We start from the raw sequence: 45,800 nt of genomic DNA, 5'->3' as shown, positions 1-45,800 counted from the left end.
GCGCAGCAGCGCGTCCTCGGCCTTGCGCTGCTTCTCCAGGCGCAGGGCCTCGGCCTCGGCGCGCTGCCGGGCCTCCTCCTCGGCCTGCTTGCGGCGCCGCTCCTCCTCGGCCTTGCGGCGGCTCTCCTCCTCGGCGCGGGCCTTCTCATCCGCGAGCAGCCGCTGACGCTCCTCCTCGGCACGGCGGTGCGCCTCCTCGGCGCGACGGCGGGCCTCCTCCTCCTGCCGCTCGGTCTCGCGGCGCTGCGCCTCCTCCAGCTCGCGGCGCTTGCGCTCCTCCTCCTCGGCGCGCAGGCGGGCCAGCTGCTCCTGGCGCTCGCGTGCCACGCGTTCTTCCTCGGCCTTGCGGGCGGCCTCGGCCTCGGCCTTGCGGCGGGCCTCCTCCTCGGCCTTGATCCGCGCCTCCTCCCGGGCCTTGATCTCGGCCTCGGAGAGCGGCAGCACGGTGTCGAGCCGGTGCCGGATCACGGAGGTGACGCCCTCGGGCTCCTGGCCCGCGTCCACGACCAGGTAGCGGCCGGGGTCGGCGGCGGCGAGGGTGAGGAAACCGGACCGCACGCGCGCGTGGAACTCGGCAGGCTCCGACTCCAGCCGGTCCGGCGCCTCGGTGAAGCGCTCCCGCGCGACCTCCGGCGGCACGTCCAGCAGGACGGTCAGATGCGGGACGAGACCGCCGGTGGCCCAGCGGTTGATGCGGGCGATCTCGGTCGGCGAGAGGTCCCGGCCGGCGCCCTGGTAGGCGACGGAGGAGTCGATGTACCGGTCCGAGATGACGACGGCGCCGCGCTCCAGGGCGGGCCGTACGACGGTGTCGACGTGCTCGGCGCGGTCGGCGGCGTACAGCAGGGCCTCCGCGCGGTGCGACAGGCCGGCCTCGGACACGTCCAGCAGGATCGAGCGCAGCCGCTTGCCCACGGGCGTGGCTCCCGGCTCGCGGGTGACGACCACCTCGTGGCCCTTGGCCCTGATCCACTCGGCGAGGGCCTCGGCCTGGGTGGACTTGCCGGCGCCGTCACCGCCCTCCAGGGAGATGAAGAAACCGTTCCCCGCGGGGGCGGTGACCGGGTCGTCGCCGCCGAGCAGGGCGTCCTTGATGTCCTGGCGCAGCGGGATGCCCGAGCGGTCGTCGACCTTGGCGAGGACCAGCACGGCCACCGGGAGCAGCAGCGCGCCGACCAGCATCAGGGTGAAGGAGGCACCGCCGTGCGCGAAGACGAAGCGGCCGTTCTCCAGCCGGTGGCGGCCGATGAGCCCGGCGACGACCGGGGCGATCAGGGCGCCGAGCGCCATGAAGACCCGGACGACGGCGTGCAGGTGCTCGGTGATCCGGCCCCGGCGGGAGTCCTCGGTCTCCTGGTCGAGCAGGGCGTGCCCGGTGTTGGCGGAGATGCCCGCGCCGACACCGGCCAGGGTGAGGATCAGCAGGACGGTGGTGACGTCCGGGACGAGTCCGGCGGCCAGCAGGGCGATGCCGGTGAGCGCGATGGCCAGGGCGAGCAGCCGGCGCCGGGACAGCGAGGGCAGCAGCGCGGGCGCGGTACGGATGCCGACGCCGACACCACCGGTCAGGCCCAGCACCAGCAGACCGTAGAGGACCGGGCCGCCGCCCAGGTCGGAGGCGTGCAGCACGCACACCGCGACGGCGGCGGCGATGGCTCCGGCCACGGCGGCGCAGGCGACGACCAGCAGCAGCACGGCGCCCGTGCGGCCCTTGTCGACGCCGGTGCCGGTACGCGGGCGGCGCAGGCCCTCCAGCGGCGAGCGCGGGCGCGGGGTGCGCGTGCCGGGCAGCTTCAGGGCGGTCAGCACCGACACGGACGCGGCGAACAGGCCGGCCGCGACATAGGCCGCGAGGGCCGCGTGGTGCTGGTCGAACCAGGCGATGCCGGTGCCCAGCAGGTTGTTGAACAGGGAGGCGGTGACCAGGGCGGCGGCGGCCAGCGGCAGTGCCACGAAGCCGGTGCGCAGCGACAGGCGGCGCAGCGCGTCCAGGTGGTCGGGCAGCGGCCGCACCGACGCGCCCTCGGGGGGCGGGGTGGGCAGCAGCGCGGGGGCCGCGCTCTCCCGGCACACCGTCCACAGCCGCTCGGCCACGCCGGTGACGAAGGCGGTGGCCAGCAGCACGGTCAGGGCGCTGTCCGGTGTCCAGTCGATCCACAGGGGCGCCACGATCAGCAGCGCGGCCCGCAGGCCGTCGGCGCCGACCATGGTCCAGCGCCGGTCGAGCGGACCGTCCTGGGCGGTGAGCGTGGTCAGCGGGCCGAGCAGGACGGCGCCGAAGAGCACGGCGGCCAGCACCCGGGCGCCGAAGACCGTCGCCACCGCGAACGCCGCGCCCCGGTACCCCCCGCCGAAGGAGCCCTCGGCTACGGCCGCCTGAAGGACGAGCACCACCAGCACGAGCAGCGCGAGGGCGTCACCGACACCGCTCACGAGCTGCGCGCTCCACAGGCGGCGCAGGTCGGGGCGGCGCAGCAGTGAACGGACGGCGCGCTCGCGGGAATCCGCGACCAGTGCGTCGTCCGGTGCTGGTTGGGGGGCCGTTGGCTGCTCGGCTCGCGTCATGCGTTCAGCCTATCCGCAGCCACCCACCCCCATGCCTCCCTCGTCCCCACCCCTTCCCTGACCCTCACCCCTTGATCCCTTAAGGGGCGCACGCCGGAGCGCGGAACACCCCGGTACCGCGACCGGTACCGGGGTGTTCCACCATCACGCGTGCGAGAGGGGGGCGTCAGTCCTGCGAGCCGGAGCCCGTCGCCTTGGCCGCCGTGGTCTTCTTGGCGGTCGTCTTCTTCGCCGTGGTCTTCTTGGCGGCCGTCGTCGTCTTCTTGGCCGCCGTCTTCTTGGCGGCGGTCTTCTTCGCCGGGGCCGTCTTCTTCGCGGTGGCCTTCTTCGCCGTCTTCTTGGCGGGCGCCTTCGCCCGCTTCTCGGCGAGCAGCTCGAAGCCGCGCTCGGGGGTGATCTCCTCCACGCTGTCGCCGGAGCGCAGAGTGGCGTTGGTCTCCCCGTCGGTGACGTACGGACCGAAGCGGCCGTCCTTGACCACGACCGGCTTGGCGGAGACCGGGTCCTCGCCCAGCTCCTTCAGCGGCGGCTTGGCCGCGGCCCGGCCACGCTGCTTGGGCTGGGCGTAGATCGCCAGCGCCTCTTCCAGCGTGATGGTGAAGAGCTGCTCCTCGGCCGTGAGCGACCGCGAGTCCGTGCCCTTCTTCAGGTACGGGCCGTAGCGGCCGTTCTGCGCGGTGATCTCCACGCCCTCGGCGTCGGCTCCGACCACGCGGGGCAGCGACATCAGCTTCAGGGCGTCCTCGAGCGTGACCGTGTCGAGCGCCATGGACTTGAAGAGCGAGGCGGTACGCGGCTTGACCGCGTTCTTGCCCGTCTTCGGGGTGCCCTCGGGGAGCACCTCGGTGACATACGGGCCGTAGCGGCCGTCCCTGGCGATGATCTGGTGGCCGCTGACCGGGTCGGTGCCCAGCTCGAAGTCGCCGCTGGGCTTGGCCAGCAGTTCCTCGGCCAGCCCCACGGTCAGCTCGTCCGGCGCCAGCTCCTCGGGGACGTCCGCGCGCTGGTGCTGCTCGGTGTCCTTCTCGCCCCGCTCGATGTACGGGCCGTAGCGGCCGACGCGCAGCACGATGCCGTCGCCGACCGGGAACGAGGACACCTCGCGGGCGTCGATCGCGCCCAGGTCGGTGACCAGTTCCTTCAGGCCGCCGAGGTGGTCGCCGTCGCCGTTGCCCGCGTCCGCCGCGGCGCCGGACTGGGTGCCCTCGCCGAAGTAGAAGCGCTTGAGCCACGGCACCGCCTGGGCCTCGCCGCGCGCGATGCGGTCGAGATCGTCCTCCATGCGGGCGGTGAAGTCGTAGTCGACGAGCCGTCCGAAGTGCTTCTCCAGCAGGTTGACGACGGCGAAGGACAGGAAGGACGGCACCAGGGCCGTGCCCTTCTTGAAGACGTAGCCGCGGTCCAGGATGGTGCCGATGATCGACGCGTAGGTCGACGGGCGGCCGATCTCGCGCTCCTCCAGCTCCTTGACCAGGGACGCCTCGGTGTAGCGGGCCGGGGCCTTGGTGGCGTGGCCGTCGACCGTGATCTCGTCGGCGGCCAGCGGGTCGCCCTCGGAGACCTGGGGCAGCCGGCGCTCGCGGTCGTCCAGCTCGGCGTTCGGGTCGTCGGCGCCCTCGACGTACGCCTTCAGGAAGCCGTGGAAGGTGATCGTCTTGCCGGAGGCGCTGAACTCGACGTCCCGGCCGTCGGCGGAGCTGCCGCCGATCTTGACGGTGACGCTGTTGCCGGTCGCGTCCTTCATCTGGGAGGCGACGGTCCGCTTCCAGATCAGCTCGTACAGCCGGAACTGGTCGCCGGTCAGGCCGGTCTCGGCGGGGGTGCGGAAGCGGTCGCCGGAGGGGCGGATCGCCTCGTGCGCCTCCTGCGCGTTCTTGACCTTGCCCGTGTAGGAGCGCGGCTGCGGCGGGAGGTAGTCGGCGCCGTACAGCTGCGTGACCTGGGCGCGGGCGGCACCGATGGCCGTCTCGCTCAGCGTCGTGGAGTCCGTACGCATGTACGTGATGTAGCCGTTCTCGTACAGCTTCTGGGCGACCTGCATGGTCGCCTTCGCGCCGAAGCCGAGCTTGCGGCTGGCCTCCTGCTGGAGGGTCGTCGTACGGAACGGGGCGTACGGCGAGCGGCGGTACGGCTTGGACTCCACCGAGCGCACGGAGAACCGGGTGGTCTCCAGCGCGGCGGCGAGCGCGCGGGCGGCTCCCTCGTCGAGGTGGAGGGTGTTCGCGCTCTTGAGCCGACCGAGCGAGTCGAAGTCGCGGCCCTGGGCGACACGCCGGCCGTCGACGCTCTGCAGACGGGCGACCAGCGAGGACGGGTCCGAGGAGTCGCCCGCGCGGCCGGTGGCGAAGGTGCCGGTCAGGTCCCAGTACTCGGCGGAACGGAAGGCGATGCGCTCGCGCTCGCGCTCGACGATGAGCCGGGTGGCGACGGACTGGACGCGGCCCGCCGACAGCCGCGGCATGACCTTCTTCCACAGGACCGGCGAGACCTCGTAGCCATAGAGGCGGTCAAGGATGCGGCGGGTCTCCTGGGCGTCGACCAGCTTCTTGTTCAGCTCGCGCGGATTGGCGACGGCCTCGCGGATCGCGTCCTTGGTGATCTCGTGGAAGACCATCCGCTTGACGGGGATCTTCGGCTTGAGGACCTCCTGGAGGTGCCAGGCGATGGCCTCGCCCTCACGGTCCTCATCGGTGGCGAGGAAGAGTTCGTCGGAGTCCTTCATCAGGTCCCGGAGCTTCTTGACCTGGGCCTTCTTGTCCGCGTTGATGACATAGATCGGCGCGAAGTCGTGTTCCACGTCCACACCGAGGCGGCGGACCTCACCGGTGTACTTCTCCGGCACCTCCGCGGCGCCGCTGGGAAGGTCACGGATGTGCCCGACGCTCGCCTCGACTACGTATCCGGGGCCGAGGTAGCCCTTGATCGTCTTCGCCTTGGCAGGCGACTCGACGATGACGAGTCGGCGGCCGCCCTGTGCGGTCTCGCTGGTCGGGGACAACTTCGCTCTTCTCTCCGGTCGGCGCTGGGAATCCTCCCCAGGCGCTCGTCCCTGGGGTCGCGGCGTGCGGTGGCTGGTGTGACGCTGCGGAGTGTGACGGTACATCCCGCCCCCGTGTCAAACGGGAAAAGCCCACAACGGCCACTCGAACGGTAACCCGACTACCGCCATTCCTGCCGCCCGGAGTACCCGCCGAGTCCGCACCCCATACCCGGACCCGGTCGCTCCGACCGCCGCCGCGCCGGCCCGGCCGGCCCCGTCAGGGACGCGTCAGGCAGTACCCGGCCAGTCCCAGCGAGACGATGGCGGTGGCCCCGGCGAACACCGCCGATGCGACCCGGTTCACACCCACGGCGACCGGTTCGGCGCGGTACACCCGCACCGTGGTCCATACCGCCAGAGCCCCTCCGAACAGGGCGAACACCGCTCCCGCGAACACCGCCGGCACGCTCTCCATGATCTGGTCCATCCTTCCCGCGCCCTCCCGCGCCCTCGGCGCGGTCCGCTCCGATCCAGCGCGGGGAGGCTGCCACGCCGGAAGAACGGCAGGGCGACGCCAGGGTGAACGGACGGGGCCGGCTCGCTCACCGCCGGGGTGGCACACGTCACTTTCCGGCCTTTTCGCCGTTCCGCCCCGTGCCCCCGGCATACGACGATGATCCGGCCGCCCGTCCACCGGCCCGGGTACGCCGGGTACGCCGAGTACGACAACCGGATCAGCCGACGCACCCCGCGCCCGGCGGCTCAGCCCACCGGTTCCAGGAAGCCCTGCTCCACCAGCAGCCGGATCTGCGCGGGCGTACGGTCCCGCAGCACCACGGGGTCCTCGCCGACCAGCTGGGCGATGGCGTCCAGGATGACGCCGGCGCTCAGCGAGCCGTCGCACACGCCCGCGAAACCGGCGCCGATGGTGTCCACCTTCGTCGCCCGGCGCATGCCCCGGTGCTGACGGAGCACCACATGCTCGGGGTCCTCCGCGCCGGGCAGCCCGACCTGCTCCTGCACGACCTCGTCGGCGAGCCTGAAGTGGCCCTCCAGCAGGGCCGCGTCGTCGTGCGCGCGAAGGTGGTCCACGCGCGCGAAGTGGTCCCGGATGGTGTCGCCGAGGGGCTGCTCGACCGGGTGCGGCCACTCCTCGACGGTGACGGAGGGCCCGGCCGCGCCGGTGCGGCGCAGGGTGATCCAGCCGAAGCCGACCGCCTTCACCTTGCGCGCCTCGAACTCGTCCAGCCACGCGTCGTACCGCGACTGGTACTCCGCCCGGTCCTCCCGGTGGTCCCCGGCGTCCCTGAGCCACAGCTCGGCGTACTGAGTGATGTCCTGGACCTCGCGCTGCACGATCCACGCGTCGCACCCGCGCGGCACCCAGGAGCGCACCCGGTCCTGCCAGTCCTCCCCCTCCACGTGCTGCCAGTTGGCGAGGAACTGCGCGAACCCGCCCTCGTTCAGCCTCTCCCCCGCCTGCTGGACGAGGGAGCGGCACAGATCGTCGCCGCTCATCCCGCCGTCGCGGTAGGTGAGCCGGGCGCCGGGCGAGATGACGAAGGGCGGGTTGGACACGACCAGGTCGAACGTCTCGTCGCCCCGGACCGGTTCGAACAGCGAGCCCTCGCGCAGCGCGGCGGCGGGCGCCCCGGAGAGGGCGAGGGTGAGCGCGGTGATGTGCAGGGCGCGCGGGTTGAGGTCGGTGGCGGTCACCCGGGTCGCGTGCTGGGCGGCGTGCAGCGCCTGGATGCCGGAACCGGTGCCCAGGTCGAGCGCGGCGGCGACGGGGGTGCGCACGGTGATTCCGGCCAGGGTGGTGGAGGCGCCGCCGACGCCGAGGACCACGCCCTCGTCCCGGCTGCCGATGCCGCCCGCCCCGCCGACCGCGCAGCCGAGGTCGGACACGATGAACCAGTCCTCGCCGTCGGGCCCGCCGTAGGGGCGCACGTCGACGGTGGCGGCCAGTTCGTCGCCGCCCACGGGCGCGAGCCAGCCGGCGTCCACCGCGTCCCGGACCGGCAGGACGTCCGTCAGCCGGGCGCGCGACACCGGCTGCTGGAGCAGGAAGAGCCGCACCAGGTTCTCCAGCGGCGTGTCGCCGCGGGTGGCGCGCAGGGCGGGCACGGTCTCGCTGCGGGCGAGCGCGGCGTACGCGGGCGCACCGAGCAGCTCTAGCAGGCCGTCCGCGGTGAAGGAGGCCGACAGCAGGGCGTCGCGCAGGCTGGCGGCCGCCTCGGGCCGGTCGGTGGCGGGCAGGGGGGCGGAGCCGGAGTCAGTCACGACCCCATTGTGGCCCGGCGCGCGGCCCTGGGTCCGCCGCCGTCAGCCGTTCGCGGGGGGTGCCGTCGGTTGCCGGCGGGGGGTGCCGTCAGTGGTCGGCGGCGGATGCTCAGTGGTCGGCGGCGGGTGCCGTCAGCTCTTGGCGGCCGGTGTCGAGGCGGAGACCTTGCAGCTCTGCTGCTCGGCGATCGCCTCCTTGACGTCGCCCTGTTCCAGCCGCTTCAGCGCCTCGGTGCCGCTGCTGCTCTGGCGGCCGATCTGCTTGGTCTGGTCGGCGACCTCGTGCAGACCCTTGGCGAACTTGCCCTGGTCCTTGGTGTCCAGCCCGTCGACCTTCTTCTTCAGGTCGGCGTAGGAGGCGGCCAGGGTGTCGAGGTTCTGGACCGCGTCCTGCTGCCGCTTGGCCCCGCCCTCGACCCCGGGGGGAGCGCCCGCGCCGTTGATGGCGGTGGCGATGGCCTTGTAGCCGTCGGACATGTCCTGGAACGCCTGCGCGTACGTCTCCTTGGCCGTCTTCGGCTCCAGGTCGCTGTCGCTGGCGATCCTGGCGATCCCGGCGTTGGCCGCCTTGATCTTGGTGTACTGCGCGGGCACCGCGTCGCACACCTTCTTCGCCCACACACCCAGTTTGGGGTCGGGGCCACCGCCGTCGTCGCTGCCGCAACCCGTCAGCGCCGTTATCAGTACCGCGCCGCCGGACAGGGCGGCCGCGAGCTTCTTGTTCACCGGATCGGTCCCTTCCATGCTGTCGGCCACCGGAATCTACACGGCGGAGCGAGACCCTCCGCACGACGGACGCCCTATAAGCAGACTTTTGTGGTGCTTCGCACCGTGCGAGAGAAGGCTCACGGCCGACGGACCGCCCCATACGCGCGAGCGGGCGGCGACGCGTCAACGCGCCGTCCGCCCGCCCGTCGCCAGGGCCGCGGGCCGGGTCTACGGAACCACCGCCGGAGGCGTGGAGTTGGACACCTCACCTGCGTCCTCGTCCTCCACGGCGATCCCGCGCCGCTTGGACACGTACACCGCGACGACGATCACCAGCAGCGCAGCCACCGCGACCAGTACGCGGACGAGCACGCTGCTGCTGCCGCCGTAGGAGAACTTGATCACGGCGGGCGCGATGAGCAGCGCGACCAGGTTCATCACCTTCAGCAGAGGGTTGATCGCCGGGCCCGCGGTGTCCTTGAAGGGGTCGCCGACCGTGTCGCCGATCACCGTGGCCGCGTGCGCCTCGCTGCCCTTGCCGCCGTGGTTGCCGTCCTCCACCAGTTTCTTGGCGTTGTCCCAGGCGCCGCCGGAGTTGGCCAGGAACACGGCCATCAGCGTGCCCGCGCCGATGGCGCCCGCCAGGAAGGCACCGAGGGCGCCGACCCCGAGGGTGAACCCGATGAAGATCGGCGCCAGCACGGCGAGCAGTCCGGGGGTGGCCAGCTCGCGCAGGGCGTCCCTGGTGCAGATGTCGACGACCCGGCCGTACTCGGGCTTCTCCGTGTAGTCCATGATCCCCGGCCGCTCGCGGAACTGCCGCCGCACCTCGAACACCACCGAACCGGCCGAGCGCGACACGGCGCTGATGGCGAGTCCGGAGAAGAGGAAGACGACGGCCGCGCCCGCGATGAGACCGACCAGGTTGTTGGGCTGGGAGATGTCCATCGACAGGGTCAGCGGCGAGCCCGGCCCGGCGAGCCGCTCCCCCACGTCCGCCACGCCCGTGGTGATCGCGTCCCGGTACGAGCCGAAGAGTGCCGCGGCCGCGAGCACGGCGGTGGCGATGGCGATGCCCTTGGTGATGGCCTTGGTGGTGTTGCCGACCGCGTCCAGGTCGGTGAGCACCTGGGCGCCCGCGCCCCGCACGTCCGAGGACATCTCGGCGATGCCCTGGGCGTTGTCGGAGACCGGGCCGAAGGTGTCCATGGCGACGATCACACCGACCGTGGTCAGCAGCCCGGTCCCGGCGAGCGCCACCGCGAACAGCGCCAGCATGATCGAGGTACCGCCGAGCAGGAACGCGCCGTACACGCCGAGGCCGATCAGCAGCGCGGTGTAGACGGCGGACTCCAGGCCCAGCGAGATGCCGGAGAGGACGACCGTGGCGGGGCCGGTGAGCGACGTGCGCCCGACGTCGCGGACCGGGCGGCGGCTGGTCTCGGTGAAGTAGCCGGTCAGCTGCTGGATCACGGCGGCGAGCAGGATGCCGATGGCGACGGCGACCAGCGCCAGCACCCTCGGGTCGCCGTCCTTGCCGCTGACCGCCGCGTCGGTCACACCGGCCAGCTCGGAGTAGCGGCCGGGGAGATAGAGGTAGACCGCGATCGCGACCAGCGCGAGGGAGATCACGGCGGAGACGAAGAAGCCCCGGTTGATGGCACTCATCCCGCTGCGGTCGGCGCGGCGCGGGGCGACCGCGAAGATGCCGATCATCGCGGTGACCACGCCGATGGCCGGCACCAGCAGCGGGAAGGCGAGCCCGGCGTCACCGAAGGCGGTCTTGCCGAGGATCAGCGCGGCCACCAGGGTGACGGCGTAGGACTCGAAGAGGTCGGCCGCCATGCCCGCGCAGTCGCCGACGTTGTCGCCCACGTTGTCCGCGATGGTCGCGGCGTTGCGCGGGTCGTCCTCCGGGATGCCCTGCTCGACCTTGCCGACCAGGTCGGCGCCGACATCGGCGGCCTTGGTGAAGATGCCGCCGCCCACCCTCATGAACATGGCGATCAGCGCGGCGCCCAGGCCGAATCCCTCCAGCACCTTGGGCGCGTCGGCCGCGTAGACCAGCACCACGCAGGAGGCGCCGAGCAGGCCGAGGCCCACGGTGATCATGCCGACGACACCGCCCGTGCGAAATGCGATCTTCATCGCCTTGTGCGAGACGACGGTGAGATCTCTTTCCGCTTCTCCCTCTCGCGGAGTCGCCTCTCGCGCGGCGGCGGCGACGCGCACATTGCTGCGTACGGCGAGCCACATGCCGATATAGCCGGTGGCCGCTGAGAAAACCGCGCCGATCAGGAAGAACACCGAGCGGCCGGCCCGTTGGTTCCAGTCGTCCGCGGGAAGCAGCAGAAGCAGGAAGAACACGACGACGGCGAATACGCCGAGGGTGCGCAACTGCCGGGCCAGATACGCCTTGGCGCCTTCCTGGACCGCCTCAGCGATCCGCCGCATGCGTTCGGTGCCCTCGCCCGCCGACAGCACCTGGCGCACCAGGATGCCCGCGACGGCCAGCGCCGCAAGGGCCACTGCCGCGATCACGGCGACCAGGGCGCGGTTGCCGTCGGTCAGGACCACGGCAGCGAGGGATGCGGATCGACCCGCCTGACCAGGGATGGATAGCCCCGCCATTCGTCCTCCTCGACGCTTGGGCTGAGCTCAGGATGTGGACGGACTTGCAGCAACTCGGTCGTGTTCCCGACCGGGCACGGTAAACAGAATTGCCCGCCACTTACCCTTTAGCAAACGATCGGGTGGAGGACCAGAGCACCGAACCCGGACGGCGTAATGCCCCCGAGGCATTCACGGTCGGGGGTGCACCGATGCGATCTTCGAGGGTTTCCGGTAGTGAATTCCCGCCCCGCGATTCCCCGGCCGGGGGGCGACTCGGCCCGGAAGTGACCGGAAACGGCACGAGGGACCCCGCGTGTACAGGGCCCCTCGTATGCCATGGGTCGCGCGGTGCGCGGGCGGATCAGCCGCGGGTCAGATCAGTACGGCCGGCGGCGAGACGGTCGGCCAGGACATGCGGATCAGGCCGCCGCTCGCGCCGGTGGTGACCTCGACGTCGTCCACGAGGCCGCTGATGACCGCGAGGCCCATCTCGTCCTCCTCGGCCTCCACGTCCGCGTCGGCTGCGGCGCCGCCGGCCACCCGCTCGGCGGGCACGGCGTGCGGGGCCTCGTCGCCGACCTCAATGGAGAACAGCTTCTCCTCCTCGATCAGCGCCACCTTCACCGGCGCGGTGATGCCGACGCTCTGGTGGAGCCCGACCGCGCGGGAGCACGCCTCACCGACCGCGAGGCGGACCTCGTCGAGCACGGCCTCGTCCACTCCGGCCCTGCGCGCCACCGCGGCCGCCACCAGACGGGCGGTCCGGACGTGCTCGGGCAGCGCGCTGAAGCGGAGTTCGACAGTGGCCATGCATCCCCCTCGCGTCCTACGGGTGTGCGGTGCGGGGCCGGGGCCGCCGAAAGACCGCACGCCCACGATGAGACTTCTGCGCCCCGGGCTCCTACGGAACGGAACCGAGGCGGGGCCCACCGGCGACCGGACCGCACAGACGGCCCGGACCCGGCGAACGACCCTGATCAGTCGGTGGCCGCCACCGCTTCCTCGACCGAGGTGTGGATCGGGAACACCTTGGTGAGGCCGGTGATACGGAAAATCTTCAGAATGCGCTCCTGGTTGCAGACCAGGCGGAGCGAGCCCTCATGGGCGCGCACCCGCTTCAGGCCGCCAACCAGCACGCCGAGCCCGGTGGAGTCGAGGAAGTCCACGCCCTCCATGTCGACGACGAGGTGGAAATTGCCGTCGTTCACCAGCTCGACCAACTGCTCGCGCAGCTTGGGCGCGGTGTACACATCGATTTCGCCACCGACCTCGACGACCGTACGATCGCCGACGGTACGGGTCGACAGGGACAGGTCCACGAATCCTCCAGCACCTTGCTATCGAGCGGTCGTCCCTCGGGACATCCCGGCTTACGGCCCTTGGAACACATCGCCAGCCGCGATGGCATTCAATCACTTACCGGCAGGTGTGCACGACGCCTTGGCTCCATTGTCCGTCAAGCCGGTGACACACTCGGTGCCGATGGCCAAGAATCACCGACCCGATCACCCCCAGCCGGACCCGGCGTCCCGCCCGTCTCCGGAGACGGTTCTGCACCGGCTCAGCTCCGGTCCGGGCAGGTCCGCGCGCATCACTCATACGGAGCACTTGCCCCCGCGTGCGGGCCGCCATGCCGTCTGGCCGGACCGGATTCGTGCCGAGGTGATCGCGGCGGTCCGGGAGCGGGGGATCGAGCACCCCTGGGCCCACCAGGCGCTGGCCGCCGAGCACGCCCTGGACGGCGACTCGGTGGTCGTCGCCACCGGCACCGCCTCCGGCAAGTCCCTGGCCTATCTGATGCCGGTGCTCTCCAGCCTGCTGGACGGCTCCGAGGCGCCGAACGGCCGGGGTGCCACCGCCCTGTACCTCTCCCCGACCAAGGCCCTGGCCGCCGACCAGTGCCGTGCGGTGCGGGAACTCGCCGGGCCCCTGGGCAACGCGGTGCGGCCCGCCGTCTACGACGGCGACACCCCGTTCGAGGAACGCGAGTGGGTCCGGCAGTACGCCGACTACGTCCTGACCAACCCGGACATGCTGCACCGGGGCATCCTGCCCTCCCACCCGCGCTGGGCCTCGTTCCTGAAGTCGCTCAAGTACGTCGTCATTGATGAGTGCCACACCTACCGGGGCGTCTTCGGCTCGCACGTCGCCCAGGTGCTGCGCCGGCTGCGCAGACTGTGCGCCCGCTACGGCGCGTCGCCCGTCTTCCTGCTGGCCTCCGCCACGGCCGCCGAGCCTGCCGTGGCCGCCCGCCGGCTGACCGGGCTGCCGGTGGTCGAGGTCGCCGACGACGCCTCCCCGCGCGGGGAACTCGTCTTCGCCCTCTGGGAGCCCCCACTCACCGAACTGCACGGCGAGAAGGGCGCCCCGGTGCGCCGCACCGCCACCGCCGAGACGGCCGACCTGCTCACCGACCTCACCGTGCAGGGCGTGCGCTCGGTCGCCTTCGTCCGCTCCCGGCGCGGCGCCGAACTGATCTCGGTCATCGCGCAGCAGCGCCTCGCCGAGGTCGACCGCTCCCTGGTCCGGCGTGTCGCCGCCTACCGCGGCGGCTACCTCCCGGAGGAGCGCCGCGCCCTGGAACGCGCCCTGCACTCCGGCGAACTCCTCGGGCTCGCCGCCACGACCGCCCTGGAGCTGGGCGTGGACGTCTCCGGCCTGGACGCGGTGGTGATCGCCGGCTACCCGGGCACCCGCGCCTCCCTGTGGCAGCAGGCGGGCCGCGCCGGACGCTCGGGGCAGGGCGCCCTGGCGGTCCTGGTGGCCCGCGACGACCCGCTGGACACCTACCTCGTCCACCATCCGGAGGCCCTGTTCGACCGCCCGGTGGAGTCCACGGTCCTCGACCCGGACAACCCCTACGTCCTCGCCCCGCATCTGTGCGCGGCGGCCGCCGAGATCCCGCTGACCGAGGCCGACCTCGAACTCTTCGGCCCGGTCAGCGCCGAGGTGCTCACCCAGCTTGAGGCCGCCAGGCTGCTACGCCGCCGCACCCGGGCCTGGCACTGGACGCGCCGGGAACGCGCCGCCGACCTGACCGACATCCGGGGCACCGGCGGGCCTCCGGTGCAGATCGTGGAGGAGGGCACCGGGCGCCTGCTCGGCACGGTCGACGCCGAGGCCGCGCACTCCGCCGTCCACGAGGGTGCGGTCCACCTCCACCAGGGCCGCACCTACCTGGTGCGCTCGCTCGACCTGAAGGACTCCGTCGCCCTGGTCGAACGAGCCGACCCGCCGTATTCGACCGCCGCCCGCGACACCACGTCCATCGCCGTCCTGGAGACGGAGACCGAGATCCCGTGGGGCTCCGGCCGCTTGTGCCTCGGTTCGGTCGAGGTCACCAACCAGGTGGTCTCCTTCCTGCGCAGACGCCTGATCACCGGTGAGGTGTTGGGCGAGACGAAACTCGATCTTCCTCCGCGTACGCTCCGCACCCGCGCGGTGTGGTGGACGGTCACCGAGGACCAGCTCGACGAGGCCCGGATCAACCCCGAGATCCTCGGCGGCGCCCTGCACGCAGCCGAGCACGCCTCGATCGGCATGCTGCCCCTCTTCGCCACCTGCGACCGCTGGGACATCGGCGGGGTCTCGGTACCGCTGCACCCCGACACGCTGCTCCCCACGGTCTTCGTCTACGACGGCCACCCCGGCGGGGCGGGCTTCGCCGAGCGCGCCTTCCACACCGCACGCGCCTGGCTGACGGCCACCCGTGAGGCCATCGCCGCCTGCGAGTGCGAGGCCGGCTGCCCCTCCTGCGTCCAGTCCCCCAAGTGCGGCAACGGCAACGAGCCGCTGCACAAGCGGGGGGCGGTGCGGCTCCTCACGACGCTGTTGCGGGGAGCGCCCGAGGAACCGGGGACGGACGGGGCGGGTGCGGAGGCGTCCGAGGGGACGGGCTAGGGGCCGGGGCCCGACGAGGCCGGCGCCGGGGGCGCTGCGGCCGACGGGTCCGGTGGGGCTTGGGCGCCGGGGCCCGGCGACGCGTGGGCCGGACCGACCTCGGCCGACGGGTCCGGCGGTCCCGCTCTCGCCCGTACCTCCGCCGCGAACGGCCCCTGTCCCGAGCCCGCGCTCACGTCCGAGGTCTCGCCGACGAGCGCGCACCGCACCAGCCGCGCGCCCTGGGCCGACGCCACCCGGCGCCCCGCGGCGCAGGCGGCCTCCGCGCCCTCGGCCCAGTGGTCCGCCGCCGCGAGCGCCGCCAGATCGGCCGCGCCCGCCGCCCGGTGCCGTACCACGACGGCGTGCCCGAGCCCGAGTACCGCGCCGAACACCCCGCAGAGCAGCGCGATGACCCCGAGACTCCAGACGGTGGCCGAACCCCGGTCGCCGCTCCGGCACCTCATGGCCCCGCCTCCCCGGCTCGTACCGCCTCCTCGGCGGCGGCCACGGCCTCCTCCCGCACCTCGAACGGCAGCCCCGTCAGCACCGGCGGTCTCGCCACCACTGTCACGCGGACCTGTTCGCCCTCGCGGGAGACACCGACCGTCGCCCCGCCCGGTGCCGCCTCACGGGCCAGCCGCACCACCTCGTCCGGCGGGTCCTGGCGGGCGGCGGCCCGCGCTCCGGCGCGGGCGGCGTCCACGCACCGGATCTGGGCGGCCACGGCGAGCAGCCCCCAGACCAGCGCCATGGTGAACGCCACCAGCACCGACAGCACCACGGCCGCCTCCGCCGTCACGAACCCACGGTCCGCGCCCCGTTCACATCCGCGCACTGAGCGCTCGTTTCACGATGCCCTGGAGTTCCGCCTTGACCTGGCCGCTGGTGACTACCTCGTAGAGCAGCAACGCGAACCCGACCGCCGCGATGATCCCCATCGCGTACTCGGAGGTCACCATTCCGGCGTCCCTGCGGCACCGTCCGCGGAGCAGCGCCCATGTCCTGCCGGCCTTTTCTCGCATTTCACGTTCCTTTCTTCGCAGCTTCGTCGTCGTTGTCGTGCACGTCCGTCAGGGCCCACCACCTCCCAGCGCACCGCCCGCGAGGCCGATCACCACGGGCAGGACGCCGACCGCGATGAAGGCGGGGAGGAAACACAGCCCGACCGGCGCCGAGATCAGTACGGCCGCCCGGCGGGCCCGGACCGTGGCCGCACGTATCGACTCCGCCCGCGTGTCCGAGGCGAGCCGGGCCACCGGGCCGGCCGCCGGGAGCCCGGACCGGTCGGCCCGCTCCAGCAGCCGAGCCAGCGCCCCGGCACCGGGCAGCGCCGTCAACCGGGCCCAGGCGTCCGCCGGTTCGCCGCCGAGCCGGGCTTCCGCCGCGCCCCGCGCCAGCGCCTCACCGACCGGACCGCCGAGCGCCTCCCCCGCCGCCTGTGCGGCGACGACCGGACTCGCGCCGGACTCGATGCAGGCCGCCAGCAACTCGGCGGCGAGCGGGAGTTGGCGAGACGCGGCGGCCGTATCATGAACCTCCGCCGCAGGCCGTGCCGCCGCCCGGCGCTCCTGCCATCGCCACAGCACCGCACCGGCCCCGAGCCCGACCAGCGCTCCGAAGACCCCGCCGACCACCGCCCACGTCCCGCACCCCAGCCCGGCCACCGGAAGCCACTTCCTGGCCGCGTCGGCGACCGCGAGGGAGCGACCGGCACCGGGAGGTCCCACGGCCAGCAGCTCCGCCGCCCTCCGCCGCGCCAGGCGCCGTTGCCGCACCAGCTCGAGCCGACGGCCTGCCCGGCCGAGCGCGACGGCCATCACCATGGCCAACCCCAGGCTGTGGACGACATCGCCGCTCACGCCGCCTCAGCTCCCCGCACGATCCGCGCCGCCCACCACACCCCGGCGCCCTCGAACAGCGCCCCCGCCACCAGGCAGCCCAGCCCGGCCCCCGTGTGCAGGAGCACCCGCAACGGGTCCGCGCCCATGGCCGCGCCGAGGAGCAGCCCGAGCAGGGGCAGCACCGCCAGCAGCAGGGCCGTGGCTCGGGCACCGGACAACTGAGCCCGCAGATCGGCACGTTGGTCCCGTTCCGCGCGCAGGGCCTCGTCCAGCCGGCCGAGACCGGCGGCGAGCCCCGCCCCCTGATCCACCGCGACCCGCCAGCAGGCGGCCAGTCCCGACAGTCCCTCGGCACCCGGCTGCCGGGCGGCCAGGGCAAGCGCCCCCGGCACATCACCGCCGAACCGGGCCGCCGCGATCACCGCCGCCTGCGCCTCTCCCAGGCCCCCGGAGTCCCGCTCGGCCCGCAGCAACGCCTCGCCCGGTTGCTGCCCGGCGCGGACCTCGCCGGCGAGCACCCCGCACAGGGCGATCACCGCGTCCGCACGGCGCTCCCTCGCCAGCCGGGCCCGCCGCGCCTTCGCCACCCGGCGCAGCAACGGCACCCCGGCGGCACCCGCGATCACCGGGATGACCGAGACCCCGGCCAGCGCCAGCACCAGTCCCGCCACCAGTGACCACCACTCGGCGCCCACCCGGTCGTGCAGCCGCCGCAGTTCACGAAGGCACCGCTGCCAGGGCGCCGCCCCGCCGTCCACCGCTTTGGCGCTCGCGAACAGCAGCCTCGCCCGCCGCGCCCCCTGGTGCCGTGCGTTCAGCAGCCAGGCCATGCCTCCGGCGCAGGCCAGCCCCGCGCCCAGCGCCGTGTCTCCCACGCCGACATCAGCCATCGCCGGCCACCTCGCTCCCCGTACCGTCGGACAGCAGCTTCCGCAGCCGCTCCCAGCCGCGCTCCGGCGCGAAGGCCCGTTCGCCCCAGCGCAGGGCCGGTACCGTCCGAACCAGCCCCGAGGTGTCCCGCTCCAGCACGTGCACCTCCGCGATCCGGCGCCGCCCGGCGCGGTCCCGCACCAGGTGGATCACCACCGACAGCGCCGCCGCCAACTGGCTGTGCAGTGCGGCCCGGTCGAGCCCGGCCGCCGTCCCCAGCGCCTCCAGCCGGGCCGGTACATCGGCGGCCGCGTTGGCGTGCACGGTGCCGCATCCGCCTTCGTGCCCGGTGTTGAGCGCGGCCAGCAGATGCACCACCTCGGGGCCGCGCACCTCCCCGACGACCAGCCGGTCGGGCCGCATCCGCAGCGCCTGCCGGACCAGGTCCTCCAGCGTGACCAGTCCGGCGCCCTCCTGGTTCGCGGGCCGCGTCTCCAGCCGGACCACATGCGGGTGGTCCGGCCGCAGTTCGGCCGAGTCCTCGGCCAGCACGATCCGGTCACCGGGACCGACCAGGCCGAGCAACGCGCTCAGCAGCGTCGTCTTGCCGGTTCCGGTGCCGCCGCTGACGAGGAAGGACAGCCGGGCACCCACCAGCGCCCGCAGCAGCCCCTCACCGCCGGGCGGGAGCGTGCCCGCGCGGGTCAGCTCGCCGAGGGTGAACGCGCGGGGGCGCGCCACGCGCAAGGACAGGCAGGTGCAGCCGACCGCCACCGGGGGCAGTACCGCGTGCAGCCGGGTCCCGTCGGGGAGGCGGGCGTCCGCCCAGGGGCGCGCGTCGTCCAGACGGCGTCCGGCGACGGCGGCCAGCCGCTGCGCGAGCCGTCGCACCGCCGGGGCGTCAGGGAAGGTGACCCCGGTCAGCTCCAGGCCGCCGCCCCGGTCCACCCACACCCGGTCCGGCGCGGTGACCAGCACATCGGTGACGCTCGGGTCGGCCAGCAGCGGCTCCAGCGGTCCGGAGCCGACGAGTTCGGAGCGCAGTTGCTCCGCCGCGCCGAGCACCTCTGCGTCGCCCAGTACCCGGCCCTGTTCGCGCAGGGCCTGCGCCACGTGTGCGGGGGTGGGTTCGGCACCGCTCTCGGCGAGCCTGCGCCGGACGCCGTCGAGGAGGGCCGCACCGTCGGCCCGGTCGAGTCCGGGAAGCGTCATCGGGGGCCTCCCGCCTCGGCCAGCGCCTGCTCCCAGAAGGCGGTACAGAAGCGCGAAAGCGGGCCGCGTCCGGCCGCACCAGGTGGTCTGGCGGTGCTCCGGGGCCGCAGCAGGGCGGGCTCGACGGGCACGGTGCCGATCAGCGGCAGCCCGAGCAGCCGGGCGACCTCGTCCTCGTCGAGCCCCGGTGCGTACGGCCCTCTGACCGCGATCCTCAGGTCCCGCACCACCATGCCCATGGCGGACGCGACCCGGCCGGCCGCCGCCAGGGCGCGCAGCTCCGCAGGTACGACGAGCACCGCGAGGTCGAGCTGGGCGAGGGCTTCGGCGACGCCGTCGTCCAGCCGGCGCGGGAGGTCGACGACCACCGTGCCGCCGCGCCGCCGGGCGGCGGCGAGCACCGCGCGGACGGCCTGGGACGGCACGGCCAAGCAGTCGCCCCGGTCCCAGCTGAGCACGCGCAGCGCGTGCAGTTCGGGCAGTGACTCCTCCAGGGCGCCGCCGCTGACCCGGCCGCGCGAGGCGGCGAAGGCGGGCCAGCGCAGCCCTTCCGCGGTCTCGCCGCCGAGGAGCACATCGAGGCCGCCGCCCAGTGGGTCGGCGTCCACCAGCAGGGTGCGCAGACCTCGGCGGGCGGAGGTGACGGCGAGGGCGCAGGCGAGGGTCGAGGCCCCGGCACCGCCCCGGCCGCCGATGACGCCGACCGTGAGGGCGGGGCGGCCGACGCCCTCGGCCACGTCGGCGAGGCGGTCGATCAGCCACTGCTCGCCGTCGGGCAGCACCAGCACATGGTCGGCGCCGATCCCGACCGCGCGTTTCCATACGTCCGGGTCGTCCTGGTCACGGCCGATCAGGACGACTCCGCGGCGCCGCGCGGCGCCGCGCACCCGGCGGGCGGCGTCGTCGCCGACCAGGACGAGGGGCGCGCCGTCCCATCCCCCGCCGTGGTCCGGGACACCGTGGTGGACCTCCGGGGTGGCGCCGGCAGCCGCGCACAGGCGCAGCAGATCGTCGAGCAGTGCCGCGTCCTCGGTGACGATGAGCGGCCGTCCCGGTCGGCCGGCCGTGGCCGGTGGTGGATCGTGCGCGACGGTTCCCGTCATGGTGTTCCCCCTTCACTGCGTCTTCCGCGCCGCCCTCTCGGCCACGCGATTCCCGAAGATGTGGAGAACCGGTAACGGCCTCCATATGAACGGCCGACAGAAACCGGCCATACACGCCCGGCAATGCGATCCGGCCATGAACGGGCCCGGATCAGGAGCGCTGGAATCACGATGCGGCGATCCGCGAAATCATGTGGATCTTGGTCGAAAACTGTGGACGGCGGAGCGTCTGTGAATAACTTCGTCACTCATACCGGTGATGCCCGTACTGACTGTGTACGAGTTCCCGAGCGCACTCTGATGATTACCCTAAGTAATCGATCGTGGGCATGACGAAAGGGCGGCCGCAGCCGCCCGCCGCCGGTCTCGCACCGGCCGAAGAAGGGGGAAAACGCGTCCGGACATGCGACGACCCCCGCCGGGGGGGAGAGCGGGGGTCGTCCCCACGGCCGACTCGGGGGGGGAGGAGCCGGACCGGGGTTAGCACGGTCGCGAACGATCCGTGACTTCCATGGTGTACCCGAGAGCCCTCTCAGGCAAACCCACACGCGCCAGCTTACGCCGAATGGTGGGCGCCTATGCTCGGGGATGTGGAAAACCACTCCTTGCCCCGCGCAGCGGCCTTCTTCGACCTGGACAAGACGGTCATTGCGAAGTCCAGCACACTCACCTTCAGCAAGTCCTTCTACCAAGGCGGACTGATCAACCGCAGGGCGGCCCTGCGTACCGCGTATGCCCAGTTCGTGTTCCTGGTCGGCGGTATGGACCATGACCAGATGGAGCGCATGCGGGAGTACCTCTCCGCACTGTGCCGGGGCTGGAACGTGCGGCAGGTCAGAGAGATCGTGGCCGAGACCCTGCACGACCTGATCGACCCGATCATCTACGACGAGGCCGCCTCCCTGATCGAGGAGCACCACACCGCCGGACGTGACGTCGTGATCGTGTCCACGTCGGGGGCCGAGGTGGTGGAGCCGATCGGCGAGCTGCTCGGCGCCGACCGGGTGGTCGCCACCCGGCTGGTGATCGGCGAGGACGGCTGCTTCACCGGGGAGGTGGAGTACTACGCGTACGGTCCCACCAAGGCCGAGGCGATCCGGGAACTGGCCGCCTCCGAGGGGTACGACCTCGACCGGAGCTACGCCTACAGCGACTCGGTCACCGACCTGCCGATGCTCCAGGCCGTCGGCCACCCGCACGCGGTGAACCCCGACCGCGCGCTGCGCCGGGAGGCCGTCTCGCGCGGCTGGCAGATCCTCGAGTTCCGCAAGCCGGTCCGGCTCAAGCAGCGCCTGCCCGCCCTGTCCGCACCCCGCCCGGCGGTCGTCGCGGTGGCGGCCCTGGGTGCGGCGGCCGCGACCGCCGGCCTCGTCTGGTACGCCAGCAAGCGCCGGGGCGCGAGCGCCTGACCGATTCACCCGTTTTTGGGGGTAAAAGTAAAGAAGTGCGAGCAGGGGTTCCGGTTGCTCCGCGGTTGCAGTACAAAGGGAGCAGCGGCCTGCGGGACCAAGGACATCCGAGAGGATTCCCTCCCACTACGCATGTGGCCCCACGGACCTCGCATGAACACAGGGCACCCACGCGACGTCGGACCGTCGATTACGGGCCTGCTGCACCAGGGACGGGCAAAGCCCCCGACCTGATGGGCGCTACAAGAGGACGCTTGGTCACCCGGTGAACATGCCAGCGGCGGTACGAGAACTCGTACCGCCGCAACCCTGTGCGGGCCCCCTTGCGCGGGGGCCCTTCGTATGACCGGTCAGGCCGCTCCGCGCTGGAGCGCCTCGCACACGGCCGTCGACTCACGCGCCCCCAGCTCGACGGCCCGGCCGCAGTGGGCGATCCAGGAGGCCATGCCCTCGGGGGTGCCGGAGACATAGCCGTCGAGCGCGGCGAGGTAGGTGGCGCGGCCCAGTTCCGCCAGACCCACCTCGGCCGGACACACCGATTTCGGGTCCAGGCCGCTGCCGATCAGGACGATCCGCTCGGCCGCGCGTGCCACCAGCCCGTTGTGGGAGGTGAAGGGGCGCAGCGCGAGGATCTCGCCGTGCACCACGGCGGCCGTCACCAGCGCGGGCGCGGCGGACCCGGTGATGATCAGCCGTGCGAGGCCGTCCAGGCGCCCGGAGACCTCCGGAGCGTCCGGCAGAGGCAGCTCGATCAGCGGCTCGTCGGCGAGTTCGCCCGCGCGGCGCGGGCGGCCGACCTCGTCGTCGTCGCCGGCTGCGGCCACCATGTGCAGCCGGGCCAGCACCCGCAGCGGGGACTGCCGCCAGATGGACAGCAGTTGCCCGGCCTCGGCGGTGAGCCGGAGAGCGGCGCCCATGACCTGCGCCTCGCCGCCCGTACTGAAGTCGCTGCGCCGCCGCACCTCCTCCAGGGCCCAGTCGGCGCCGGACAGCGCCGCCGAGCCGCGGGCGCCGCGCAGGGCCGCCTCGGAAGTGACGGCGTGGCTGCGACGGCGCATGATCCGGTGGCCGTAGACCCGGTCCACGGCCTTGCGCACGGATTCCACGGAGTCGGCCACGCCGGGCAGCGAGCCCAGGGCCGCAAGGGGGTCCCCCCTGTTCGAGCTCGTTCCAGAGCTCGGGGGAGGATCTGCGGTCGCTCCTGTCGTACTCATGAGGTCGACCCTACGCGCCCGCCCCTCCGGCCGACCGGCACCCCGTCTTCGGCCGCACACCCCTCGAAGGAGTGACCTTCTCCCACTTCCTGGCACGCAGAGCTACTCATTCACTACGCTTCGTGAACATGAAAATTGCTTTCGTCGGGAAGGGCGGCAGCGGCAAGACCACGCTCTCTTCCCTCTTCGTCCGCCATCTCGCGGCCGCCGGAGCCCCGGTGGTGGCCATCGACGCCGACATCAACCAGCACCTCGGGCCCGCCCTGGGCCTCGACGAGGCCGAGGCGGCGGCGCTGCCCGCCATGGGCGACCGGCTGCCGCTGATCAAGGACCATCTGCGCGGCTCCAATCCGCGGATCGCCTCGGCCGAGACGATGATCAAGACCACCCCGCCGGGCACGGGCTCACGGCTGGTCCGGATCGCCGAGCCCGACGCGATCTACGACGCCTGCGCGCGTCCGGTGGAACTCGACGGCGGTGCCATCCGTCTCATGGTCACCGGCCCCTTCACCGACGCCGATCTGGGAGTCGCCTGCTACCACTCCAAGACCGGAGCGGTGGAGCTGTTCCTGAACCACCTCGTCGACGGCCCCGGCGAGTACGTGGTGATCGACATGACCGCAGGCTCGGACTCCTTCGCCTCCGGCATGTTCACCCGCTTCGACATGACGTTCCTCGTCGCCGAGCCGACCCGCAAGGGGGTCTCCGTCTACCGCCAGTACAAGGAGTACGCCCGCGACTTCGGCGTCACGCTGAAGGTCGTCGGCAACAAGGTCCAGGGTCCGGACGACGTCGACTTCCTGCGTGAGGAGGTCGGGGACGATCTGCTGGTGACGGTCGGGCACTCGGACTGGGTACGCGCCATGGAGAAGGGGCGCCCGCCGCGCTTCGGCCTCCTGGAGGACGGCAACGTCCGCGCGCTGGAGGCGCTCCGCGCCGCCGCCGACGCGACGTACGGGCTGCGCGACTGGGAGCGGTACACCCGGCAGATGGTCCACTTCCACCTGCGCAACGCCCGGTCGTGGGGCGACGAGCGCACCGGGACCGACCTGGCGGCGCAGATCGACCCCGGTTTCGTGCTCGGCGAGAGCATGGCGGCCCCCGCCTGACTCCCCGCCCTACTCCTCCTGCTCGGCGGCCGGTGCGCCCGTGAACCCTGCTGATCGGCCGCTCGGCCGCTCGGCTGCCGATGCTCTCCTGCCCCCTATCGCTTGGCGGCCGGCGCCCCAGGGACGCCCTTCGGCGCCGGGGCCGGGCGGCCGGAGAGCAGGGTCGCCCAGCCCTGCTTGGGTGCCTCGCCCACCTCCAGGGTGCGCAGCTTGGCCAAGGTCCCCGGGTCCTGGGCGTCCAGCCAGTCGGTCAGCTCGTGGAACGAGACGCAGCGGACGTCGGGCTTGTTGCACACGCTCTTGACCACGTCCTCGACGGCACGCATGTAGGTGCCGCCGTTCCAGGACTCGAAGTGGTTGCCGATGATCAGGGGTGCGCGGTTGCCGTCGTAGGCGCGGTCGAAGCCCTTGAGGAGGCCGTCGCGCATCTCGTCGCCCCACCGGGCGAACTTGTCGGGGTCGCCCTGGGTCCGGGTGCCGGACTGGTTGACCATGAAGTTGTAGTCCATGGTCAGCTGCTCGAAGGTGTGACCGGGGAAGGGGACGAGCTGCATGGAAAGGTCCCACAGACGTTCCCGCTTCTTCGGCCACACCTGGTTGTCGACGCCGCTGGAGTCGTAGCGGAAGCCCAGCTGGCTCGCCGCCTTGACGAAGTTCTTCTGCCCTTCCAGGCAGGGGGTGCGGGCGCCGATGAGTTCCTTGTCGTAGTCGAAGGGCAGCGGCGACGACTTCTTCAGGCCCGCATTGGTCTTCCAGGTCTTCACGAACTCCTTGGCCTGGCTGATCTCACTCTTCCACTCCGCCACCGACCACTGGCCCACCCCGCCCTCGGGACCGCAGAAGTGGCCGTTGAAGTGGGTGCCGATCTCGTTGCCCTCGAGCCAGGCCAGCCGCGCCTGCCTGGCGGTGTCGGCGATGCCCTGCTCGTCGTTGAAGCCGATGTCGGAGCGGCCCGGCGAGTGCTGCGGCGGCCTGTACAGGTCGCGCTTCTCCTCCGGCAGCATGTACACGCCGCTGAGGAAGAACGTCATGTTCGCGCGGTTGTCCTTGGCGACCTTGCGGAAGTGCGAGAACAGCTTCTGGCTGTCCTCACCCGCGCCGTCCCAGGAGAACACCACGAACTGCGGCGGCTTCTGACCGGCTCTCAGCTTCTCCGGGCGGGGCAGGTGCGGCTGCGCGCCGGTGTAGGAGGTGGACCCGTCGCCGATCAGCCGGACGGCGCTCCGGGGAGCCGGAGCCCCTCTCTGCGGGCCGGGCGCGCCCTCCCTCGGCCCGTCGGAGCCGGCGGCACAGCCGGCGAGGGACGCGGCACCGGCAGCGGCGACCATGGCACAGACGGCGATCCTCTGGGTGGCGGCCATGTTCCGCCCACCTTCTTCCTTCTCTCGGGCGAACTCCCGGGCGAACGCCGGTCAGGGCGTTTTATGGCGACGAGCCGGATTCCTCCCGGCGGCGCCGTCAACGTCGCATGGGGTCGAGGAGGAGCCAGTAGGACAAGCCGACTAAATGCCCGTTTCACTCTGCCGAGTGCACATCTGTGCCATTTGCTTCGAAAAGATATGCCCTCCCTTTACTCTGGATTACGGTTCATTTACCGAGCGTTGAATCATCCCCGCCGCTGCACGCCGTGACCCACGGCCGCGACCGAACCCCCCGCGCCGAGCGGGACCCCACTAGACCGCGACCGCGCTGCCCCGGAGGAGACGGGAACATGTCAGTCTGCGCACCACCCCGCACCGAGCACTCCCCGCCCGATGCCACCCCACCGCCCCGGCGCGGTCGCTTCCGCGTCGAGAGCGCCGACGTCTCCGCGTCCGTCGCGGTCTTCCTCATCGCCCTGCCGCTCTCGCTGGGCATCGCCCTGGCCACCGGCGCCCCGCTCCAGGCGGGCCTGGTCGCCGCGGCGGTCGGCGGGATCGTCGCCGGACGGATCGGCGGCTGCCCCCTGCAGGTCAGCGGGCCCGCCGCCGGTCTGACCGTGGTCACCGCCGACCTCATCCACCAGTTCGGCTGGCGGGCGACCTGCGGCATCACCGTGCTCGCCGGGATCTCCCAGCTCGGCCTCGGCTGCCTGCGGGTGGCGCGCGGCGCGCTGGCCGTCAGCCCCGCGGTCGTGCACGGCATGCTCGCGGGCATCGGCATCACGATCGCCGTGGCCCAGTTGCACATCGTGCTCGGCGGCCGACCGGACAGTTCCGTACTCACCAACCTCCGGGAGCTTCCCGCCCAGTTGGCCCACCTCGATCCGGCCGCCGTGGCGATGAGCGCGCTGACGCTCACCCTGCTGCTGGCCTGGCCGCGCGTCCCCGGCCGGGTGGGCAGCCTGCTGCGCAAGGTGCCGGCCGCGCTGGTCGCCGTCATCGGGGCCACCGTGACGGCGGCGCTCGCCGGGCTCACCCTGCCCCGCGTCGAGCTGCCGTCCTGGCGCAGTCATGCCCTGGCCGGACTGCCGGAAGGACCGACGCTCGGCATCGTGGCCGCCGTGCTCACCACCACGCTGGTGTGCAGCGTTCAGTCACTGCTGGGCGCGGTCGCCGTGGACAAGCTGGTGGCCCGCCGGACCGGGCCGACTCAGGTCGGGCGCTCCGACCTCGACCGCGAGCTGCTCGGTCAGGGCGCGGCCAACATCGTCTCCGGCGCGCTGGGCGGACTGCCGGTCGCCGGAGTGGCGGTGCGGAGCACGGCGAACGTGAACTCGGGCGCGCTGAGCCGGAACTCCACGATGCTGCACGGCGTCCTGGTGGTGCTCGCCACCCTGCTGATGGTCCCGCTCCTGGAGCAGATCCCGCTCGCCTCGCTCGCCGCCCTGGTGATGGCCGTCGGCATCCAGATGGTGTCCCTGAACCACATCCGCACGGTGACCCGCCACCGTGAAGTGCCGGTGTACGCCGCCACCACCCTCGGCGTGGTGTGCCTGGGTGTCCTTCAGGGCGTCCTCCTCGGCATCGCCGTGGCCGTCGCTCTCGCCCTGCACCGCCTCACCCACACCCACATCACGCACGAGGAGAGGGAGGGAGTCCAGCACATCCAGGTGCGCGGCCAGCTGACGTTCCTCGCCGTTCCCCGGCTCAGCAGAGCCCTGCACCGCGTGCCCCACGGCGCCCGAGTGGTGGTGGAGCTGGACGGCTCGTTCATGGACCACGCGGCGCACGAGTCGCTCCAGGACTGGCAGAGCTCCCACACCGCGCGGGGCGGCTCCGCGGAACTGAAGGACCGCCGTACCGGAGTGCGGAGCGCGGGCACCCCGTCCTCCGCCGTCTGCCGGTGCCGGCCCTGGACACCGTGGCGGAACCACCGGTGCGCCATGCCGGCGGCGGCAGGGCGGGGGAGCACCGGAGCCGACGGCCGCGCGGGCGGCTCACGCCCCGACACCCATGAACTCGCCCGTGGCATCAGCTCGTTCCAGCGGAACACCGCCCCGCTGGTGCGGGAGGAGCTGGCCCGGCTGGCCAGAGAGGGGCAGCGGCCCTCGCAGCTCTTCCTCACCTGTGCCGACTCCCGGCTCGTCACCTCGATGATCACCGCCAGTGGTCCCGGTGACCTGTTCGTGGTCCGCAACGTAGGGAACCTGGTGCCGCCGCCCGGCCAGGAACACGCCGACGACTCGGTGGCCGCCGCCATCGAGTACGCGGTGGACGTGCTCGGGGTCAGGTCGATCACCGTGTGCGGGCACTCCGGATGCGGCGCGATGCAGGCCCTGCTGGCCGCCGAGCCCGGTGCCGCCCCGACCCCGCTGCGCCGGTGGCTGCGGTACGGGGAACCGAGCCTGGAGCGCATGACGGGCGGGGACCCGGAGCGGCCCCGGCTCACCACCCGCCCGGTGGCCGACGCGGTGGAGGAGCTGTCGCTGACCAATGTGGTGCAGCAGTTGGCGCATCTGCGGGCGCACGAGTCGGTGGCGCGCGCCCTCACGGCCGGTGCGCTGGAGCTGCACGGCATGTACTTCCACGTCGGAGAGGCGCGGGCGTACCTGCTCGGCGGCGAGGGAGAGGGAGTCCTGTTCCACGATGTGCGCGAGGACGGGAAAGAGGAAGGAAAGGAGGACGTGCGGGACGGGTCGGAGGTGGGCAGCTTGGTCTGAGCGGCCGCCCGCGCGGTGACCGCAGAAAGGTCTAAACCAATTCTGCGGTCCACCCTTGTCATCAGCCCCGACGTCTGATGAGGTGTGGTCTGGGACACAACGGACACCCTGGGAAAGGGAGATGTCGTGAGCAACGAGAGCCTGGCCAACCTCTTGAAGGAGGAGCGACGCTTCGCGCCGCCGGCCGAGCTGGCCGCGAACGCCAACGTCACGGCCGAGGCGTACGAGCAGGCCGCGGCCGACCGGCTGGGCTTCTGGGCCGAGCAGGCCCGCAGGCTGAGCTGGGCCAAGGAGCCGACGAAGACGCTCGACTGGTCGAACCCCCCGTTCGCCAAGTGGTTCGAGGACGGCGAGCTGAACGTCGCCTACAACTGCGTCGACCGGCATGTGGAGGCCGGCAACGGCGACCGGGTAGCCATCCACTTCGAGGGCGAGCCGGGCGACAGCCGCTCCCTCACCTACGCCGAGCTGAAGGACGAGGTCTCCAGGGCGGCCAACGCACTGCTGGAACTGGGTGTCCGCAAGGGCGACCGGATCGCCATCTACATGCCGATGATCCCCGAGACCGCGATCGCCATGCTGGCCTCGGCCCGCATCGGCGCCGCGCACTCGGTGGTCTTCGGCGGCTTCTCGGCGGACGCGCTGGCCACCCGTATCAAGGACGCGGACGCCAAGGTCGTCATCACCGCCGACGGCGGCTACCGCCGGGGACAGCCGTCCGCGCTGAAGCCCGCCGTGGACGACGCGGTGGCCAAGGCCGGCACCGTCGAGCACGTGCTGGTGGTCCGCCGTACCGGGCAGGACGTGGCGTTCGACACCGGGCGGGACGTGTGGTGGGACGAGCTGGTCGGACGCCAGTCGGCCGAGCACACCCCGGAGGCGTTCGACGCGGAGCACCCGCTGTTCATCCTCTACACCTCGGGCACCACGGGTAAGCCGAAGGGCATCCTGCACACCTCGGGCGGCTATCTCACCCAGACGGCCTACACCCACTCGGCCGTGTTCGACCTCAAGCCGGAGACGGACGTCTACTGGTGCACGGCCGACGTCGGCTGGGTCACCGGGCACTCCTACATCGTCTACGGCCCGCTGGCCAACGGCGCGACCCAGGTGATGTACGAGGGCACCCCGGACACCCCCCACCAGGGCCGCTTCTGGGAGATCGTCGAGAAGTACCGGGTCTCGATCCTGTACACCGCGCCGACGGCGATCCGGACGTTCATGAAGTGGGGCGACGACATCCCCGCGCGGTTCGACCTGACCTCGCTCCGGGTGCTCGGTTCGGTGGGCGAGCCCATCAACCCCGAGGCGTGGATCTGGTACCGCAAGAACATCGGTGCCGACCGCACCCCGGTCGTGGACACCTGGTGGCAGACCGAGACCGGCGCCATGATGATCTCGCCGCTGCCGGGCGTCACCGAGACCAAGCCCGGCTCCGCGCAGCGCCCGCTGCCCGGCATCAGCGCCACCGTCGTCGACGACGAGGGCAACGAGGTGCCCCACGGGGGCGGCGGCTACCTGGTCCTCACCGAGCCGTGGCCGTCGATGCTGCGCACCATCTGGGGCGACGACCAGCGGTTCCTGGACACGTACTGGTCGCGCTTCGAGGGCAAGTACTTCGCCGGCGACGGCGCCAAGAAGGACGACGACGGGGACATCTGGCTCCTCGGCCGGGTGGACGACGTGATGCTGGTGTCGGGCCACAACATCTCCACCACGGAGGTGGAGTCGGCACTGGTGTCGCACCCGGCGGTCGCCGAGGCGGCCGTGGTGGGCGCCGCCGACGAGACGACCGGGCAGGCCATCGTCGCGTTCGTCATCCTGCGCGGCTCGGCCGCCGAGGACGAGAAGCTGGTCGCCGAGCTGCGCGACCACGTGGGCGCCACCCTCGGCCCGATCGCCAAGCCCAAGCGCGTCCTGCCGGTCGCGGAGCTGCCCAAGACCCGCTCCGGCAAGATCATGCGCCGGCTGCTGCGGGACGTCGCGGAGAACCGTCAGCTCGGGGACGTCACCACACTGATGGACTCCACGGTCATGACGCTCATCCAGTCCAAACTGCCGTCCGCCTCCAGCGAGGACTGAGCGGCGCCCGGATCGGGTGTCCCGGTGACCGTGCCGGGGCACCCGATCCCAGGTAAAGTAAGCAAAGTGCGGCATTTGTCCGCACGTCGAGGTGCGCCGGGAAGCCTGGTCGGCAAGCGTTCTGTCATGCCCACCAGCCGGAGGTCTCCACCGTGGCCGCGCCCCGCACCCCCGAAGTCGCCCGCAAGGCACTCGACCGGCTGTCGCTGCCCGAGCGGACCGCCGTCGCGGACGCGCTGCGCACCGAGACCGCGGGCGGTGTCCTCCTGCTGGCCGCCGCCGTCGCGGCGCTGATCTGGGCCAACATCCCGGCACTGAGCCACGCCTACGAAACGGTCGGCCACTTCCACCTGGGCCCCGCCGCCCTCGGCCTGGACCTCTCCGTCGCGCACTGGGCGGCCGACGGGCTGCTCGCGGTGTTCTTCTTCGTCGCCGGGGTGGAGCTGAAGCGGGAACTGGTCGCGGGCGACCTGCGCGACCCCAGGGCGGCCGTGCTGCCCGTGGTGGCCGCGCTGTGCGGGATGGCCGTCCCCGCCCTGGTGTACACGCTCACCAGCCGCGCCGGCGGCGGCTCCCCGGCCGGCTGGGCGGTGCCGACCGCCACCGACATCGCCTTCGCGCTCGCCGTCCTCGCGGTCATCGGCACCTCGCTGCCCAGCGCGCTGCGCGCCTTCCTGCTGACCCTCGCCGTGGTCGACGACCTCTTCGCCATCCTGATCATCGCGGTGTTCTTCACCAGCCGGATCGACTTCGCCGCGCTCGGCGGCGCCGTCGCCGCGCTGGCCCTGTTCTGGCTACTGCTGCGCAGGGGGGTGCGCGGCTGGTACGTGTACGTGCCGCTGGCACTGGTGAGCTGGGCGCTGATGTACAACAGCGGCGTGCACGCGACCATCGCCGGTGTGGCGATGGGCCTGATGCTCCGCTGTGTCACCCGTGAGGGTGAGGAGCGGTCACCGGGTGAACGGCTGGAGCATCTGGTGCGGCCACTGTCGGCCGGGGTCGCGGTGCCGCTGTTCGCGCTGTTCAGCGCGGGCGTGCCGCTATCGGGTGAGGCGCTGGCGCAGGTGTTCGCGCGGCCGGAGACGCTCGGGGTCGTCCTCGGCCTGGTCGTCGGCAAGACGGCCGGTGTTTTCGGCGGGACCTGGCTGACCGTGCGCTTCACCCGTGCCTCGCTGGGCGAGGGGCTGGCCTGGGCGGATGTCTTCGCCGTCGCCATGCTGGCCGGGATCGGCTTCACCGTGTCCCTGCTCATCGGCGAGCTGGCCTTCACCGGCGACACCGCGCTCACCGAGGAGGTGAAGGCGTCCGTCCTCGTCGGATCGCTCATCGCGGCCGGCTGTGCGACCGTGCTGCTGAAGGTGCGCAACACGCGGTACCGGCGGCTGTGCGAGGCCGAGGAGCGCGACGAGGACCTGGACGGCGTCCCCGACGTCTACGAGCAGGACGACCCGGCGTACCACCTGCGCATGGCAGGCATTCATGAGGGGAAGGCCGCCGAACACCGTCGTCTCGCCGCCGAACTGTCGGCCGCCGCACGCCACGCGCGTGCCGAAGTGCCGGGCGGGGCAGGCGAGGAGAACGGTCGTCCGGCATGATCTGACGAGACGGTACAAAACAAGACGGCATCACAAGCAGAGGGAGACAACGCGATGAGCGCACCCGACGGCAGGCCGGTCGGCGCCGAACCCAGCATCGGCCGGCTGTTCGCCTCGGCGACGACCGAGATGTCGGCGCTGGTGCACGACGAGATCGCGCTGGCCAAGGCGCAGCTCAAGCGGGACGTGAAGCGCGGCGCGGCGAGCGGCGGTGCCTTCTCCGGCGCGGGCGCGGTGCTGGTGTTCTCGCTGCCGATGCTCAACTTCGCGCTGGCGTACGGCATCCGGACCTGGAGCCACTGGAACCTCGCGGTGTGCTTCCTGCTGTCCTTCGCCGCCAATGTGCTGGTGGCCGGTGTGCTCGCCCTGATCGGTGTGGTGTTCGCCAAGAAGGCCAAGAAGAGCAAGGGTCCGCAGAAGGTCGCCGCGTCCGTGAAGCAGTCGGCGGGCGTCCTCCAGAACGCCAAGCCGCACCCGCGCGAGCTGCCTGTGGCGGACCGCGCTCACCAGGCTGTGGCACGCTCGTCCTCATGACGGAACCCGCCGCCGCACCGGCCGTACGCCTGGACCTGCCCTCCGGGGAGCGGGTGACGCACCGGGACGTCGCCGCCAACGGCGCGCGTTTCCACATCGCCGAGCTGGGCGACGGCCCCCTGGTGCTGCTGTTGCACGGCTTCCCGCAGTTCTGGTGGACCTGGCGGTACCAGTTGTCCGCGCTGGCGGGCGCGGGCTACCGGGCCGTGGCCATGGACCTGCGGGGCGTCGGCGGCAGCGACCGCACCCCGCGCGGGTACGACCCGGCCAACCTGGCGCTGGACGTCACCGGGGTGATCCGCTCGCTCGGCGAGCCGGACGCCGCGCTGGTCGGCCACGACCTGGGCGGCTACCTCGCGTGGACGGCGGCGGCGATGCGGCCCAAGCTGGTGCGCCGGCTCGCGGTGGTGTCCATGCCGCACCCCCGGCGCTGGCGCGCGGCGATGCTGCGGGACGCCCGGCAGACGGCCGCCGGCTCCTACATCTGGGGTTTCCAGCGGCCGTGGATTCCCGAACGGCAGCTGACCGCCGACGGCGGCGCGCTGGTGGGCGAGCTGATCCGGGACTGGTCCGGGCCCCGGCTCCCGGAGGACGCGGACGTGGCCGCGTACCAGCGGGCGATGTGCATCCCGTCGACGGCGCACTGCTCGATCGAGCCGTACCGCTGGCTGGTGCGTTCGCTGGCCCGGCCGGACGGTATCCAGTTCAACCGGCGGATGAAGCGGCCGGTCCGGGTGCCGACCCTGCATCTCCACGGCGCGCTGGACCCGGTCGCCCGGACCCGCAGCGCTGCCGGTTCGGGGGAGTACGTGGAGGCGCCGTACCGCTGGCGGCTGTTCGACGGGCTCGGGCACTTCCCGCACGAGGAGGACCCGGTGGCGTTCTCCACCGAGCTGGTCAACTGGCTGAAGGACCCCGAACCCGACCGGTGACCGTTCAGGTGCGCCGAGTGTCCGTTTTACCGACCGTTTCCGACTGTTTGCCGCCCGAACTGCCACATGCCTGACGCATAGGCCGATCGGGGGGCCCGGACGCGGTTATCGACCTTGGGGCGGGGGCACATGTCGGGGTATGGGCTGGACGCACGATTACGGTGACGCACCCCGCGAACGACGCTCGGCCTCCGGGCCCACTTCGCCGCAACGAGGAACGCCGCAACTCGCGGACACGGACCCGAGGGTGGGGATTCCGCGCATCCTGCGCCGCCGGGCCCGCTGGGTCTCGGTGCGCCTGCGTCACACCACGCGCACCTGACGTCACGTCACCTCACCCCAGCGCTTCACCTCACCGCGTCACCTCACAGCGCGCAGTTGTCGGTACCCACCTGGCTGTTCGCCGCGCGCCCCCGTGTGATGTCCTGGCGGATCTCGTCGGCGGTGAGGGCGTAGCCGGTCCGGGCGTCGTCCAGCGACTTGGCGAACACCACGCCGTACACCTTGCCCTGAGGGGTCAGCAGCGGGCCGCCGGAGTTGCCCTGGCGGACGGTGGTGTAGAGCGAGTACACGTCACGGCCGACCGTGCCCCGGTGGTAGATGTCCGGGCCGTTGGCCGTGATGCGCCCGCGCACCCGCGCCGCGCGCACGTCGTACGCGCCGTTCTCCGGGAAGCCGGCCACGATCGCGCCGTCCCCGCTGCCGGCGTCCTCGGCGGCGAACCGCAGGGCGGGCGCCTTCAGGTCGGGCACGTCCAGGACGGCGATGTCGCGCCGCCAGTCGTAGAGGACCACGGTGGCGTCGTACAGGCGGCCCTCGCCGCCTATCTGGACGGTGGGTTCGTCCACGCCCCCGACGACGTGCGCGTTGGTCATCACGCGCCGGTCGCCGAAGACGAAGCCGGTGCCCTCCAGCACCTTGCCGCAACTGCGGGCGGTGCCGGTGACCTTGACGATGGAGCGCTGGGCCCGGGTGGCCACCGCGCCGCCGGCCAGGGCCGGGTCGGGCGGCTGGACCTCGCGGATCTGCTCGTCGGAGAACGGGCTGAAGACCTGCGGGAAGCCGTTCTGCGCGAGGACCGAGGTGAAGTCCTTGAACCAGGTGTCGGACCGCGCGGGCAGCACCTGGTCCATCCCGACCAGCACCTTGGAGCCGCGGACCTCCCGGCCGAGCGTCGGCAGCGTGGTCTGGGCGAGCGCGGAGCCGATCAGCCAGGCGACCAGCAGCATGGCGACCACGTTGACCAGGGCGCCGCCGGTGGCGTCCAGCGCGCGCGCCGGTGACCAGGTGATGTGGCGGCGCAGCTTGTTGCCCAGGTGGGTGGTGAGGGCCTGCCCGACGGAGGCGATGACGAGGACGACGACGACCGCGACGACGGCGGCCGCGGTGCTGACCTCAGCGCCCTCGGTCATGGCGTCCCAGGCCAGGGGCAGCGTGTAGACGGCGAGCAGGCCACCGCCGAGGAAGCCGGTCACCGACAGGATGCCGACGACGAAGCCCTGGCGGTAGCCCACGACCGCGAACCACGCGGCGGCCAGCAGCAACAGGATGTCCAGCACGTTCAACGCTTCAGGCCCCGCCCATCGACTTTCTCCGCGGTAAGGAACACGCACGACACCCTGTCACGCCCAGTGGTCGAGCGGGACCTGCCGGGTGCGGTCCCAGGGGCGCTCCCAGCCCGCGTGGTGCAGCAGCCGGTCGATGACCCCGGCCGTGAACCCCCACACCAGGGCCGATTCGACCAGGAATGCGGGGCCTCGGTGGCCGCGGGGGTGCACGGCGGTCGCGCGGTTGGCGGGGTCAGTGAGATCCGCCACGGGGACGGTGAAGACCCGGGCGGTCTCGCGCGGATCGACGACCCCGACCGGACTGGGCTCGCGCCACCAGCCGAGGACGGGGGTGACGACGAACTCGCTGACCGGGATGTACAGCGCGGGCAGCACGGCGAAGAGCTGGACGCCGGCCGGATCGAGCCCGGTCTCCTCCTCCGCCTCGCGCAGCGCCGCCCGCAGCGGGCCGTCGGTCTCGGGGTCGCCGTCCACGGCGTCGAGGGCGCCGCCGGGGAAGGACGGCTGGCCCGCGTGGGAGCGCAGCGAGCCGGAGCGCTCCATCAGCAGCAGCTCGGGGCCGCGCTCGCCCTCGCCGAACAGGATGAGCACCGCCGACTGCCGGCCGCCGCCGTCCTCGGGCGGCAGGAAGCGGCTGAGCTGGAGCGGCCGGACCGTCTCCGCGGCCCGTGCCACCGGCTCCAGCCAGCCCGGCAGCCCTTCTTTGCGCAGCGCCACCGGACTCTCGTGCGTGTCACGCGTGTACGTCATGCCACCCCCCCTGCTGCCAAGTCCGACGCCCGCGTGCCCCGAGATGGTTGCGTCATCCGGCCCCCAGCGGCGGGGCCGCGATGCCGCCCGCGTCCAGATAGGCCTGGGGCGGGTTCAGCCGCTGGCCGGGGAAGCCGCCCTTCTCGTACTTCAGGAGCCCCCGCGCCTTCTCCGGGTCGGTCTCGCCCTCGCCGTAGGACGGGCAGAGCGGGGCGATGGGGCAGGCGCCGCAGGCGGGCTTGCGGGCGTGGCAGATGCGGCGGCCGTGCCAGATGACGTGGTGCGAGAGGTCGGTCCAGTCCTTCTTGGGGAACAGCGCGCCGACCGCGGCCTCGATCTTGTCCGGCTCGGTCTCCGCGGTCCACTTCCAGCGCCGCACCAGCCGCTGGAAGTGGGTGTCCACGGTGATGCCGGGCCTGCCGAAGGCGTTGCCGAGGACCACGAAGGCGGTCTTGCGGCCGACACCGGGCAGCTTGACCAGGTCCTCCAGCTTGCCGGGGACCTCGCCGCCGAAGTCCTCCACGAGCGCCCTGGAGAGCCCGATGACCGAGCGCGTCTTGGCCCGGAAGAAGCCGCAGGGCCGCAGGATCTCCTCCACCTCGGCCGGGTCGGCCGCCGCGAGATCCTCGGGGGTGGGGTACTTGGCGAACAGCGCCGGGGTGGTCTGGTTGACCCGCAGGTCGGTGGTCTGGGCCGACAGGACGGTGGCGACCACGAGCTGGAAGGGGTTCTCGAAGTCCAGCTCGGGGTGGGCGTACGGATAGACCTCGGCGAGTTCGCGGTTGATACGGCGGGCGCGGCGGACCAGGGCGGTGTGGGATTCGCCGTCCGTCTTCGCTGTTGCCTTGTTCGCAGCGGCCTTCTTCGCTGCGGCCGTCTTCGCCGGGGCCTTCTCAGTCGGGGCCTTATGCGCAGGGTCCTTTTTTATTGATTTCACCTTTTCGCCACTTCCGTCGGAATCCTGTTCGCCCACGGCGGAATCACGTCGTGCAACCACCCGCGCAGCCCCCTCGGCCTGTGCTCTCACCGGCGATTTGGACACCCGGCCAGCCTAGAGCCCGGCACTGACATCCGCGCCGGACCCGGAAGATCGGCCCCCGATTGGACCCCTGCCGCTCACCCCGGGACACCTGTGCGGCATCCTTGTGACAGATCACACTGTTTGGACCGTCCGGGAAAACGGGGAACACGGTCCCCTGGCACGCTGGGGAGGAACATCCCCTGAGCAGCTCGACAAGGAGAGAACTCGTGGACGACGTTCTGCGGCGCAACCCGCTCTTCGCGGCTCTTGACGACGAGCAGTCCGCGGAGCTGCGCGCCTCCATGAGCGAGGTGACCCTCGCCCGTGGCGACTCCCTCTTCCACGAGGGCGACCCCGGCGACCGGCTCTACGTCGTGACCGAGGGCAAGGTCAAGCTGCACCGCACCTCCCCCGACGGGCGGGAGAACATGCTGGCCGTCGTCGGTCCCAGCGAGCTGATCGGTGAGCTGTCGCTGTTCGACCCCGGCCCGCGTACGGCCACCGCGACCGCGCTGACCGAGGTCAAGCTGCTCGGCCTCGGCCACGGCGACCTCCAGCCCTGGCTGAACGTGCGCCCCGAGGTCGCCGGTGCCCTGCTGCGTGCCGTCGCCCGCAGGCTGCGCAAGACCAACGACGCCATGTCCGACCTGGTCTTCTCCGACGTTCCCGGCCGGGTCGCCCGCGCCCTGCTGGACCTCTCCCGCCGCTTCGGCGTGCAGTCCGAGGAGGGCATCCACGTGGTGCACGACCTCACGCAGGAAGAGCTGGCCCAGCTGGTCGGCGCCTCCCGAGAGACCGTCAACAAGGCGCTCGCCGACTTCGCCCAGCGCGGCTGGCTCCGCCTGGAGGCCCGCGCGGTGATCCTGCTGGACGTGGAGCGCCTGGCCAAGCGGTCCCGCTGACGCCGGTCCCGGCGGGCAACCGCTTGCCGGCCCCGAGGGGCGTCGTCCTCGATCGCCGGACGGGATCGATCGATGCCGGCCGGCGCCGGGCCGGACCCGTCCGCCCGTAACCACCTGCACCGCCCCCCATCGGCGGTGCACAGTGTCCGCATGTCCGGACCGCCCGCCCCGCACGGCCTCGACGCCGAGGGGTTCATCGCCCGTGAAGGCTCCCTCGCGCGCGCAGGACGCGTTCCGTCCCGTCGTGGCCGCCGCGCGGGAGGGCCTCGCGGAGACGTTCGGGGCGCGGCTGCACAGCGGCCACCTCTACGGGTCCCTCCCGCGCGTGCGCGGGGTGGGGAGCACGTACTGGACGGACGCGTCCTAGATGAGCCCGTGCTCACCCAGATAGTCCAGCTGGGCCCGTACCGACAGTTCCGCCGCCGGCCACAGGGAGCGGTCGATGTCGGCGTACACGTGGGCCACCACCGCTTCGGCCGTGCGGTGGCCGTTCTCCACGGCCGTCTCGACCTGGGCGAGGCGGTGGGCGCGGTGGGCGAGGTAGAACTCGACGGCGCCCTGGGCGTCCTCCAGGACCGGGCCGTGGCCCGGCAGGACGGTGTGCACGCCGTCGTCCACGGTCAGCGAGCGCAGCCGGCGCAGCGAGGCCAGGTACTCGCCGAGGCGGCCGTCGGGATGGGCGACCAGGGTCGTGCCGCGCCCGAGGACGGTGTCGCCGGTGAGCACCGCGCGGTCGGCCGGGAGATGGAAGCTCAGGGAGTCGGAGGTGTGGCCGGGGGTGGGTATCACCCGCAGCTCCAGCCCGCCGACCGTGACCACGTCACCGGCGCCCAGCCCCTCGTCCCCCAGCCGCAGCGCCGGATCGAGCGCACGCACGCGCGTGCCGGTGATCTCCGCGAACCGGGAGGCGCCCTCGGCGTGGTCGGCGTGGCCGTGGGTGAGCAGGGTGAGCGCTATCCGCTTGCCCGCCTTCTCGGCGGTGTCGACCACCTCGCGCAGGTGCCCCTCGTCCAGCGGGCCGGGGTCGATGACCACGGCCAGGTCGGAGCCCGGTTCGGCGACGATCCAGGTGTTGGTGCCGTCCAGGGTCATGGGCGAGGCGTTGGGCGCGAGCACGTTGACCGCGCGCTCGGTCGCCGGTCCCGAGCGGACCGCGTCACGGGGCCGGCCGGGCAGGGCCGTGGCGTCCGTCATGCCGTTCCTCCGCTCGGGCCGGGGGCCGCCGGGACGTGCTGGGTGAACTCCTCGTGCCCCGGCCAGCTCAGCTCCACCCGGCCGTCGAGCAGCCGGGCGCGGGCGAGCACCGGGGTGAGATCGCGCTCCGGCGCGGCCGCGAGGGCGTCGGCGGCCGTGCCGTAGGGCAGCAGCTGGCGCAGGGTGGCGATGGTGGGCGGCATCATCAGCAGCTCGCCCCGGTCGTACCCGGCGGCGGCCTCGGCGGGCCGTGTCCACACCGTGCGGTCGGCCTCGGTGGACAGATCGCGGGTGTGCTGGCCCTCGGGCAGCGACGCGATGAAGAACCACGTGTCGTAGCGCCGGGACTCGAACTCGGGGGTGATCCAGCGCGTCCACGCCCCCAGCAGGTCGGAGCGGAGCACCAGCCCCCTGCGGTCCAGGAACTCCGCGAAGGACAGTTCGTGCGCGATCAGGGCGGCGCGGTCGGCCTCCCAGTCGTCGCCGCTGGTGTCGCCGACGACCGAGTCGGGGCCGGTCCCGGCGAGCAGGACACCGGCCTCCTCGTAGGTCTCGCGCACGGCCGCGCAGACGATCGCCTGGGCGCCCGGTTCGTCGCCCGCGTCCATCCCGAGGCGGGCCGCCCACCACGCGCGCGTGGGGCCCGCCCAGCGGACGTGATGGTCGTCGTCGCGCGGGTCGACACCGCCGCCCGGATACGCGTACGCGCCTCCGGCGAAGGCCATGGAGGCGCGTCTGCGCAGCATGTGCACGGCGGGACCGGCCGGGGTGTCCTTGAGCAGCAGCACGGTCGCCGCCCGCCGGGGGGCGACGGGAGTGAGCGTGCCGTCCGCGAGGGCGCGGATGCGGTCGGGCCACTCCGGGGGGTACCACTGACCGTTCGCCATGGGCGGAGGCTATCCCGAACAGGGCGGATGTTCGAGAGTTACCGGGCCGGTGGCCGGGGGCTACGGAACCAGCTCGACCAGGATCTCGACCTCGACCGGCGCGTCCAGCGGGAGCACCGCGACGCCCACCGCGCTGCGGGCGTGCACGCCCTTGTCGCCTAGCACCTCACCGAGCAGTTCGCTGGCGCCGTTGAGCACACCGGGCTGGCCGGTGAAGTCGGCGGCGGAGGCGACGAAGCCGGTGACCTTCACCACGCGGGCGATCCTGTCCAGGTCGCCGGTGACGGACTTGACGGCGGCCAGCGCGTTCAGCGCGCAGATCCGGGCCAGGTCCCTGGCCTCCTCGGCCGTGACCTCGGCGCCGACCTTTCCGGTGACCGGCAGCCGCCCGTCCACCATCGGGAGCTGGCCCGCGGTGTACACGTACTCCCCGGAGCGCACGGCGGGCTGGTAGGCGGCCAGCGGGGGCACGACCTCCGGCAGCGTCAGGCCGAGGTCGGCGAGCCGGGCCTCGACCGCGCTCACGCCTGCTTCTCGCGCTTCAGGTAGGCGACGAGCTGCTCCGGATTGGGCCCCGGCACGACCTGGACGAGCTCCCAGCCGTCCTCGCCCCAGTTGTCCAGGATCTGCTTCGTGGCATGGACGAGCAGCGGCACCGTTGAGTATTCCCACTTGGTCATAGGCCGACTGTAGTCGCTGTTATCCACAGCCTCCCGCGTGAGTGCCGCCCGGACTGGTTAGGCTCGAAGACGTGAGCAGGCTCCAAGTCGTCAGCGGCAAGGGCGGGACCGGAAAGACGACGGTCGCCGCCGCTCTAGCGCTGGCCCTCGCCACCGAAGGGAAGCGGACGCTTCTCATCGAGGTGGAGGGCCGGCAAGGCATCGCTCAGCTCTTCGGGACCGAGGCGTTGCCCTATGAGGAGCGGAAGATCGCCACCGCTCCCGGAGGAGGTGAGGTGTATGCCCTTGCCATCGATACCGAACAGGCCCTTCTGGACTATCTCCAGATGTTCTACAAACTCGGCGGTGCGGGCCGCGCGCTGAGAAAGATCGGCGCCATAGACTTCGCCACCACCGTCGCGCCGGGACTGCGGGACGTCCTGCTGACCGGCAAGGCGTGCGAGGCGGTGCGCCGCAAGAACAAGCACGGCGAGTTCCTCTACGACCACGTGGTGATGGACGCGCCCCCCACCGGCCGCATCACCCGCTTCCTGAACGTCAACGGCGAGATGGCCGGCCTCGCCAAGATCGGCCCGATCCACAATCAGGCACAGGCCGTCATGCGGGTGCTGAAGTCCCCGCAGACGGCCGTGCACCTCGTCACCCTGCTGGAGGAGATGCCGGTCCAGGAGACCGCCGACGGCATCGCCGAACTCCGCGCGGCGGGGCTGCCGGTGGGCCGCGTCATCGTGAACATGGTCCGCCCCGAGCTGCTGGACGCGGCCGAGCTGGACCTGGCGCGCACGGTGCCGCACACCTCCGTCGCCCGCGCGCTGTCCTCGGCGGGTCTGGGCGGAGCGCGGCGCGGCGGGCACGCCGAGCGGCTGGTCGACCCGCTGCTGACGCAGGCCGCCGAGTACGCCGAGCGGCACGCGCTGGAGCGTGAGCAGCGCGCGGTCCTCGACGAGCTGGACCTGCCGGTCGACCAGCTGCCCCTGCTCGCCGAGGACATGGACCTGGCGGGCCTGTACGAACTGGCCACCGAGTTGCGGAAGCAGGGGTTGTCATGAGTCCGGACCCGCAGACCACCGACGGCCCGGACGCGCGCTCCGGCCGCTCCCCGGCACGGACGCTGCACGTGGACGCGCTGCTGGACGACCCGGAGACCCGCATCGTGGTGTGCTGCGGCTCCGGCGGCGTCGGCAAGACGACCACGGCCGCCGCGCTCGCCCTCCGGGCCGCCGAGCGGGGCCGCAAGGTGGTCGTCCTCACCATCGACCCGGCCAAGCGGCTGGCCCAGTCGATGGGCATCGACTCCCTCGACAACGTGCCGCGCCGGGTCAAGGGCACCGAGGACCGCCGCGTGGAGGCCCCTCGCGCGGGCGCCGAGGCCGGCGAACTGCACGCCATGATGCTCGACATGAAGCGCACCTTCGACGAGGTCGTGGAGGCGCACGCGGACCCGGACCGGGCGGCCCAGATCCTGGCGAACCCCTTCTACCAGACGGTCTCAGGCGGCTTCGCGGGCACGCAGGAGTACATGGCGATGGAGAAGCTCGGCCAGTTGCGCGCCACGGACGAGTGGGACCTGATCGTCGTCGACACCCCGCCCTCCCGTAACGCGCTGGACTTCCTCGACGCGCCCAAGCGGCTCGGCTCGTTCCTGGACGGCAAGCTGATCCGGCTGCTGACCGCGCCCGCGAAACTGGGCGGCCGCGCGGGGATGGCGTTCCTGAACGTCGGGATGTCGATGATGACCGGCACCCTGGGCAAGATCCTGGGCGGTCAGCTCCTCAAGGACGCGCAGACGTTCATCTCCGCGATGGACACCACCTTCGGCGGCTTCCGCACCCGGGCGGACGCCACCTTCAGGCTGTTGCAGGCACCCGGGACGGCGTTCCTGGTGGTGGCGGCGCCGGAGCGGGACGCGCTGCGCGAGGCGGCGTACTTCGTGGAGCGGCTGGCGGCCGAGAAGATGCCGCTGGTCGGGCTGGTGCTCAACCGCGTCCATGGCAGCGGCGCCACCCGGCTGTCGGCCGAGCAGGCGCTCAGCGCGGCGGAAAATCTTGCCGGGGCCGGCATTGTGGATCAGGGGGACGGGAAAGCTGTCGTACGTAACTCCCTTGAGAACGAAGGAAGTTCAGATTCCGCCACTGGTTCACCGGCCCCCGAGGACGGCTCCCCCACCCCGGACCCGGACCGGCCCGTGGACGAACTGACCGCAGGTCTGCTGCGCCTGCACGCCGAGCGCATGCGCCTGCTCGCGCGCGAACAGCGCACGCGGGACCGTTTCATCGGCGGCCACCCCGAGGTGGCCATCGTGGAAGTACCCGCGCTCCCCGGCGATGTGCACGACCTCACGGGCCTGCGCGAGATCGGCGACCGCCTGGCGGCGGGGCACACGGAACTGTCGTAGCCGGGCAGCCCGGAACTCGTACGGGCGATGCCGCGCGCCTGCGCCTCAGGCGGCGCGGGCGGGCGCGCCCGGCGTCCAGCCACCCCGTGGCAGCACCGTGCCGTGGACGGACCGGCCGGCGTCGGACCCCGGTGCCCCTGGCCTGTGCCGGAAGCACTATGCCGGAAGCACTGTGCCGGTAAGCACTGTGCCGAAGGCCCCGTACCGGAAGTTCTCTGCCGGAGGCGAGGCCCTCAGCTCACGGCCGCGTAGTTCTCGTAGACCTCGTCGTCGTCGAGAGGCACGATTCCCGCGCCGCGCTCGTACTCCGAGCGGGCGGTCTCCAGCAGCCGCCGCCAGGAGCTCACGGTGGGCCGCCGGCGCAGCAGCGCCCGGCGCTCGCGCTCCGTCATGCCTCCCCACACGCCGAACTCGACGCGATTGTCCAGCGCGTCGGCCAGGCACTCGGTGCGTACCGGGCAACCGGTGCACACCGCCTTGGCCCTGTTCTGCGCTGCTCCCTGCACGAACAGTTCATCCGGATCAGTAGTGCGGCAGGCGGCCTGCGCACTCCAGTCGGTAACCCAGCCCATACCGGCGCCGTCCTCTCCCGAATCGAGGCTCCCCCACGGCGGCAGCGGCATATTCACCGCCGCCAGTTGAGGACGTTACGGAAGGCGCGGACAGCGCAACACCCCCTTCGGGCCCAATCTTGAATGGCCCGAACGGACTATGGGTAAGCGGCAGATCACCCGGAGGAGTGAGCGGGCGACATGCGTGATCATCCCGGCGAAGCGGGATGGTTGTGGTGCGGCACAGGGGGCGCCGGGTGACACATGAGGCGGTTCCGGACACGTCCCCGGGGGAAGACGGGGAATATCCGGAACGATTCGGGGTAGCCGGACGTATTGCTACATGGCTCCGCCGCTGTGACAGTTGAGAGCAGCTTAGGCCAATGCCTGTGCGCGTGTCCGGCGAATGACAACCTGAGCCCCCGCTTTGTCGTGCCCCGCCACCCGCCCGGACGTCACGATCCTGCACCCGAACCGCCCGAGGGCCCGTCGCTCCCCCGGAACGCTTATCAGCACGGATTAGGCTGCCCCCATGCCAAAGAAGCGCTCGGGCGGTGGTCTGTCGGTCACGCAGCAGGCCGCCAAGTTCCTCGGTGTCAGCGTGCTCGCGGGGGCGGTGATGGCGGGGATCGCGCTGCCGGCCGCCGGGGCGCTGGGCCTTGCCGCGAAGGGCTCGGTGCAGGGCTTCGACGAGATCCCGGCCAATCTCAAGAGCCCCCAGCTCAGCCAGCGGACGACCATACTGGACAGCCGGGGCCGCCAGATCGCCACCGTCTACTCCCGTGACCGCACGGTGGTGGAGCTGAAGGACATCTCGCCCTACATGCAGAAGTCCGTCGTCGCCATCGAGGACTCGCGCTTCTACCAGCACGGCGCCATCGACCTCAAGGGCGTGCTGCGCGCACTGAACAAGAACGCGCAGAGCGGGGGCGTGGCGCAGGGCGCGTCCACGCTCACCCAGCAGCTGGTGAAGAACTACTTCATCGAGGAGGCCGGCGACGACCCGACCAAGGTCGCCCAGGCCACCCAGCAGACCCTCGGCCGCAAGGTCCGCGAGCTGAAGTACGCGATCCAGATCGAGGAGAAGCTCGGCAAGAAGAAGATCCTGGAGAACTACCTCAACATCACCTTCTTCGGCGAGCAGGCGTACGGCGTCGAGGCCGCGGCCCAGCGCTACTTCTCCAAGCACGCCAAGGACCTCGACCTCCAGGAGTCCGCTCTGCTGGCGGGCATCGTGCAGTCCCCGAGCCGCTACGACCCGGTCAACGACGAGGCCGAGGCCACCAAGCGGCGCAACACCGTGCTCCAGCGCATGGCCGAACTGGGCGACATCTCCCAGGCCGAGGCCGACCGGGCCGCCCAGGAACCGCTGGGCCTGCACGTCAGCCATCCCAAGAACGGCTGCATCACCGCGACCCGCGACTCCGCCTTCTTCTGCAAGTACGTCGAGAACGTCTTCCTCACCGACCCGGTCTTCGGCAAGTCCCGCGAGGAGCGCGCCAAGCTCTGGAACAAGGGCGGCCTGACGATCCGTACGACGCTGGACGCACGGGCGCAGAAGTCGGTGCAGGACTCGCTGAAGGACCACGTCTACAAGTCCGACCCGGTGGCGGCGGCCGCCACCCTGGTGCAGCCCGGCACCGGCAAGGTGCTGGCGATGGGCCAGTCGAAGCCGTTCGGCTACGCCAAGAACGAGACCGAGTACAACTTCTCGGTCGACCGGGACCTGGGCGGCTCCAACTTCGGCTTCCCGACGGGGTCGACGTTCAAGCCGTTCGTGGCGGCGGCCGCGATCGAGGGCGGCAAGCCGCCGACGCAGGCGTACTCCGCGCCGTACAAGATGGACTACCCGAGCCCCGTCCAGCGCTGCGGTGCCACGCCCTACCGCAACACCGAGAACGAGACGGCGGAGAACGAGAACGAGTCCGAGAAGGGCCCGTACCGCATGAAGGAGGCGATGGCCAAGTCGGTCAACACCTACTTCGTGCAGCTCATCGCGGACATCGGACTCTGCCCGGTGGCCAAGATGGCCGACAAGCTGCATGTGGTGCAGGGCGACGGCTCCAAGCTGCCGCAGACGCCGGCCATCGCGCTCGGCGCCATCGGCCTCTCCCCGCTGACCATGGCCAACGCGTACGCCACCTTCGCCGCGCGGGGCACGTACTGCACGCCGGTGGCCATCGAGTCGATCACCGAGAAGGCCGGTGACGAGGAGAAGTCGCTGGCGGTGCCGAAGTCGACGTGCTCGCGGGCGATGAGCCAGAAGACGGCGGACACGGTCAACACCCTGCTCCGGGACGTGATCGACTCGGGTACCGGCCAGGAGGCGGGCCTGAACGACCGGGACAGCGCGGGCAAGACGGGTACGACGGACGGCCGGAAGAACGCCTGGTTCGTCGGCTACACCCCGAACATGTCCGGCGCGGTCTGGGTCGGCAGCGCCCGGCAGGACGTGAAGATGAGCGGCATCACCATCGGCGGCACGTACCACGACCAGGTCTTCGGCGGTGGCGTACCGGGTCCGATCTGGCGGGACGCGATGTCCGGCGCCCTCCTGGGCAAGGACGCGCCCGACTTCAAGACCATCGACATCCCCGACGACCAGGACCGGGGCGACGGCCGGGGCAACGGCCGCGGTGACGGCGGCGACAACGGCGGCGGCCTGATCGGCGGCCTCTTCGGCGGTCTGACCGGCGGCAACGGCGGCAATGGCGGCCGTCCGGGTGCCGGCAGCCCGAAGCCGGCGAAGCCGAAGCAGGGGAACCTGGTGCAGGGGAACACGAACGGCGGACGCCGGAACTGAAGCCCGTACGACAGCGGGGCCGCACCTTCGTAAGGG

Annotated in this window: 38 protein-coding genes and 1 pseudogene; 14 read left to right on the top strand and 25 right to left on the bottom strand. The window is 72.1% G+C overall.

What is annotated here, in order from left to right; all coding sequences use genetic code 11:
- The 8 genes from tmk to bldG form a co-directional block, all read right to left on the bottom strand.
- Positions 1-2,565, bottom strand: a 2,565-nt coding sequence (gene tmk, locus ACFWN1_RS07385) for a dTMP kinase (RefSeq protein ID WP_384359149.1), incomplete at its 3' end; no start/stop codon positions are given.
- A 166-nt stretch (positions 2,566-2,731) separates the two neighbouring features.
- Complete coding sequence (gene topA, locus ACFWN1_RS07380; protein WP_384359147.1) at positions 2,732-5,563, bottom strand: type I DNA topoisomerase; 2,832 nt, start codon at positions 5,561-5,563, stop codon at positions 2,732-2,734.
- Between the two features lie 259 nt (positions 5,564-5,822).
- Positions 5,823-6,020, bottom strand: a complete 198-nt coding sequence (locus tag ACFWN1_RS07375) for a hypothetical protein (RefSeq protein WP_384359145.1) — start codon at positions 6,018-6,020, stop codon at positions 5,823-5,825.
- Positions 6,021-6,307: 287 nt separating this feature from the next.
- A complete protein-coding gene (locus ACFWN1_RS07370) occupies positions 6,308-7,828 on the bottom strand; it encodes a methyltransferase (protein WP_384359143.1) in 1,521 nt (506 codons plus the stop codon).
- Positions 7,829-7,960: 132 nt separating this feature from the next.
- Positions 7,961-8,554 (bottom strand): small secreted protein, encoded by a 594-nt coding sequence (locus tag ACFWN1_RS07365; protein ID WP_384359141.1) that lies wholly within the window; start codon positions 8,552-8,554, stop codon positions 7,961-7,963.
- Between the two features lie 210 nt (positions 8,555-8,764).
- Complete coding sequence (locus ACFWN1_RS07360; protein WP_384359139.1) at positions 8,765-11,167, bottom strand: sodium-translocating pyrophosphatase; 2,403 nt, start codon at positions 11,165-11,167, stop codon at positions 8,765-8,767.
- Between the two features lie 354 nt (positions 11,168-11,521).
- The gene (locus ACFWN1_RS07355; RefSeq protein WP_384359137.1) at positions 11,522-11,959 is read right to left on the bottom strand and encodes an ATP-binding protein; all 438 of its coding nucleotides are present in this window, start codon (positions 11,957-11,959) and stop codon (positions 11,522-11,524) included.
- Positions 11,960-12,126: 167 nt separating this feature from the next.
- Positions 12,127-12,468 carry an anti-sigma factor antagonist BldG gene (bldG, locus tag ACFWN1_RS07350; protein WP_010986038.1) on the bottom strand — a complete coding sequence of 114 codons (342 nt, stop codon included), beginning with the start codon at positions 12,466-12,468 and terminating at the stop codon, positions 12,127-12,129.
- An 82-nt stretch (positions 12,469-12,550) separates the two neighbouring features.
- Between bldG and ACFWN1_RS07345 the strand changes: the two genes are divergently transcribed.
- Entirely contained in the window at positions 12,551-15,049 is a 2,499-nt protein-coding gene (locus ACFWN1_RS07345; RefSeq protein WP_384359135.1) for a DEAD/DEAH box helicase, read from the top strand.
- Here ACFWN1_RS07345 and ACFWN1_RS07340 read toward each other — a convergent pair.
- The 7 genes from ACFWN1_RS07340 to ssd are packed head-to-tail and all read right to left on the bottom strand — an operon-like array spanning position 15,046 to position 20,057.
- Positions 15,046-15,495 carry an Rv3654c family TadE-like protein gene (locus ACFWN1_RS07340; RefSeq protein WP_384359133.1) on the bottom strand — a complete coding sequence of 150 codons (450 nt, stop codon included), beginning with the start codon at positions 15,493-15,495 and terminating at the stop codon, positions 15,046-15,048. The two genes, ACFWN1_RS07345 and ACFWN1_RS07340, sit on opposite strands and share 4 nt — an antisense overlap.
- A complete protein-coding gene (locus tag ACFWN1_RS07335) occupies positions 15,492-15,830 on the bottom strand; it encodes a TadE family type IV pilus minor pilin (protein WP_384359131.1) in 339 nt (112 codons plus the stop codon). Before ACFWN1_RS07335 ends, ACFWN1_RS07340 begins: the two co-directional genes overlap by 4 nt.
- 22 nt (positions 15,831-15,852) lie before the next feature.
- Positions 15,853-16,053 (bottom strand): DUF4244 domain-containing protein, encoded by a 201-nt coding sequence (locus ACFWN1_RS07330; protein WP_384359129.1) that lies wholly within the window; start codon positions 16,051-16,053, stop codon positions 15,853-15,855.
- A gap of 48 nt (positions 16,054-16,101) precedes the next feature.
- Positions 16,102-16,890, bottom strand: coding sequence for a type II secretion system F family protein (locus tag ACFWN1_RS07325; RefSeq protein ID WP_384359127.1), 789 nt, complete (start codon positions 16,888-16,890; stop codon positions 16,102-16,104).
- Positions 16,887-17,762, bottom strand: coding sequence for a type II secretion system F family protein (locus tag ACFWN1_RS07320; protein WP_384359125.1), 876 nt, complete (start codon positions 17,760-17,762; stop codon positions 16,887-16,889). The genes ACFWN1_RS07325 and ACFWN1_RS07320 overlap by 4 nt, the downstream gene beginning before the upstream one ends.
- Positions 17,755-18,954 (bottom strand): TadA family conjugal transfer-associated ATPase, encoded by a 1,200-nt coding sequence (locus tag ACFWN1_RS07315; RefSeq protein ID WP_384359123.1) that lies wholly within the window; start codon positions 18,952-18,954, stop codon positions 17,755-17,757. Before ACFWN1_RS07315 ends, ACFWN1_RS07320 begins: the two co-directional genes overlap by 8 nt.
- On the bottom strand, positions 18,951-20,057 hold the full coding sequence (ssd, locus tag ACFWN1_RS07310; RefSeq protein WP_384359121.1) for a septum site-determining protein Ssd: 1,107 nt from the start codon (positions 20,055-20,057) through the stop codon (positions 18,951-18,953). Before ssd ends, ACFWN1_RS07315 begins: the two co-directional genes overlap by 4 nt.
- Before the next feature lie 578 nt (positions 20,058-20,635).
- Here ssd and ACFWN1_RS07305 point away from each other — a divergent pair.
- The gene (locus tag ACFWN1_RS07305; RefSeq protein ID WP_384359119.1) at positions 20,636-21,466 is read left to right on the top strand and encodes an HAD family hydrolase; all 831 of its coding nucleotides are present in this window, start codon (positions 20,636-20,638) and stop codon (positions 21,464-21,466) included.
- A 350-nt stretch (positions 21,467-21,816) separates the two neighbouring features.
- Here the strand turns inward: ACFWN1_RS07305 and ACFWN1_RS07300 are convergent, their stop codons facing one another.
- Complete coding sequence (locus tag ACFWN1_RS07300) at positions 21,817-22,680, bottom strand: oxidoreductase (RefSeq protein ID WP_384359117.1); 864 nt, start codon at positions 22,678-22,680, stop codon at positions 21,817-21,819.
- A gap of 128 nt (positions 22,681-22,808) precedes the next feature.
- On the opposite strand from ACFWN1_RS07300, the gene ACFWN1_RS07295 reads away from it, so the two are divergent.
- Entirely contained in the window at positions 22,809-23,789 is a 981-nt protein-coding gene (locus ACFWN1_RS07295) for an ATP-binding protein (protein WP_384359115.1), read from the top strand.
- 95 nt (positions 23,790-23,884) lie between these two features.
- Here ACFWN1_RS07295 and ACFWN1_RS07290 read toward each other — a convergent pair whose 3' ends face one another.
- A complete protein-coding gene (locus tag ACFWN1_RS07290) occupies positions 23,885-25,150 on the bottom strand; it encodes a hypothetical protein (protein ID WP_384359113.1) in 1,266 nt (421 codons plus the stop codon).
- Positions 25,151-25,500: 350 nt separating this feature from the next.
- Here ACFWN1_RS07290 and ACFWN1_RS07285 point away from each other — a divergent pair, with 350 nt between their 5' ends.
- The 6 genes from ACFWN1_RS07285 (at position 25,501) to ACFWN1_RS07260 (ending at position 33,335) form a co-directional block, all read left to right on the top strand.
- Positions 25,501-27,870, top strand: a complete 2,370-nt coding sequence (locus ACFWN1_RS07285) for a SulP family inorganic anion transporter (RefSeq protein WP_384359111.1) — start codon at positions 25,501-25,503, stop codon at positions 27,868-27,870.
- Between the two features lie 126 nt (positions 27,871-27,996).
- Positions 27,997-29,952 carry an acetate--CoA ligase gene (gene acs, locus ACFWN1_RS07280; RefSeq protein WP_384359109.1) on the top strand — a complete coding sequence of 652 codons (1,956 nt, stop codon included), beginning with the start codon at positions 27,997-27,999 and terminating at the stop codon, positions 29,950-29,952.
- A 152-nt stretch (positions 29,953-30,104) separates the two neighbouring features.
- Positions 30,105-31,547, top strand: a complete 1,443-nt coding sequence (nhaA, locus tag ACFWN1_RS07275; RefSeq protein ID WP_384359107.1) for a Na+/H+ antiporter NhaA — start codon at positions 30,105-30,107, stop codon at positions 31,545-31,547.
- Between the two features lie 54 nt (positions 31,548-31,601).
- Positions 31,602-32,081 (top strand): phage holin family protein, encoded by a 480-nt coding sequence (locus ACFWN1_RS07270; RefSeq protein WP_384359105.1) that lies wholly within the window; start codon positions 31,602-31,604, stop codon positions 32,079-32,081.
- Positions 32,078-33,013 carry an alpha/beta fold hydrolase gene (locus tag ACFWN1_RS07265; protein ID WP_384359103.1) on the top strand — a complete coding sequence of 312 codons (936 nt, stop codon included), beginning with the start codon at positions 32,078-32,080 and terminating at the stop codon, positions 33,011-33,013. Before ACFWN1_RS07270 ends, ACFWN1_RS07265 begins: the two co-directional genes overlap by 4 nt.
- A gap of 139 nt (positions 33,014-33,152) precedes the next feature.
- Positions 33,153-33,335, top strand: a complete 183-nt coding sequence (locus ACFWN1_RS07260; protein WP_384359101.1) for a hypothetical protein — start codon at positions 33,153-33,155, stop codon at positions 33,333-33,335.
- 43 nt (positions 33,336-33,378) lie between these two features.
- Here ACFWN1_RS07260 and ACFWN1_RS07255 read toward each other — a convergent pair whose 3' ends face one another.
- Genes ACFWN1_RS07255 through nth form a run of 3 tightly spaced genes read right to left on the bottom strand, consistent with a single transcriptional unit; the run spans position 33,379 to position 36,259 of the window.
- The gene (locus ACFWN1_RS07255; RefSeq protein WP_384359099.1) at positions 33,379-34,578 is read right to left on the bottom strand and encodes a MarP family serine protease; all 1,200 of its coding nucleotides are present in this window, start codon (positions 34,576-34,578) and stop codon (positions 33,379-33,381) included.
- Positions 34,579-34,635: 57 nt separating this feature from the next.
- On the bottom strand, positions 34,636-35,331 hold the full coding sequence (locus ACFWN1_RS07250) for an NUDIX hydrolase (protein WP_384359097.1): 696 nt from the start codon (positions 35,329-35,331) through the stop codon (positions 34,636-34,638).
- Between the two features lie 52 nt (positions 35,332-35,383).
- A complete protein-coding gene (nth, locus tag ACFWN1_RS07245) occupies positions 35,384-36,259 on the bottom strand; it encodes an endonuclease III (protein WP_384359151.1) in 876 nt (291 codons plus the stop codon).
- A 320-nt stretch (positions 36,260-36,579) separates the two neighbouring features.
- On the opposite strand from nth, the gene ACFWN1_RS07240 reads away from it, so the two are divergent.
- Positions 36,580-37,254 carry a Crp/Fnr family transcriptional regulator gene (locus ACFWN1_RS07240; protein ID WP_030811441.1) on the top strand — a complete coding sequence of 225 codons (675 nt, stop codon included), beginning with the start codon at positions 36,580-36,582 and terminating at the stop codon, positions 37,252-37,254.
- Positions 37,255-37,404: 150 nt separating this feature from the next.
- Positions 37,405-37,579 (top strand): annotated as a pseudogene (locus ACFWN1_RS07235) (nucleotidyltransferase); the annotation flags it as partial.
- A 38-nt stretch (positions 37,580-37,617) separates the two neighbouring features.
- Here ACFWN1_RS07235 and ACFWN1_RS07230 read toward each other — a convergent pair.
- From ACFWN1_RS07230 to ACFWN1_RS07215, 4 genes are read right to left on the bottom strand one after another with little or no spacing between them, the layout of a single operon-like run.
- On the bottom strand, positions 37,618-38,448 hold the full coding sequence (locus ACFWN1_RS07230; RefSeq protein WP_384359094.1) for an MBL fold metallo-hydrolase: 831 nt from the start codon (positions 38,446-38,448) through the stop codon (positions 37,618-37,620).
- On the bottom strand, positions 38,445-39,335 hold the full coding sequence (locus ACFWN1_RS07225) for an NUDIX hydrolase (RefSeq protein ID WP_384359092.1): 891 nt from the start codon (positions 39,333-39,335) through the stop codon (positions 38,445-38,447). The genes ACFWN1_RS07230 and ACFWN1_RS07225 overlap by 4 nt, the downstream gene beginning before the upstream one ends.
- Positions 39,336-39,395: 60 nt before the next feature.
- Positions 39,396-39,860 (bottom strand): RidA family protein, encoded by a 465-nt coding sequence (locus ACFWN1_RS07220; protein ID WP_384359090.1) that lies wholly within the window; start codon positions 39,858-39,860, stop codon positions 39,396-39,398.
- A complete protein-coding gene (locus ACFWN1_RS07215; RefSeq protein WP_018547934.1) occupies positions 39,857-40,015 on the bottom strand; it encodes a DUF4177 domain-containing protein in 159 nt (52 codons plus the stop codon). The genes ACFWN1_RS07220 and ACFWN1_RS07215 overlap by 4 nt, the downstream gene beginning before the upstream one ends.
- Before the next feature lie 71 nt (positions 40,016-40,086).
- On the opposite strand from ACFWN1_RS07215, the gene ACFWN1_RS07210 reads away from it, so the two are divergent.
- Both ACFWN1_RS07210 and ACFWN1_RS07205 read left to right on the top strand, forming a co-directional pair.
- Positions 40,087-41,064 carry an ArsA family ATPase gene (locus ACFWN1_RS07210; protein WP_384359088.1) on the top strand — a complete coding sequence of 326 codons (978 nt, stop codon included), beginning with the start codon at positions 40,087-40,089 and terminating at the stop codon, positions 41,062-41,064.
- Positions 41,061-42,410, top strand: coding sequence for an ArsA family ATPase (locus ACFWN1_RS07205; protein ID WP_384359086.1), 1,350 nt, complete (start codon positions 41,061-41,063; stop codon positions 42,408-42,410). The genes ACFWN1_RS07210 and ACFWN1_RS07205 overlap by 4 nt, the downstream gene beginning before the upstream one ends.
- A 233-nt stretch (positions 42,411-42,643) precedes the next feature.
- Here the strand turns inward: ACFWN1_RS07205 and wblA are convergent, their stop codons facing one another.
- The gene (gene wblA / locus ACFWN1_RS07200; RefSeq protein ID WP_202495049.1) at positions 42,644-42,982 is read right to left on the bottom strand and encodes a transcriptional regulator WblA; all 339 of its coding nucleotides are present in this window, start codon (positions 42,980-42,982) and stop codon (positions 42,644-42,646) included.
- 511 nt (positions 42,983-43,493) lie between these two features.
- Between wblA and ACFWN1_RS07195 the strand changes: the two genes are divergently transcribed.
- Positions 43,494-45,764 (top strand): transglycosylase domain-containing protein, encoded by a 2,271-nt coding sequence (locus ACFWN1_RS07195; RefSeq protein ID WP_384359084.1) that lies wholly within the window; start codon positions 43,494-43,496, stop codon positions 45,762-45,764.
- The last annotated feature ends 36 nt before the right edge of the window (positions 45,765-45,800 follow it).

The organism is Streptomyces sp. NPDC058459, assembly GCF_042721685.1.
In the GTDB taxonomy this organism is placed as follows: domain Bacteria; phylum Actinomycetota; class Actinomycetes; order Streptomycetales; family Streptomycetaceae; genus Streptomyces.
The sequence above is the reverse complement of the archived record's forward strand: the minus strand, read 5'-3'. Positions and strand labels throughout refer to the sequence as shown.

Excerpts from the sequence above, each read along its gene's own strand:
- ACFWN1_RS07375 (WP_384359145.1), bottom strand. The coding sequence starts at position 6,020 with ATGGAGAGCGTGCCGGCGGTGTTCGCGGGAGCGGTGTTCGCCCTGTTC.
- ACFWN1_RS07360 (WP_384359139.1), bottom strand. The coding sequence starts at position 11,167 with ATGGCGGGGCTATCCATCCCTGGTCAGGCGGGTCGATCCGCATCCCTC.
- ACFWN1_RS07355 (WP_384359137.1), bottom strand. The coding sequence starts at position 11,959 with ATGGCCACTGTCGAACTCCGCTTCAGCGCGCTGCCCGAGCACGTCCGG.
- ACFWN1_RS07345 (WP_384359135.1), top strand. The coding sequence starts at position 12,551 with ATGGCATTCAATCACTTACCGGCAGGTGTGCACGACGCCTTGGCTCCA.
- ACFWN1_RS07340 (WP_384359133.1), bottom strand. The coding sequence starts at position 15,495 with ATGAGGTGCCGGAGCGGCGACCGGGGTTCGGCCACCGTCTGGAGTCTC.
- ACFWN1_RS07330 (WP_384359129.1), bottom strand. The coding sequence starts at position 16,053 with ATGCGAGAAAAGGCCGGCAGGACATGGGCGCTGCTCCGCGGACGGTGC.
- ACFWN1_RS07320 (WP_384359125.1), bottom strand. The coding sequence starts at position 17,762 with ATGGCTGATGTCGGCGTGGGAGACACGGCGCTGGGCGCGGGGCTGGCC.
- ACFWN1_RS07315 (WP_384359123.1), bottom strand. The coding sequence starts at position 18,954 with ATGACGCTTCCCGGACTCGACCGGGCCGACGGTGCGGCCCTCCTCGAC.
- ssd (WP_384359121.1), bottom strand. The coding sequence starts at position 20,057 with ATGACGGGAACCGTCGCGCACGATCCACCACCGGCCACGGCCGGCCGA.
- ACFWN1_RS07305 (WP_384359119.1), top strand. The coding sequence starts at position 20,636 with ATGCTCGGGGATGTGGAAAACCACTCCTTGCCCCGCGCAGCGGCCTTC.
- ACFWN1_RS07300 (WP_384359117.1), bottom strand. The coding sequence starts at position 22,680 with ATGAGTACGACAGGAGCGACCGCAGATCCTCCCCCGAGCTCTGGAACG.
- ACFWN1_RS07295 (WP_384359115.1), top strand. The coding sequence starts at position 22,809 with ATGAAAATTGCTTTCGTCGGGAAGGGCGGCAGCGGCAAGACCACGCTC.
- ACFWN1_RS07290 (WP_384359113.1), bottom strand. The coding sequence starts at position 25,150 with ATGGCCGCCACCCAGAGGATCGCCGTCTGTGCCATGGTCGCCGCTGCC.
- ACFWN1_RS07285 (WP_384359111.1), top strand. The coding sequence starts at position 25,501 with ATGTCAGTCTGCGCACCACCCCGCACCGAGCACTCCCCGCCCGATGCC.
- ACFWN1_RS07270 (WP_384359105.1), top strand. The coding sequence starts at position 31,602 with ATGAGCGCACCCGACGGCAGGCCGGTCGGCGCCGAACCCAGCATCGGC.
- ACFWN1_RS07265 (WP_384359103.1), top strand. The coding sequence starts at position 32,078 with ATGACGGAACCCGCCGCCGCACCGGCCGTACGCCTGGACCTGCCCTCC.
- ACFWN1_RS07260 (WP_384359101.1), top strand. The coding sequence starts at position 33,153 with ATGGGCTGGACGCACGATTACGGTGACGCACCCCGCGAACGACGCTCG.
- ACFWN1_RS07250 (WP_384359097.1), bottom strand. The coding sequence starts at position 35,331 with ATGACGTACACGCGTGACACGCACGAGAGTCCGGTGGCGCTGCGCAAA.
- ACFWN1_RS07230 (WP_384359094.1), bottom strand. The coding sequence starts at position 38,448 with ATGACGGACGCCACGGCCCTGCCCGGCCGGCCCCGTGACGCGGTCCGC.
- ACFWN1_RS07225 (WP_384359092.1), bottom strand. The coding sequence starts at position 39,335 with ATGGCGAACGGTCAGTGGTACCCCCCGGAGTGGCCCGACCGCATCCGC.
- ACFWN1_RS07215 (WP_018547934.1), bottom strand. The coding sequence starts at position 40,015 with ATGACCAAGTGGGAATACTCAACGGTGCCGCTGCTCGTCCATGCCACG.
- ACFWN1_RS07205 (WP_384359086.1), top strand. The coding sequence starts at position 41,061 with ATGAGTCCGGACCCGCAGACCACCGACGGCCCGGACGCGCGCTCCGGC.
- wblA (WP_202495049.1), bottom strand. The coding sequence starts at position 42,982 with ATGGGCTGGGTTACCGACTGGAGTGCGCAGGCCGCCTGCCGCACTACT.
- ACFWN1_RS07195 (WP_384359084.1), top strand. The coding sequence starts at position 43,494 with ATGCCAAAGAAGCGCTCGGGCGGTGGTCTGTCGGTCACGCAGCAGGCC.